This window comes from Dulcicalothrix desertica PCC 7102 (assembly GCF_003991905.1).
Taxonomy (GTDB): Bacteria; Cyanobacteriota; Cyanobacteriia; order Cyanobacteriales; family Nostocaceae; genus Dulcicalothrix; species Dulcicalothrix desertica.
The window spans coordinates 344199-401869 of record NZ_RSCL01000008.1 but is presented as its reverse complement, the minus strand read 5'-3'; the positions used below and the strand labels follow the sequence as shown (position 1 = coordinate 401869).

Annotated in this window: 55 protein-coding genes (1 of these 55 only partly in view); 19 read left to right on the top strand and 36 right to left on the bottom strand. The window is 39.1% G+C overall.

The genetic code is table 11. The annotated features are described in order from the left end of the window. Positions 1-400: the 5' end (the start) of a sll1366 family intein-prone helicase gene (locus DSM106972_RS19245; RefSeq protein ID WP_127082207.1), read on the bottom strand. It extends 4244 nt beyond the left edge of the window; the window shows 400 of its 4644 coding nt (coding positions 1-400); it begins with the start codon at positions 398-400; the stop codon falls past the left edge of the window. Between the two features lie 60 nt (positions 401-460). Then, positions 461-703 carry a hypothetical protein gene (locus DSM106972_RS19240; protein WP_127082206.1) on the bottom strand — a complete coding sequence of 81 codons (243 nt, stop codon included), beginning with the start codon at positions 701-703 and terminating at the stop codon, positions 461-463. Between the two features lie 137 nt (positions 704-840). Between DSM106972_RS19240 and DSM106972_RS19235 the strand changes: the two genes are divergently transcribed. Further along, complete coding sequence (locus DSM106972_RS19235; protein ID WP_127082205.1) at positions 841-2991, top strand: polyribonucleotide nucleotidyltransferase; 2151 nt, start codon at positions 841-843, stop codon at positions 2989-2991. Between the two features lie 148 nt (positions 2992-3139). On the opposite strand, the gene DSM106972_RS19230 is transcribed toward DSM106972_RS19235, so the two are convergent. Then, positions 3140-4675, bottom strand: a complete 1536-nt coding sequence (locus tag DSM106972_RS19230; RefSeq protein WP_127082204.1) for a PrsW family intramembrane metalloprotease — start codon at positions 4673-4675, stop codon at positions 3140-3142. A 295-nt stretch (positions 4676-4970) separates the two neighbouring features. Between DSM106972_RS19230 and DSM106972_RS19225 the strand changes: the two genes are divergently transcribed. Then, entirely contained in the window at positions 4971-5234 is a 264-nt protein-coding gene (locus tag DSM106972_RS19225; RefSeq protein ID WP_019495151.1) for a DUF3146 family protein, read from the top strand. A gap of 102 nt (positions 5235-5336) precedes the next feature. Here the strand turns inward: DSM106972_RS19225 and DSM106972_RS19220 are convergent, their stop codons facing one another. From DSM106972_RS19220 to ntcA, 3 genes are all read right to left on the bottom strand, one after another. Further along, on the bottom strand, positions 5337-5753 hold the full coding sequence (locus DSM106972_RS19220) for a pre-16S rRNA-processing nuclease YqgF (RefSeq protein ID WP_073622653.1): 417 nt from the start codon (positions 5751-5753) through the stop codon (positions 5337-5339). A gap of 21 nt (positions 5754-5774) precedes the next feature. Continuing rightward, the gene (locus tag DSM106972_RS19215; RefSeq protein WP_127082203.1) at positions 5775-7265 is read right to left on the bottom strand and encodes a DUF3084 family protein; all 1491 of its coding nucleotides are present in this window, start codon (positions 7263-7265) and stop codon (positions 5775-5777) included. 392 nt (positions 7266-7657) lie between these two features. Further along, on the bottom strand, positions 7658-8329 hold the full coding sequence (gene ntcA, locus DSM106972_RS19210) for a global nitrogen regulator NtcA (protein ID WP_010998529.1): 672 nt from the start codon (positions 8327-8329) through the stop codon (positions 7658-7660). A gap of 440 nt (positions 8330-8769) precedes the next feature. Here ntcA and fabI point away from each other — a divergent pair, with 440 nt between their 5' ends. Further along, on the top strand, positions 8770-9546 hold the full coding sequence (gene fabI / locus DSM106972_RS19205; RefSeq protein WP_127082202.1) for an enoyl-ACP reductase FabI: 777 nt from the start codon (positions 8770-8772) through the stop codon (positions 9544-9546). A gap of 264 nt (positions 9547-9810) precedes the next feature. Beyond that, positions 9811-10422, top strand: a complete 612-nt coding sequence (hisB, locus tag DSM106972_RS19200; RefSeq protein ID WP_127082201.1) for an imidazoleglycerol-phosphate dehydratase HisB — start codon at positions 9811-9813, stop codon at positions 10420-10422. A gap of 92 nt (positions 10423-10514) precedes the next feature. On the opposite strand, the gene DSM106972_RS19195 is transcribed toward hisB, so the two are convergent. Then, positions 10515-11408 carry an alpha/beta fold hydrolase gene (locus DSM106972_RS19195; RefSeq protein WP_127082200.1) on the bottom strand — a complete coding sequence of 298 codons (894 nt, stop codon included), beginning with the start codon at positions 11406-11408 and terminating at the stop codon, positions 10515-10517. 73 nt (positions 11409-11481) lie between these two features. Continuing rightward, positions 11482-11955, bottom strand: coding sequence for a DUF2243 domain-containing protein (locus DSM106972_RS19190; protein WP_127082199.1), 474 nt, complete (start codon positions 11953-11955; stop codon positions 11482-11484). A gap of 196 nt (positions 11956-12151) precedes the next feature. Here DSM106972_RS19190 and ybiA point away from each other — a divergent pair, with 196 nt between their 5' ends. Continuing rightward, a complete protein-coding gene (gene ybiA / locus DSM106972_RS19185; RefSeq protein ID WP_127082198.1) occupies positions 12152-12649 on the top strand; it encodes a riboflavin biosynthesis intermediates N-glycosidase in 498 nt (165 codons plus the stop codon). A gap of 56 nt (positions 12650-12705) precedes the next feature. On the opposite strand, the gene lepB is transcribed toward ybiA, so the two are convergent. Next, positions 12706-13344, bottom strand: a complete 639-nt coding sequence (gene lepB, locus DSM106972_RS19180; protein ID WP_127082197.1) for a signal peptidase I — start codon at positions 13342-13344, stop codon at positions 12706-12708. A 254-nt stretch (positions 13345-13598) separates the two neighbouring features. Between lepB and DSM106972_RS19175 the strand changes: the two genes are divergently transcribed. Further along, positions 13599-14918: a dihydroorotase gene (locus DSM106972_RS19175; protein WP_127082196.1), complete on the top strand. Its 1320-nt coding sequence runs from the start codon at positions 13599-13601 to the stop codon at positions 14916-14918. A gap of 869 nt (positions 14919-15787) precedes the next feature. Here the strand turns inward: DSM106972_RS19175 and DSM106972_RS19170 are convergent. From DSM106972_RS19170 to DSM106972_RS19135, 8 genes are all read right to left on the bottom strand, one after another. Further along, the gene (locus DSM106972_RS19170) at positions 15788-16423 is read right to left on the bottom strand and encodes a sigma-70 family RNA polymerase sigma factor (protein ID WP_127082239.1); all 636 of its coding nucleotides are present in this window, start codon (positions 16421-16423) and stop codon (positions 15788-15790) included. A 114-nt stretch (positions 16424-16537) separates the two neighbouring features. Beyond that, complete coding sequence (locus tag DSM106972_RS19165) at positions 16538-17812, bottom strand: DUF2330 domain-containing protein (protein ID WP_127082195.1); 1275 nt, start codon at positions 17810-17812, stop codon at positions 16538-16540. Between the two features lie 90 nt (positions 17813-17902). Beyond that, the gene (locus DSM106972_RS19160; RefSeq protein WP_127082238.1) at positions 17903-18706 is read right to left on the bottom strand and encodes an RnfABCDGE type electron transport complex subunit D; all 804 of its coding nucleotides are present in this window, start codon (positions 18704-18706) and stop codon (positions 17903-17905) included. 101 nt (positions 18707-18807) lie between these two features. Continuing rightward, positions 18808-19335 (bottom strand): hypothetical protein, encoded by a 528-nt coding sequence (locus DSM106972_RS19155; RefSeq protein WP_127082194.1) that lies wholly within the window; start codon positions 19333-19335, stop codon positions 18808-18810. Positions 19336-19730: 395 nt separating this feature from the next. After that, positions 19731-21707 carry a cation-translocating P-type ATPase gene (locus DSM106972_RS19150; RefSeq protein WP_127082193.1) on the bottom strand — a complete coding sequence of 659 codons (1977 nt, stop codon included), beginning with the start codon at positions 21705-21707 and terminating at the stop codon, positions 19731-19733. A 198-nt stretch (positions 21708-21905) separates the two neighbouring features. Continuing rightward, positions 21906-22094, bottom strand: coding sequence for a DUF5132 domain-containing protein (locus tag DSM106972_RS19145; protein WP_127082192.1), 189 nt, complete (start codon positions 22092-22094; stop codon positions 21906-21908). Between the two features lie 113 nt (positions 22095-22207). Next, the gene (gene metK, locus DSM106972_RS19140; protein ID WP_127082191.1) at positions 22208-23398 is read right to left on the bottom strand and encodes a methionine adenosyltransferase; all 1191 of its coding nucleotides are present in this window, start codon (positions 23396-23398) and stop codon (positions 22208-22210) included. A 34-nt stretch (positions 23399-23432) separates the two neighbouring features. After that, complete coding sequence (locus DSM106972_RS19135) at positions 23433-23891, bottom strand: DUF2656 domain-containing protein (protein ID WP_233787708.1); 459 nt, start codon at positions 23889-23891, stop codon at positions 23433-23435. Between the two features lie 145 nt (positions 23892-24036). Here DSM106972_RS19135 and DSM106972_RS19130 point away from each other — a divergent pair, with 145 nt between their 5' ends. After that, positions 24037-24774 carry a phosphoadenylyl-sulfate reductase gene (locus DSM106972_RS19130; RefSeq protein ID WP_127082190.1) on the top strand — a complete coding sequence of 246 codons (738 nt, stop codon included), beginning with the start codon at positions 24037-24039 and terminating at the stop codon, positions 24772-24774. 103 nt (positions 24775-24877) lie between these two features. Here the strand turns inward: DSM106972_RS19130 and DSM106972_RS19125 are convergent, their stop codons facing one another. The 3 genes from DSM106972_RS19125 to DSM106972_RS19115 form a co-directional block, all read right to left on the bottom strand. Continuing rightward, positions 24878-25168, bottom strand: coding sequence for a hypothetical protein (locus tag DSM106972_RS19125; protein WP_127082189.1), 291 nt, complete (start codon positions 25166-25168; stop codon positions 24878-24880). Then, a complete protein-coding gene (locus DSM106972_RS19120) occupies positions 25165-26184 on the bottom strand; it encodes a ParM/StbA family protein (protein WP_127082188.1) in 1020 nt (339 codons plus the stop codon). Before DSM106972_RS19120 ends, DSM106972_RS19125 begins: the two co-directional genes overlap by 4 nt. A gap of 246 nt (positions 26185-26430) precedes the next feature. Next, a complete protein-coding gene (locus DSM106972_RS19115) occupies positions 26431-26664 on the bottom strand; it encodes a hypothetical protein (RefSeq protein ID WP_127082187.1) in 234 nt (77 codons plus the stop codon). 49 nt (positions 26665-26713) lie between these two features. On the opposite strand from DSM106972_RS19115, the gene DSM106972_RS19110 reads away from it, so the two are divergent. The 3 genes from DSM106972_RS19110 (at position 26714) to DSM106972_RS19100 (ending at position 29406) form a co-directional block, all read left to right on the top strand. Then, positions 26714-27949: a DNA cytosine methyltransferase gene (locus DSM106972_RS19110; protein ID WP_127082186.1), complete on the top strand. Its 1236-nt coding sequence runs from the start codon at positions 26714-26716 to the stop codon at positions 27947-27949. Then, the gene (locus DSM106972_RS19105) at positions 27922-28899 is read left to right on the top strand and encodes a Bpu10I family restriction endonuclease (protein WP_127082185.1); all 978 of its coding nucleotides are present in this window, start codon (positions 27922-27924) and stop codon (positions 28897-28899) included. The genes DSM106972_RS19110 and DSM106972_RS19105 overlap by 28 nt, the downstream gene beginning before the upstream one ends. A 102-nt stretch (positions 28900-29001) precedes the next feature. Continuing rightward, entirely contained in the window at positions 29002-29406 is a 405-nt protein-coding gene (locus DSM106972_RS19100; RefSeq protein WP_127082184.1) for a DUF7878 domain-containing protein, read from the top strand. Between the two features lie 67 nt (positions 29407-29473). Here the strand turns inward: DSM106972_RS19100 and DSM106972_RS19095 are convergent, their stop codons facing one another. The 5 genes from DSM106972_RS19095 to DSM106972_RS19075 all read right to left on the bottom strand — a co-directional run bounded on the left by DSM106972_RS19095 (position 29474) and on the right by DSM106972_RS19075 (position 35091). Beyond that, positions 29474-30010, bottom strand: coding sequence for a DOMON-like domain-containing protein (locus tag DSM106972_RS19095; protein WP_127082183.1), 537 nt, complete (start codon positions 30008-30010; stop codon positions 29474-29476). Continuing rightward, positions 30007-31101, bottom strand: a complete 1095-nt coding sequence (locus tag DSM106972_RS19090; RefSeq protein WP_233787709.1) for a phosphotransferase enzyme family protein — start codon at positions 31099-31101, stop codon at positions 30007-30009. Before DSM106972_RS19090 ends, DSM106972_RS19095 begins: the two co-directional genes overlap by 4 nt. A gap of 82 nt (positions 31102-31183) precedes the next feature. After that, positions 31184-31519, bottom strand: a complete 336-nt coding sequence (locus tag DSM106972_RS19085; RefSeq protein WP_127082181.1) for a PDDEXK family nuclease — start codon at positions 31517-31519, stop codon at positions 31184-31186. Between the two features lie 166 nt (positions 31520-31685). Further along, positions 31686-33806 carry a hypothetical protein gene (locus tag DSM106972_RS19080; protein WP_127082180.1) on the bottom strand — a complete coding sequence of 707 codons (2121 nt, stop codon included), beginning with the start codon at positions 33804-33806 and terminating at the stop codon, positions 31686-31688. Between the two features lie 115 nt (positions 33807-33921). Then, positions 33922-35091 carry a n-acyl-d-glucosamine 2-epimerase gene (locus tag DSM106972_RS19075; RefSeq protein WP_127082179.1) on the bottom strand — a complete coding sequence of 390 codons (1170 nt, stop codon included), beginning with the start codon at positions 35089-35091 and terminating at the stop codon, positions 33922-33924. 329 nt (positions 35092-35420) lie between these two features. Here DSM106972_RS19075 and DSM106972_RS19070 point away from each other — a divergent pair, with 329 nt between their 5' ends. The 4 genes from DSM106972_RS19070 to DSM106972_RS19060 all read left to right on the top strand — a co-directional run bounded on the left by DSM106972_RS19070 (position 35421) and on the right by DSM106972_RS19060 (position 39405). Further along, a complete protein-coding gene (locus DSM106972_RS19070; protein WP_127082178.1) occupies positions 35421-36893 on the top strand; it encodes an efflux RND transporter periplasmic adaptor subunit in 1473 nt (490 codons plus the stop codon). Between the two features lie 105 nt (positions 36894-36998). Further along, complete coding sequence (locus DSM106972_RS52195; RefSeq protein WP_170213583.1) at positions 36999-37166, top strand: hypothetical protein; 168 nt, start codon at positions 36999-37001, stop codon at positions 37164-37166. After that, on the top strand, positions 37114-38331 hold the full coding sequence (locus DSM106972_RS19065; protein ID WP_127082177.1) for an ABC transporter permease: 1218 nt from the start codon (positions 37114-37116) through the stop codon (positions 38329-38331). The genes DSM106972_RS52195 and DSM106972_RS19065 overlap by 53 nt, the downstream gene beginning before the upstream one ends. 267 nt (positions 38332-38598) lie before the next feature. Further along, positions 38599-39405 carry an ABC transporter ATP-binding protein gene (locus DSM106972_RS19060; RefSeq protein ID WP_272954065.1) on the top strand — a complete coding sequence of 269 codons (807 nt, stop codon included), beginning with the start codon at positions 38599-38601 and terminating at the stop codon, positions 39403-39405. Positions 39406-39521: 116 nt separating this feature from the next. On the opposite strand, the gene DSM106972_RS19055 is transcribed toward DSM106972_RS19060, so the two are convergent. Then, positions 39522-40052 (bottom strand): orange carotenoid protein N-terminal domain-containing protein, encoded by a 531-nt coding sequence (locus tag DSM106972_RS19055; protein ID WP_127082176.1) that lies wholly within the window; start codon positions 40050-40052, stop codon positions 39522-39524. Between the two features lie 273 nt (positions 40053-40325). On the opposite strand from DSM106972_RS19055, the gene DSM106972_RS19050 reads away from it, so the two are divergent. Next, positions 40326-40691: a hypothetical protein gene (locus DSM106972_RS19050; RefSeq protein ID WP_127082175.1), complete on the top strand. Its 366-nt coding sequence runs from the start codon at positions 40326-40328 to the stop codon at positions 40689-40691. Between the two features lie 83 nt (positions 40692-40774). Here the strand turns inward: DSM106972_RS19050 and DSM106972_RS19045 are convergent, their stop codons facing one another. Both DSM106972_RS19045 and queG read right to left on the bottom strand, forming a co-directional pair. Beyond that, on the bottom strand, positions 40775-41416 hold the full coding sequence (locus DSM106972_RS19045) for an HAD-IA family hydrolase (RefSeq protein WP_127082174.1): 642 nt from the start codon (positions 41414-41416) through the stop codon (positions 40775-40777). Further along, positions 41413-42378, bottom strand: coding sequence for a tRNA epoxyqueuosine(34) reductase QueG (gene queG, locus DSM106972_RS19040; RefSeq protein WP_127082173.1), 966 nt, complete (start codon positions 42376-42378; stop codon positions 41413-41415). The genes DSM106972_RS19045 and queG overlap by 4 nt, the downstream gene beginning before the upstream one ends. A gap of 178 nt (positions 42379-42556) precedes the next feature. On the opposite strand from queG, the gene DSM106972_RS19035 reads away from it, so the two are divergent. After that, positions 42557-42973, top strand: a complete 417-nt coding sequence (locus tag DSM106972_RS19035; RefSeq protein WP_127082172.1) for a nuclear transport factor 2 family protein — start codon at positions 42557-42559, stop codon at positions 42971-42973. A 200-nt stretch (positions 42974-43173) separates the two neighbouring features. Here the strand turns inward: DSM106972_RS19035 and DSM106972_RS19030 are convergent, their stop codons facing one another. From DSM106972_RS19030 to DSM106972_RS19020, 3 genes are all read right to left on the bottom strand, one after another. Continuing rightward, complete coding sequence (locus tag DSM106972_RS19030) at positions 43174-43596, bottom strand: ATP-binding protein (RefSeq protein ID WP_073623173.1); 423 nt, start codon at positions 43594-43596, stop codon at positions 43174-43176. Between the two features lie 4 nt (positions 43597-43600). After that, positions 43601-45268 carry a SpoIIE family protein phosphatase gene (locus DSM106972_RS19025; protein WP_127082171.1) on the bottom strand — a complete coding sequence of 556 codons (1668 nt, stop codon included), beginning with the start codon at positions 45266-45268 and terminating at the stop codon, positions 43601-43603. A 366-nt stretch (positions 45269-45634) separates the two neighbouring features. Next, entirely contained in the window at positions 45635-46354 is a 720-nt protein-coding gene (locus DSM106972_RS19020; RefSeq protein ID WP_127082170.1) for a response regulator transcription factor, read from the bottom strand. A 307-nt stretch (positions 46355-46661) separates the two neighbouring features. Between DSM106972_RS19020 and DSM106972_RS19015 the strand changes: the two genes are divergently transcribed. Both DSM106972_RS19015 and ftsE read left to right on the top strand, forming a co-directional pair. Continuing rightward, positions 46662-47429 (top strand): WecB/TagA/CpsF family glycosyltransferase, encoded by a 768-nt coding sequence (locus DSM106972_RS19015; RefSeq protein WP_127082169.1) that lies wholly within the window; start codon positions 46662-46664, stop codon positions 47427-47429. A gap of 178 nt (positions 47430-47607) precedes the next feature. Then, a complete protein-coding gene (gene ftsE / locus DSM106972_RS19010; protein WP_127082168.1) occupies positions 47608-48318 on the top strand; it encodes a cell division ATP-binding protein FtsE in 711 nt (236 codons plus the stop codon). Here the strand turns inward: ftsE and DSM106972_RS19005 are convergent. Together DSM106972_RS19005 and DSM106972_RS19000 are read right to left on the bottom strand one after the other, a co-directional pair. Next, entirely contained in the window at positions 48315-49085 is a 771-nt protein-coding gene (locus tag DSM106972_RS19005) for an armadillo-type fold-containing protein (RefSeq protein WP_073623162.1), read from the bottom strand. The two genes, ftsE and DSM106972_RS19005, sit on opposite strands and share 4 nt — an antisense overlap. A gap of 173 nt (positions 49086-49258) precedes the next feature. After that, positions 49259-49867, bottom strand: coding sequence for a hypothetical protein (locus DSM106972_RS19000; protein ID WP_186538854.1), 609 nt, complete (start codon positions 49865-49867; stop codon positions 49259-49261). Positions 49868-50482: 615 nt separating this feature from the next. Between DSM106972_RS19000 and DSM106972_RS18995 the strand changes: the two genes are divergently transcribed. Then, positions 50483-51382: an alpha/beta fold hydrolase gene (locus DSM106972_RS18995; protein ID WP_127082167.1), complete on the top strand. Its 900-nt coding sequence runs from the start codon at positions 50483-50485 to the stop codon at positions 51380-51382. On the opposite strand, the gene DSM106972_RS52565 is transcribed toward DSM106972_RS18995, so the two are convergent. The 3 genes from DSM106972_RS52565 to DSM106972_RS18980 form a co-directional block, all read right to left on the bottom strand. Further along, positions 51360-52658, bottom strand: coding sequence for a hypothetical protein (locus DSM106972_RS52565; RefSeq protein WP_186538856.1), 1299 nt, complete (start codon positions 52656-52658; stop codon positions 51360-51362). The two genes, DSM106972_RS18995 and DSM106972_RS52565, sit on opposite strands and share 23 nt — an antisense overlap. A gap of 105 nt (positions 52659-52763) precedes the next feature. Continuing rightward, positions 52764-53522 carry a peptidylprolyl isomerase gene (locus tag DSM106972_RS18985; RefSeq protein ID WP_127082166.1) on the bottom strand — a complete coding sequence of 253 codons (759 nt, stop codon included), beginning with the start codon at positions 53520-53522 and terminating at the stop codon, positions 52764-52766. 121 nt (positions 53523-53643) lie between these two features. Then, on the bottom strand, positions 53644-57561 hold the full coding sequence (locus DSM106972_RS18980; RefSeq protein WP_127082165.1) for a glycerophosphodiester phosphodiesterase family protein: 3918 nt from the start codon (positions 57559-57561) through the stop codon (positions 53644-53646). Between the last annotated feature and the right edge of the window lie 110 nt (positions 57562-57671).

The window sequence follows — 57671 nt, the reverse complement described above, 5'->3', positions numbered from 1 at the left end:
GTTGTACTGTTTGGGTGTCAAGGGTATCAGCGATTGTTCCAGAATGTAGTACTGATATTTCAAATGTCTGTTTGTTTGAGCCTTGTGTTATGTAAGTTGGTAAAGCAATGATTTCTTTGCTACTCGGTAAGCTGATTTCTACTGTCGCTGTTGCTTTACTTCGTAGGCGCCCTGAAGTTTTGTTTTGCTCAATATTTACTGGGTATAATGATTTTGGCAGTGTCACTCCAAGAGTTTGCATCCATTTCAATAACTCGGATGGCGCCATCAAGAGCGGATTTAATAATATATCATCTCCAACTTGAGTAGATATTGATTCTTGGACTCGCCAAGTTTCACCCCAAATAAATAAACAACTATTTTGACTTTTATATAACCAAGTTCCGTGTAATATTGCCATCTGCCAGACACTAATAATTACTAAATAATATTTGGTTCACTGCGCGACGTAGATTTTTAATTATAGCTTGTCATCAATTAAGAGTAGCGCTTGTATTAAAACGATGTCTCGTGGCTCTTTGTAGGGTTGGTAGCCAATATTTTCTAACTCGGCTACCTGTTTTAAGTACAAGCGCATCTGTTCTACTACTTTGATTGTACAATGGGCGGGCTGCTTAAACATAGGCGCCCAAAACCTTTGTGAGGTACAAAATAATTCTACATGTAAAGTAGAAGCAAAATTGGCTACAATATGCTTGAACATTGAAAAAACTAACAAACGGCGGAAAAAGTTATAGATATTTACTCAAAAGTCTTAACTATAATAACTACCAGCCATAGTACATAAATGTTAGGATTGCCTTACTAGAGAAAAGAGATCGTAGAAGGAAAAAAAACTGAATGGGAGAATTTGAGAAGTCAATATCCTTTGATGGACGGGATATTCGACTGAAGGTCGGCTTGCTTGCTCCCCAGGCTGGTGGGTCTGTTTTGCTACAATCTGGGGATACGGCGGTTCTAGTAACAGCGACGCGCTCGCAAGCCAGAGAAGGCATCGATTTTCTACCTTTGACCGTAGATTACGAAGAAAGACTGTATGCAGCAGGTAGAATTCCTGGAGGGATGTTACGGCGCGAAGGACGACCACCAGAAAGAGCTATTCTGACAAGTCGTTTAATTGACCGTCCACTACGTCCTCTTTTTCCGTCTTGGTTGCGCGATGACCTGCAAGTGGTAGCATTGACGCTCTCGATGGATGAATTAGTACCACCTGATGTATTGGCAGTTACAGGCGCCTCAATTGCAACGCTGTTAGCAAAAATTCCATTTAATGGCCCAATGGCAGCCGTGCGCGTCGGCTTGGTAGGTGATGATTTTATCATCAACCCTACTTATGCAGAAATTGAAGCTGGTGACCTTGATTTAGTTGTTGCAGGTTCGCCTGACGGTGTAATCATGGTGGAAGCTGGCGCCAATCAACTGCCCGAACGCGATATTATCGAGGCAATCGAATTTGGCTATGAAGCGGTGCAAGATTTAATTCAAGCACAGCGCGATTTATTAGCTGAACTAGGAATTGAAATAATTCAAGAAGAACCTCCATCCGTAGACCAAACGTTAGCGAACTTTATTCGCGAACGTGCTACAGGTGACATCAAAAAAATCTTGGCACAGTTTGAATTTACTAAAACTGAACGCGATGCCGCTTTAGATGAAGTCAAGGATGCCATCAAACATGCTATAGAGGAAATGTCGGAAGAAGACCCGATACGTTTAGCTGCTGTAGCAGATGGTAAAGCGCTTGGTAATACTTTCAAAGAAATTACCAAACACTTTATGCGGCTTCAAATTATTGAAGATAATGTTCGTGTGGATGGTCGTAAACTCGACGAAGTACGTCCTGTTTCCTGTCAAACTAGCATTATTCCCAAGCGCGTTCATGGTACTGGTTTATTCAACCGTGGACTAACCCAAGTTTTGTCTGCATGTACTCTTGGTACTCCTGGTGATGCTCAAAATTTGAACGATGATTTGCAGGTAGACCAAGAAAAACGCTACATGCATCATTATAATTTCCCTCCTTTCTCTGTTGGAGAAACTAAACCCATGCGGGCGCCAGGTCGGCGGGAAATTGGGCATGGTGCTTTAGCAGAAAGAGCCATGTTACCTGTACTACCACCTAAAAACGAATTCCCTTATGTTATTCGTGTGGTTTCTGAGGTTTTATCTTCTAACGGTTCTACCTCAATGGGTTCGGTATGCGGTTCTACCTTAGCCTTAATGGATGCAGGTGTACCAATTATTAAACCTGTTAGCGGCGCCGCAATGGGTTTAATTAAAGAAGGCGATGAGGTGCGTGTACTTACTGATATCCAAGGTATAGAAGATTTCTTGGGTGACATGGACTTTAAAGTAGCTGGTACCGACTCAGGAATTACTGCCCTGCAAATGGACATGAAAATTTCTGGGTTATCGATGGAAGTAATTGCTCAAGCTGTTCATCAAGCCAAAGACGCACGCTTACATATTCTCGGTAAAATGTTGGCTGCTATTGATAAGCCACGCACGGAAATGTCGCCGTTTGCCCCACGTCTACTTACCATTAAGATTGACCCAGACATGATTGGTCTGGTCATTGGACCCGGTGGTAAAACGATTAAAGGCATTACCGAAGAAACTGGCGCCAAAATCGATATCGAAGATGATGGTACCGTTACTATTTCTGCTATCGATGAAAATAAAGCCAAGAAAGCACGCAATATTGTTCAAGGCATGACACGTAAACTCAATGAAGGTGATGTTTACGTAGGTCGTGTGACTCGAATTATACCAATAGGTGCTTTTGTAGAATTTTTGCCTGGTAAAGAAGGCATGATTCACATTTCCCAGCTTGCTGATTATCGTGTTGGCAAAGTTGAGGATGAGGTAGCTGTTGGTGATGAGGTGATTATTAAAGTACGCGAGATTGATAACAAAGGTAGGATCAATCTCACTCGCTTAGGTATTCATCCTGACCAAGCTGCTGCTGCACGCGAAGCTGCTACTAAGTAGGCGCGGATAATGTAAGGGCGGGTTTACTATACTAGTAGTGTAGTTGTAGGATATCTGTTAACCCGCCCTTACAGTCGGGCTATACTAGTAGTGTAGTTGTAGGATATCTGTTAACCCGCCCTTACAGTCGGGCTATAGTAGGGGTGAGCTAAAATCCTTCCAGTTCAGCTTTCTCCATTTCTGACACTATTTGTTGACTGCGATTTAAGTATGTAACAAATAGTAAAATGGAGAAGCCAAGAATAGCAAAACCAATTAGTCCGCTAGAAAAAGTATTGTAACTTCCATGTAACACAGCAGAAATCGTTAGACCGATAAATAATATTGAACCTTTTCGGGACGGGTTAATTGCTGCTAAACCAATAAAATATCCAAATATACCTGCCCAGATGGCATGATACAAAGGTAAAGATACAAATCTAATCGTATTTATTAGTACATAAAAGCCAAAATCGCTTTGCCCAGTTGCAAGACTAATTGCGTATTTATAAGAATATTGAACACCTTCTGCAACGGCAAATCCTAAACCTGACATTGCTCCATAAAATGCGGAAGTAAACGGGTCTTGTAATTTACCTGGACGTAGTAAAAATAAGTAAACTGGTAAAGCTTTACATGCTTCTTCTAAAACACCGACTCCCAAAATAAAACCAATTAGTTGGGGTATGAGTGCTTCTTGGCCGATTGCACTGTAAAGAAATGTAAATGGGGGTACTCTTTGGAAAAATAAAAGTATTGGAATACCGATGAACGCTGTAAATAAGCTACATCTCAGCGTATTTCCCCAGGAGAATGCTGCTGGCTTGAGCAAATCATACAGTACTACTCCCCAAATAGATGAATAATAAATACCTAATATAAAAGCTATTAAACCAAGACCGGATGTTCTAGCGATTAAACTTATCCCTAAAGGAAATAAACCAAAGAATAAAAGTAGTCTAACTGTATTACTATTATATAACTTACCGCTAAGAACATCTTTGAATGGTACTACCGAGTCAAACTTGAACGTTCGCAGCATTGCTAAAAATTCTGGGTTTGCTGGCGCCTGAGAAGTTGGTATTATCGGTGTTAGCTTACCTTCACCAACATTAAACTCTTGAAACCAAGCAGGCATTTCTTGCTGTAGTTCTCTACCGTAAACTTTAATTGTTTTAATTGATTGAATTTTTAATCGCACTAATTCTTTACGAAGAATAGCTGTTGATAGCGATTGATTAGGAGTTTGAGATGATTCTAATAATATTTGTAAACAGTTATCTTTAATAGTAATTTTTGCAATATTAATATTTTGTTTATAAAAAGCGGTATTTAAAATTTTTGCTATTGCTTCAACATTTCCAGAACTCGCAAGCTGTTTAAGTTCTTGTTCTTGTTGAGACGCATTTAAGTTATCTAAACTAAATTCAGCATTCCAACAAGGTAGATTTTCACTTCCTTGCCATGCGTAAATTTTAACTGTTTTGATAACGCTGGCGCCTAATTTCGTCATTCCATGACGGATAAATGCAACCGAACTTGTTTGGTCGGGTGGTTGATTTGATTTCAGCCAAACTTGTAAGCAATTATCTTGAAGAAGCGCTTCGACACTAATACCATGAGCTTGGAAAGAACGATTCAACAGTGACGTTATTGCCTTGGGGTCACCTTTTTTTGCTTGTTCGATTATGTTTGGCGGTGTCATAACATATTACATTGAGGAGAATTAGAAGCGAGCTTACTACTCCCAAAATGGCTTTGCTATGTATTTTTCTACAACCGCAAAAATACGCAACTACTTAAAGGCATTTTTGCTTGATCTGTATCATGAGTATTATGTCTAAATACTAGTTACATTTATATTTGTTTTATAAATTTATGACAAACGACTTAGGTACTGTACAAGTCAAATCACAATATTTGATGTAAGTTAGTTAAATGTACAGCGATGTACGGTCATAATTACGTAACTAAGTAAAAGAATCCAATTAATTAATGCTGTGAGTGCCAAACGTCTACCTGAAACTACTGCCCATGTTAGGGTTATACGCCAGTCTTGGCAGCAAGGCTTACTTGAAGGCGAAGTGCGCGCGGGCGAATTTGAGTGGCAGTTCCAATGGCATTTCCGCCAAGGGGAACTGACTGTTAAACCTTCTCAAGGTCGAGCATTAATTAAGGAACCGCTTGGTCGCTTTTTGGAGCAAAAGGATTATCAACTTGAACCAGGAGGTGATTATGCGTTTACTATTCGTGCCGATTTATGAAAAAGTAATGAGTGCTGAGTAATGAGTGCTGAGTATGACTAGGAGAGTTACAAAATATACTCAGCACGAGCGCATTTTCTACTCAGAACTATTTATTCAGCACTATTTATGAGTTAGTCGGCTTAAATATCGTTCGATGAGCAAAATCGCTACGATATCGTCGATTGGTCGCGGAGGTTGACGCATACCTTGGGGTAAAAGTTTATTTAATCCTTGGGGTGGATACATTTGCCAGTAGCGGTCACGCGCTTCTAAGGTTGTATAACGTTCATCTACCAAAATAATATTTATTGTTTCCGTCAATTCGTCGTTTAACTTTTTTTTCCATTGTTTTGCGGTGGTTTGGTCGCCCATTACTAGTAATGTTATGGGGTATTTTTGCCGCAGTTGGATGATTTCTACAATCGCAGAAGGCGCCGGAACAACTTCATGGTAGTATAACTGGCGGTCTAGTCCCATTACCGCTACACCACATTTATCTTTTCCAGGGTCAAAACCTAGAATCATTGGTTGTGTCATAAAAGTTATGAGTCATCTTATTTAAGTACTAAAAATAACTTGCCCGTTTTGGATTGCGATTAGCTTAACCCTTAAAGGTCCTGCTGTATAAGTATCTTCAGATGCAATAGCTCGAATTTCAACAGGTTGCTGGTACTGTCGTAGCTGTGCTAAGAAGCGCAAGAATGTACTATCAATTTGAATATCGTTTAATATACCAGCATTCCGTGCCCGGAATTGCGAAGCGGAAATTAACAAATCGAGTCTTTGGCGCATTTGATAAGATGTCATCGTATTGGGATCAGCTGTTGTGGTTGCCAAAAGCTCTCCCCCTCGAAATACGATTTGATTTAAAGTGGCATCGGTGAAAAATTCAATTCGTTTTTCTCCTCGTACATAGTTACCTGCTGAAAACACTCGTACTACATATTCGCGTCCGTTTTCAATTTGCTTGCTCAATTGCTGTACTTGTTCTTTTGAGATTTGCAAAATACCGTCTGCTGGTGGATTTGTACCAGGTTCGGTCAGTTCTGAAACCGCATTACGATTAGCTTCTTCTAAAAGCTGTCTTACTGCTTGCTTGGCTGCACTTGGTTGTTGGACGCTAACTACTGCTGATGCGATAACTTGACCGCGAACCAAAGCTAATTTACCCAAACGCAAGTCGCGGAATGATTGATAGTACTTTTCTAGTCTTGCTACTTCTTGCTCTAAATCACTTTGCTGCGATTCAAGTTCTTTAAGACGTGATTCACGTTGGGCAATAATTTGCTCGCGTGCGGTAATTTCGATGTTGCGCTTTTGGATTACGGTATCGAGGTTATTGATTTTGCGGTCACGTAACTCAATGGCATCTTTACGCTTGGCAAGTTCACGGTCACGTCTACTAATGGCATTTTTGGCTTCGTCGATTGCTAATGACGCCTCGTTAAATAGTCTTTGACTTTCTGCCTTTTGTAAGCTAATTTCTTGCTGAAGCTTTTTACGTTCGTCGTAGACGCTTTGTAGTTGTGATATAGCTTGTCGGTACTGCGCGACTACCTTAGTCAGACGGGTTTGTGTTTCTTGGAGTTGATTTTGAGTTTGTGCTTGGACTGTAAGGGTTTTGTTAAGTTGGGTTTGTGTTTCTCTTTGTTTTTTGTTTGCCTGTTGCAGGTTCTGATTCGTCGCTTCTAAACGCTGTTGTGCTTCTGCTTGCTGCTGCTTTGCTTGACTCAGTTCGCTTGTAACTTGACTAATTTGAGTTTCGGCGCCTTTTAGCTGTTCACGTTTACGTCGTAAATCCTTCTGAATATTCTCTAACTCAAATACTCCTTTTCGCAACCCATCATCGGCGAGAAATAATATCCCTAACGTTGAACCAGAAATGCCAATTCCCGTTAGTATTGTTACTACTACCGCCGTATTTTTTGGACGTAGGTTAAATAGCGAGAGTCGTTTTTTACCAACTCGTGTACCAATTCGGTCACCAACGGTAGCAATAACGCCTCCCAAAATTAAAATAGCTGTAATTAGGATGAACGCGGTGGTCATATAATGGCTACTGTAACCTCTTGGTGATAGGGAATACCACGAACAGCCCCGTTAAATATAAAATTCAAGATACTTATATCCAAATATAATGTGTAACAATTATCAGCTCACCAAATAGCACGTGCGATTTGTAAGAGAGCAAGCTAATTTAATTTTAGTAAATTTCAACTTCAGGTTAAAAGCGGCTGACGCCGTCCCTCTAAAAATATTGGTCGCGCGAGTCCTGCCATTCTTATTTTAGTCAGGATCCGCTTGGTAAGTGGAGGCGCGAGCAATAATAGAGTACGGCGTTCCGCACTTGGAGCTATTGGTATAGCAGTAGTACTAATTACACGTGTAAAGCAACCTTACTACATAAATTCTATGCCACCGAAATATTCCTCCACTAAGTTTTAAGTGAACTGACGACTCAGAGTTACAGGTTTATGGACAGTGATTTTTTTCTTGTGGATTGAAATCATCTTTTTCTCGCGTAGATCGCCCAATAACCTAGTAACGGTTACACGAGTCGAGCCAATAGCTTCAGCAATAGCTTGATGCGATAACTTCAAATCAATTGTGATGCCATCTGCACAAGGAACTCCAAAATCTCGACAAAGAATTAGTAGAAAGCTCACTAACCTCGAACCCATGTCACGGTGCGCGAGCGTTTCAATCATCATCTCTGTTTGCAATATCCGCGAGGAGAGTCCACGCAGCATTAACATCGACAATTCGGGATTTTCCTTTAACGCTTGTTCGACTTGCTCGATTGGCGCCGATAGCAATTCCACAGGGGTAAACGCAACCGCATGGTAAAATCTGTCCGACTTGTTTCCAGTCAGTAAGGACAAAACGCCAAAAACGCTATTTTCCCTCAGCAGCGCAACCGTTATTTCTTCTCCTGCTTCGTACACCCTGGAGAGCTTCACAGCACCTTTAAGAAGAAAATAAACTCGTTCAGCAGGGTCACCGGGAAAAAATATGGTTTTATTACGTTCAAACGTTTCCACAACAGGTGGGAACGCTCCGGTTGCCATCTGACGAAAAACATTTGCTAGGGCTTTATCTTGTGTCACGATCATCTCCCTTCCCCTACCCAATGCCAGAAAATAAAAACAGATTACCTAAGAATACACTCGAAAATTCAAGAATACATTGTCAACAATATTGTACTTTCCTATACCCAACCTCGCTTTATCAACGTTTATCACAGTTATTTGTCCTGTATGATACATAATTTTTGATGACTTCGGCTACTACTTTTTGATAACTATTTACAAAAACACTCCCATATGAAATTTAAGAGCTTTCTTACCCACATAAAATTCATAAAATCTTAAGAAATAACTTGGGCATTCGTAATAACACGCTTACAAATAACATTATTCCTTGGTAATAACACTCTCACTTTATACAAAAACTTTTGATGAGAAGTTGAGTCTTGTTACGTTTGAACATGCTCGTACAAAAGACATCAGATTCTAGTATGCTCCTAGTTATGCGTCTGTCTTGAAATATATATATGCTCGATTTAACCGGAAAAAATGCCCTTGTTACAGGTATCGCCAATAACCGTTCCATCGCTTGGGGTATAGCTCAGCAATTACATAAAGCTGGCGCCAATCTAGGTATTACGTACCTTAGCGACGACAAAGGCAAAATGGAACGCAAGGTATTTGAACTCGTTGAACCACTCAATCCAAGCTTATTCCTACCTTGTAACGTCCAAAATGAAACTGAGATTCAATCGACTTTTGCTGAGATTAGCTCAAAATGGAACAAGCTGGATATACTCATTCACTGTCTTGCTTTTGCCAACAAAGATGATTTAAGCGGTGACTTCAGTCAAACTTCGCGTTCCGGTTTCAATACTGCCTTAGAAATTAGCACTTACTCGCTTATTCAGTTAGCAGGCGCCGCAAAACCCCTTATGACCGAAGGTGGGAGCATTGTCACCCTAACTTATTTAGGAGGTGTACGCGCCATTCCAAATTATAATGTTATGGGTGTGGCCAAAGCAGGTTTAGAAGCAAGTGTTCGCTACCTTGCCAGCGAACTTGGACAGCAAAACATTCGTGTCAACGCTATTTCCGCAGGACCTATTCGCACCCTCGCATCGAGCGCTGTTGGTGGCATTTTAGACATGATTCACCACGTCGAGCAAGTGGCGCCGTTACGTCGCACAGTCACACAAACAGAAGTAGGTAACACAGCTGCCTTCTTATGCAGCGACTTATCAAGCGGTATTACCGGACAAGTGCTGTATGTTGATGCAGGTTATGAAATTATGGGAATGTAATAATATTTAAGTTGAAAGTACTGAGTGCTGAGTGCTGAGTTGAGTTGTAAGTTGAAAGTGCTGAGTGAGTCGTGCTGAGTTATGAGTTGTAAGTAAAAAGTTATGAGTTTCCAATTAGTAGCTCCTAACTTCTCATTCTTAACTCCTAACTCGTACATACAGGATTAATTTTCTTTCTACTCAGCACGACTCACTCAGCACGACTCACTCAGCACGACTCACTCAGCACGACTCACTCAGCACGACTCACTAATAACTAAAAGAATGCAAACCCTCACAAATTTAAACCAACGAACAGCTACTGTTTGCCGCACCACTGGCGAAACAGATGTAGAAGTTTCTATAAACCTTGATGGCACAGGTGTTTGTCACGCTGCCACTGGTATCCCGTTTCTTGACCATATGCTGCACCAAATTGCTTCGCATGGACTAATTGATTTAGACGTGCGCGCTACGGGTGATTTACATATCGATGACCACCATACTAACGAAGATGTTGGTATTACCCTTGGACAAGCATTAAATAAAGCTTTGGGTGATAGAAAGGGAATTGTGCGCTTTGGTAATTTTCTTGCACCCCTTGATGAAGCTTTGGTTCAAGTTGCTCTCGACTTTTCTGGGCGCCCTCACCTTAGCTACGGGTTACAAATTCCTACGCAACGAGTAGGTACATACGACACTCAGTTAGTACGTGAATTCTTTGTTGCGTTAGTCAACCATAGCTCTACAACACTACATATTCGTCAATTAGATGGTATTAATTCTCACCATATCATCGAAGCTACATTTAAAGCTTTTGCGCGTGCTACCCGAATGGCAGCTGAAATAGACCCACGTCGTGCTGGTATTATCCCCAGTTCCAAAGGAGTTTTGTGAACCGTGGTTCACATTTTAATTATCATGGTTTCATAACATTATAGTTGTGGCACAGGCATAGAAAGCCTGTGCCTTAGCCATAAAATCTATTTTTATGCCAGTTCCTCTATGAGCCAACTAATTATTTCTGGGTTAACTTTATCTGGAACTTCATCGTGGGGACAATGACCAGCACCTGGAATAGCTACTATTTTTACTTGCTTTCCATCTGCACGCGCTTGTTCGTAAATTTTTGACCCAGTTATTGGTGTCCAAGGGTCATCTGCACCCCAAAGTACAAGTAATGGTACATTCACCTTTGGTAATAGTTCATTTGGGCTTGCACCAGGAGGCGCCGTTATTATTGACGCGAACACTTTTTGGGCGCCTGGGTCACACGATGGTTCATATAATAAATCTACTAATTCATCGGTTACAGCATTGCGGTCACGATACACTTGGTACAAAGTGCGGCGAATTTGATGCTTTTGACGAATGCGATTAAATACAAATGAACCACTAATTGGATGATTGACTAACCGATTAAAAGTTGACATGACGATGCGTAACGGTGGGTTTAACTCGTGTGGACGGTGACTTAACCCACCTGCACTGTTTATTAATACAGCACCTGCGGCAATTTCTGGATGTTCAGCCAGTACAGTCAAACCGATAAGGGCGCCGATGGAATTACCAATAAATACTGCTGGTTGCTGAATATGGGCAGCCCAAAAATCTTTAAGTAAATCTACCCACAGTTCTATGTTGTATTGGAGTGGTGGTTTATCTGAACCACCAAATCCTAATAAATCAACAGCAAACACACTATATCCAGCTTCTGCAAGAACAGGTATGTTTTTTCGCCAGTGACCAATAGAGGCGCCGAACCCGTGAATGAGTACTAGGGGTTTACCCGTACCCATAACTGTGTATTGAATCTTAAACGAACGCCAAGTCCAAAAATGTTTCTCAAGCGCGGTTGTTACTGTTTGCTGTTGCGTAATCACTGTTACTATTAATTTTTCTAAACTGCCTCCTCATATTTTAAGTTTTATTGCATAAAAATTAAATCTGCCCAACTCACGATTTTTTTTCTTTTGTCTGTATAACTCTACCGATGATAATTAAGGTGGCGCCAAAAGCTAAAAATCCTAAATCCCAGGCGAGTTGGTTAGGTCCCGATTTAACGTGGTGGATACCGAGAATTTGGTGGTCGATGATTCCTTCGATAACATCGAACATACCAGCACCTATCAACATTGAACCAAAAAACGTATTCGGCGCCCAAATTACATCATCTCGTTCGCCTGCACGCCACAGTAAAATTACCCCAGTAAAAGTCATGACAAAGTCAAAGGCATGAAATAAACCGTCCCAAACCGTGTTTAAATCAATATTGGCGACTGTAAACAATGGTTTAACATTGCTTAACATATGATGCCACTGCAAAATCTGATGGAGTACAATGCCATCAAAAAACCCGCTAAAACCCACCCCTAGGAAAATTCCAGGTGCAATTAGAGGTTTGGAACTCGAACTTCCTTGTGTCTCCATGAATCTCTCGTCCCATATAATTCGTTTTTTCAACGATAAGACTGATTTATATAGAGAATCTTCTGTCCAAAGATAAATGTCTATGCAATTGCGTACAGGAGGTGATTATTATTGGTATATGGGATATTTTATAAAATATTTCTTAAATATTAAATAAAAATTCTGTTAAAAAGTTTATATAAAGCTTTTTATAAAAATGACGATATATTTTTACAAGGTTTGTGACCCTTACGGTTGTTTTTCTAACTTTTCTCTCCACCCTATCGAAATTGAGGGGACAGTTTGGGCAACAGTAGAGCATTACTACCAAGCGCAGAAGTTTGTTGGTAGTCCAGATGCGGCGATTATTCCAGAGATTTACATAGCACAGACACCTGAGAAAGCAGCTGCACTTGGACGCTGTGATACTAGGTGTGTTCGTTCAGATTGGGATATTGTGAAAACTCAAGTAATGCACAAAGCTGTCCACAAAAAATTTTTGACCCACATTGATATTCGCGAAGTCCTTTTTAGTACGGGTACACAGTTACTTGTAGAAGATTCACCCTGTGATTATTTTTGGGGATGTGGGGCCGATAAAAGTGGTCAGAACCATCTTGGCAAAATTCTGATGCGTGTACGTGGCGAATTGACAAATGTACGAAGAAGCCAAGTTCAAAGTCAACGTTCTGGAGGCGCCTGTAACTCAATGTAAAAAAAAAGAAGAAATCCAAGACTTCTTCCTTTTTTATGCTTTACAACAATTTTTTTTTATGGATACGCAGGGGCTTTATCAATACCACCAACTCTCTCGAGAGGCCAAAACCGAACTACTGCACGACCAATAATATTTTGGCGAGGTACTAAGCCCCAGCAGCGTCCATCATAACTTTGAGCGCGGTTGTCACCAAGTACAAGATATTGACCTGGGAGTATTGTAGTGGGTTTTTGTAAAAATGGCGGATTTGGGCTAGAGACACAAACATCAATTGAAGTTTGCTGGTTGGCACCAAGATAATTTTCTGCAAGTGGCTTGCCATTAATCAAGACTTTACCGTCTTTAAGTTCTATTTTTTCTCCAGGTAAACCAATTACACGCTTAATAAATGCATCTTGATATTTTTCTCTTTGTAGCTCGTCTGTAGGTGAAAATACTACAATATCGCCTCGTTGTGGGTCAGAAAATCTATACTTTAATTTATCAACTATAATTTTGTCAGCTTCCCATTGGTTAGGGGTACCGTGAAGAGTAGGTTCCATTGAACCAGAGGGAATCCAGCGCGCTTCGGCAACGAAAGTCCGAATTCCTAGGGCAAGAACGACGCTTAGTATTACAGTTCTACCTAGTTCACCAATCCAGGAATGGTCAGGTTGTTTGTTAGAGTTATTTTCAGACACTTGATTCTGCATGTAGTTACTTAAATAATAGATTGATACACAGGTGGCATACCTGTAAAACAAATAAGGCGATATTTTTTAATCTTAACCATAGATGATGGACATGCAAGTGATGTTATCATTTTGACCTACCCTTATAGGGTAAAGAAAAAATGAACTTTTTTGTCAGATGGTCAAAAAGTGATTGCGATTGAGACAACCAAGTTTAACCTTAAAAATATAATCGTTATTTGCAAGGGAACTTTTGTGTGAGTGCATTTACCTCTATGTCATCTCCAATTAGTTTACTAATTCGCCGTGCAAGCATCATTTTACCTGATGGTACGTACATGGTTGGGGATGTACTAACGCGCGGCGGAATGATCGTCGAAATAAGACCCGACATTGAAGCCACGAGCGCGACTACGGAAATTGACGCAGAAGGGTTAACTTTGTTGCCTGGAGTTATAGACCCGCAGGTACACTTTCGCGAACCGGGACTCGAACATAAGGAGAACCTGTTTACTGCAAGTTGTGCTTGTGCCAAAGGCGGAGTCACTTCGTTTTTAGAGATGCCGAATACGCGACCTCTAACTACTACTCAGCAAACCTTGGACGACAAGTTACAGCGTGCGTCACAAAAGTGCCTAGTTAATTATGGCTTTTTTATTGGAGCAACGTCCGAAAATTTACCTGATTTGCTTTCATGTAACCCCACATGCGGAATCAAAATTTTTATGGGGTCAATGCACGGTCAGCTTTTGGTTTCGGAGGAAACTTTACTCGATACAATATTTGCTTCGGGTTCGCGCTTGATTGCGGTTCATGCCGAAGACCAAGAGCGTATTAACCAACGGCGCCAAGAATTTGCAGGTATAACTGACCCAGCAGTTCATTCTCAAATTCAAGATAACCAAGCTGCACTTCTAGCAACCAAACTAGCATTAAAACTATCTAAAAAATATCAGCGGCGGTTACATATTCTGCATATGTCTACAGCAGATGAAGCAGAGTTGTTACGTGAGGATAAACCAAGTTGGGTTACGGCAGAAGTGACACCACAGCATTTGCTTTTAGATACAAGCGCTTATGCAAAAATTGGAACCTTAGCGCAAATGAATCCTCCCCTACGTACATCTCATGACTGTGAAGTACTATGGCAAGCGCTACACGATGGTGTTATTGATTTTATTGCTACTGATCACGCACCTCATACTTTGGAAGAAAAAGCTCAACAGTATCCTAATAGTCCTTCTGGAATGCCTGGAGTTGAGACTTCGCTTTTACTAATGCTAACCGCAGCAATGCAGGGTAAATGTAGCGTTCATCAAGTCGTCAACTGGATGTCTACTGCTGTAGCCAAGGCTTATAAAATACCAAATAAAGGGGCAATTGCCGTGGGCTATGATGCTGACTTAATACTTGTTGACTTGAAAACATATCGTCCCGTGCTGCGCGAAGAACTATTTACAAAGTGCGGATGGAGTCCTTTTGAGGGGTGGAACTTGACGGGATGGGTACAAACGACTATTGTCGGTGGTCAAATCGTTTATCACCAAGGTAAACTTTGTACCTACGTGCGCGGTCAAGCTTTGCAGTTTGGCTAATTAGAAACTAGAAACCCGGTTTCTTCAAGAGAAATCGGTTTTTTTTTACGTAAGTGCCAAACTATGCGTAAATTCTCTTAATTCATAATAATAATCAATTTCTAATTTAGTTAAAAACTCGCAGATGAAGCGAGTTTTTTTATATTTACTTAACGTTTTCTTAATATTATCAATATATTGACTTGTGCCATTTGTGGTTTTTACTGACTGATAATTCTACTTACACAAGTAAGAAATACTTAAAAAATGTTTTTTTATTAAGAAGAATAATCAGCATTGAATAGATACTTAAGAAAAGAAATTTAAGTAATTATTTTTTGTTACTTTACGGAGAAATACTCAGGTGAAAGGAAAATCTCTATGTAAAGCTGAGAAAAAGTTAAAACATTATCAAACATTAATCGGAGTCAATGATAATAAATAGTTTCAAACAATCTTTAAATTATTCATTGTTTTGGATGAAGGAGATATTTAATGTTAAATGGATACTTGATTATTTGAAATATGAATATATATATTGGCTGAATTGGGCGCCTTTGATATTAACGGTTATCTGGACTACATTCTACCAGTTCGGAAACTTTTTTAAAAACAGTCAAAAAAAATCCGGATTGCACAAGAGGCAGGGTGTAATTGGACTTGATGTATTTAAACTTGAAACTGAATTCAGTTTACATACTCTCTTAATGCCTGTATCTATTTGATTCTGGGAAAGAAATATTTGCAAAGTAAAACTATTAATTAAAATCGAGGAAAGAAAAATGATGATATTTTTTGACTGCGAAAGAGGTAGCGGTAGAGTTGATGCAGTAATGTTTTTAAGTGATGATAGAGGTAGCGGCAGAATTGACACTATAATGGACACCAACTCATAGATAGCCTTCGCTTTCTGCAAATTGACGTAACCTAGGTATACACTGACGCTGGTAAAAACTGCTCAAAGTCGAAACTGTTAATCCGTATTCGTTCGCTAATTCCTTCCAACTAACTTCTGGTGGTAAACGTTTCAAGATTAATACCTGACAATTTACATCGGGTCGTCCTTGAATATAAGTTTGACGCAAGTCTCCTGATATATCAGCTTCTGCCCACAACTGAACATTTTCTAAAATAGGGGGAGCGTCAGGAGGTGCAGCAATATTGTCAACAGGGTCATATATATCACTCTTATCACCCGAAGCTAACTGCTGTATGCCCAAAGATGCTTTTCTGATATTGTCTTCTTGTGTTTTTAGGTACAAATCTTGTAACCTATGCTTTAAGTACGCATTCAGCCACGTTACAACCGTTCCCCTGTCAGGGTCATAACCGTCGCAAATATTTCGGCAGAAATATAACCAAGTTTGCTGTAAAGCGTCTTGATAATAAGAAGTATTTTCTCTCCACAGTCTGACGGTAACTAAACGAATAATTTGCGTCAAAACTCTAGCTCTTTGTGGACTTCCGGGTGGATGTCCACAAGCTTCTTCAACTAATCGACGTAATTGTTCCTCCAATCCACTCATGCAATAGTTCAAGCCAAACGATGCTATCTGAGTATTGCTTATGGTATGCATAAGTAATATTACCCTTGATGGTGATATTACCTGTTTGATGAGAAAAGGGGAAGACTTTACTTCTTAAGATTGGTTTTTTTGCTTGATTTTTTGACGAATATCTCGAATATTCCAATTAGTGAGTTTCGCTAAAGTTTGCGCTTCAAGTTCAAAACGTTTGTTTAAACGACGCTTATATTCTCGACCCGCAGCACATTTTGCTTCACCCGTAAAGGGATGTTGAAGGATGTAACGTCCTTGGAAATTTTCTTTATTTGAAGTTTCTTGGAATATCAAGTCTTCAGGAAACTTATCGCGTGTGTAGCGAACATGCAACCTGGTAATGAAAACGTTATTAGTTTTATCACCCCAAAATACACCTGCGTCTTTGAGTTCAGAATTACTCAAAGGTTCAGCAGAGCATGGGTCACAGCTTGCCATGTCCCAAGCATATTCAAGAAATGCGACTTTACGGTCTTCTTTGGTGTAAGAGGTTTGAAACATCGATTTGTAAAAGTCTGCAAATTCTTCTTTCACAAATACTGGAATGTTGACATCACTCGGAACCTTGACCGTTCGATAGTTAGTAACTTCAGCTTGTCCTTGTGGAGAAAGTACATACACTATCAAATCTTGTTCACTCAGAGCGTTCACCATCCCCAAACGAATTGGCAGCATGAATTTGGGAGAAGTGTAAGATATTTGCAGGGGACGTAAATATTGATAACCACTTTCTTCAAACTTATCAAGATTTACCTTCGCGACAAAGAACTTCATTTTTTGGCGAATGTAAGGTTTGAGTAATGAAGAAGCTTCTCGTGGAATTTTATAGCCGTTACGGTTGAGCCAAGTTTGTAAACCTCCTGATTCTTTGGCGCCAAGAATGAGAATATCGTACTCACCCACACTATACCGTGCTTCCACCGTCACACCTAAATCCCCACCGCGCTCGCTGCGAGCAGATGGTGGTAAAGGCATTGGTAAGGGTCTTAGTACATCGCTTTCTCTAGAATACGTTTGCTCACATGGGTCAGGGTCAAAATATTCAACTAAACGGGGAGCGCTAAAAGCATCCAAACGTTCTATAATCTTAGGCTTACCAACAATTACCTGTTCTTTTTGCAACACGGTTGGTACAGGAACAACCATTGCAAAATCTTTGACTTCACCCTGAAAGTCATTTGCCATCGTTAACACAGTTTTTTTATCGTCTCGCGCAATGACTACCTGTGATGCTTTGTTATATAGTTTGGTATCAGCTTTAGCTACGTAAAAACCACAAAAAGCCCAGGCAGCAGGTGTAAAGCATAATAGTGCAATACACAAAACAAATAGCGTCATCAAAAATTTTAATTTCATAACTCCTAACTCCTAACTACTGTACGGGCGGGTTCACCTAAATTTTCCATTCTTTCGCAGGATATAGGTGAACCCGCCCCTCCTAACTTTTTACTCAGCACTCAGCACTTTCCACTTAAAAGAATGTCCTTGAAACAAAGTATCAAACCATACTGTGGTGGGAGCAAGAGCAAATAATGCCCAAAAAACAGCGGTAGATAGATAAAAGTAGTTGCGTAAAATAAAAGTAAGTGCGGCAATACATAATGCCCAAGTAACTCTGCCGATGGGGGTATTGGGTATTGAGCGAGGGTCTGTCACCATGAATAAAGCAAACAATAATAAAGACCCACTCATTAAACGATGCCAGAATACATCCCAAGTCCATTCAAGCCAAAAATTGCGAACAGCTTCAAGTAAACTATAGGCGCCTAAAAATGCAGCAGTAGTATCCCAACGACCTACACGCTTAAGAACCATACCTCCACATCCAGCAAAAATTATTGCATACCACCAATCTTCACCCCACTGTCCAGGTGATACCCAAGCATCATTCGTAAACACTAAAGCTGTAATAATGCCAAAGTTTGCCGGGTTGAAAAAGTGTTTCTCACCGACTTTAAATACAAATTTACTTGCAATAGCACAAGTTGCTGCAAGTGCCATTGTTGTCCAATGGTCTACACGCAGCAGCAAACTAAGTCCTAAAGAAGTAATTAAGGCACTTTTTAGCGATTTTCCTACGGGTGATTCCTTACTGAGAAAAAAAGACATTAATAATTGTGTAACTAAGCACGTGCCAATAGCTACACAAATAACTTTAGGTTTTAACGTCCAATCTCTGGCGCCTATTCCCAGTATTAGAAATGAACACAGGAATAAAATTTGATAATCACGAGGGTCTTTAAAGTAAATTGCTAGCCATTTCACAATATACAAGCCATGTAGTTGTTTTAATCTACATGGCTTGCATTCAAAATTACTTATCCGTTACAGATTTTGTTACAACTAGCTGTTTAATTACCTGCTCTTTCCAAGTACTTACGCACACCGTCGCTCATTTGGACTAAGCTTGGTTTTATTTTGGCAGCTAGAAAATCTTCAACGACACGGGCTATTTGACCTGTAAGAAATGCAGGCGCCCCATGAATTTGATTCGGGTCTATTTTCAGCTCGCCTCGACTTTGAATAATAGTTGCATCACCATCTTCAATAAAAGTATTTTTACCTATACAAGAAACAGCTTCAGTAAAAGCCCGCGTTTCTAGGCGCCAGTCTAGTGTAAATTTGGATTCATCCCAGACATCGTGTTCAAGCCAAGACAGCATATCATTGCTAAGTAATGCTCTTGCTGCCAATGGAATTTCGCCACCACCATGCCACTCATTGACTATATATATAATGTTGTCTGCTTCACGTCGGGACTTGACGTTAATAGTGCGAATATCTGGCACATAACGAACTAATTCGGTTATTTTGTCCCGGTAGGTAGTATATACAATTTGGCGTGGAAAGGGAACTCGGTTATCGGTCGAAATTTTCATCGGTAACAAATTAATAGTATAAACAGCCAGATAAATAACAATTAACCATTAACGAGAAACAATTAACAACTAACCGTTGAGAATATTTAGATTTTGCGACGGTAGTATATTTATCCAATTGCGATTATCGCATTCTTTTTATGCGTAAACTGCAAGTACACAGCACAATTGGCTTGAAACGAAATCAAAACACTTGTACATAGTGCCATAATGATGAGACTCATGGGTTTATTTACTTACGCACAAATGCAGAAAAGCAGCGGAGAGCGATTTATCGTCCTAGCACGCCTTTCTGCAATTTCGTTTTATAAGAAAACACCCTGAAAACCCTGACCCTTCAGGGCAGGGATGAAAGGTGTTTGAAGGCATTTACGCCTCACTGATCAATACGTGTATCAAAAGCATTTTTTTAGTTCTGTAGACCAGAAAACAATGCTGCTCAAGCCTAAGCAGACGATTAAATCGGTAGCTGAGAGTGGTGTAGTTGAGAAGATTCGCGCGAATTCGGGAACGTAAATTATTACTAGCTGCATAAACAGCGTGAGTGCAACTGCCATTAATAGGGGTTTGTTTGAAAATAATCCAATTTTGAACAGCGATTCACGTTCGGCACGAGTTGCTAAAGCATTCCCCATTTGAGACAGAGTGAGAACTGTAAGTAACATAGTCTGCCAGTTTGCGGCGCCACTTTTAAAATAAATATAACCAGTGGCTAAAGATACAGTTCCCAACAATAATCCTATCCAAAGAATATCTTTGCCCATACCTCGACTAAAAATATTTTCATCATGTGGGTATGGGGAACGATTCATTATATTACGTTCGGGTGGTTCCAGACTCAAAGCTAAGGCAGGTAATCCATCGGTAGCAAGGTTAATCCAAAGTATTTGCATTGGTAGTAAAGGTAATGGCATTCCCAAAAAGGGAGCAATCAACATTACCAAAAGTTCACCAATATTGCTACTTAACAAGTACTTGATAAACTTACGAATATTATCGTATATTACTCGTCCTTGCTTCACTGCTGCTACAATACTGGCGAAATTATCATCTAATAACACGATATCAGCAGCTTCTTTAACAACATCAGTACCGCGTAATCCCATCGCTATCCCAATATCTGCTGTATGGAATGTCGGAATATCATCAATTCCATTACCTGTTATAGCAACAACATGTCGGCGCCGCTTTAAAGATTCAACAATTGCTAGCTTTTCTGTAGGTGATACACTTGCATAAACTGATACCTTTTTTAGTCTATATGTTGATTTATTTTTTAATAAATCATTGAATTGGCTACCAGTAACAACGCGCGCTTTTGTATTAATGTTTACTTCTTTTGCAATATGAATAGCTCTAAGGGGATGTTCGGGTGTAATCATAATCGGACGAATACCCGCACGCTTGCAATTTACAACAGCACTCCGAACTTCTGGACGTGCGGAGTTGTTCATTCCTGTTTTACCAGAACCAATTATTGTCACAAAACCAAGTGTTTCAACACAAGAGAGATTACGAACTAGGATACGTCTTTTGAGCAGAGAACGGGCGCCGAGAGCAAGAGCAATTGCAATGGCAGCAGGTAAACCTTCAGGTAAAGCAGCGACAACTAAAGTGATTGCAGTCAAAAACATTAATTTTGGGTCTTCACCTCGCAGCAATCCGAAAGCGAGAATAATTCCCACAACCGAAAAAACAACTATAGTTAATATTCGTCCGAGTTTTTCTAAACGAAGTTGAAGCGAAGTAGGGCTAGTTGCAGTCGTATGATTAGTAATGCATCCAAATTTTGTGTTTACTCCGGTTTCGGTGACAATAGCTTTAGCTTGTCCACATATAACTACTGAACTTTTATAAATCGAGCTTGTATAGATAACATCTGCACTTTCTTCGACTCTGAAATTTTGGCTCTCTAATACTTGACAGTCAGCGGGTACAATATCCTCAGTTTCAAGATAAATAATATCTCCTGGAACCAAGTGCAAGGCAGAGATTTTTTGAATATAACCATCGCGAAGTACCTTAACATCGGGAACTGATAGTTTTTTGAGAGTTATAATTGCTTTTTGTGCGCGATACTCTTGAGTAAATCCCAAGCAACAAATCAGCACAATCATCGCGATGATTCCTACCGCTTCTTTATAATCTCCAAAAATCGGGGTAATTACAGCAGATAAAATAAGTACAATTACTAACGTTGCGCTAATCTGCTCCCAAAAAATTTGCTTTATTGAACGCAGTTGTTCAACTTGTTCATTGTTTCCATATTTTTTGAGCCGCAAGTTTGCTTCACTAGTTGTTAATCCATCAAATGCATTACTGTGAAGTTTTTGCAATATTTGTGTTACATCCAATTCGCACAAATTGCTCATAGCACACCCCCTCTTTAAGTGAAATAATTAGCGGTATCAAATATGACTATTTTTGGCATGTCAGTATGAACCCATGATTTATAGCATCATGAATATGTCCACTATTTTAAGAACGGGCAAGGATGCCCATTCCACAATATGGAGAATTAGATTTTTGGAAGTTTTTTAATGAAATGGTGCTATTTATGGGATTTGACTTTATCTACTACTTCGCGCGCTGCTTGACTTCGATTCAGAAAGTTCGGCTCTAGCTTCTGCGACAATATCCTCAAGAGCGTCACTAGCTCCAGTAATCAATCCTTTACTTTTCACGTAGACAATAATTACTGGAACATTAAGACCCTTGTTGATATTTTCAAGGTCAGGCATAATTTTAAGTGTTGCCATGAGTTTTACCCCCTTGAACTGTGAAATTTTAGTTTAACACCAATAAGAGAAAAAACTTATTTTTAATTATGTAATTTTTCTGCAGATGGTGAAAACATAAGCGAGCTATAGCTTTACCTTTTTAGAAGCGGAACCATATCAAGTTCTTCCCAAGGTAAATTTTTTAAATCGTCTCTACCAACGTGACCGTAAGCAGCAAGTTTACGATAAAATCCGCCATCGGTAATAGAAGGTAGTGCGCGTAAATTAAATTTACGAATAATGCCACCCAAGCGGAAGTCAAAGTGTTCTTCTAAAATAGCAGCAATATCAGCATCGGGGATAGCGCCTGTTCCGAAAGTTTCTACTTGAATACTAACAGGACGTGCGAGTCCCATTGAGTAGGTAACTTGCACCTCACACTCCGAAGCAAGTTGAGCAGCAACGATATTTTTTGCAGCGTAACGGGCAGCGTATGCACCCACTCTATCAATACGAGTGGGGTCTTTACCACTTAATGCGGCGCCGCTATGGCGTGAATATTCACCATAAGTGTCAATAGCATTTTTGCGACCAGTTAGACCAGAATGTACTGATGGTCCACCAATAGCGAAAGACTGGTCAAAGTCAATGAAAATACGAGTATTATTATCGGGTTTGATAACTTCGTCTTTAAAAACGTAATCAATGATAGCTTCTTTAATTTCTTGCTGATGTGCGACGATTGAGGCATTTTGCTGATTTTGACTAGCTAAAATTGAGATACTGTGGATGCGGTGAGGTTTGCGATTACTGTATTCAACACTCACTTGAGTTTTACCATCAGGGGCAATATAGGGTAATATCTTTTCTTGACGTACTGCCGTTAATCTACGTGCTAAATTATGCGCTAACCAAATCGGTAAAGGCATAAAAGTTAGAGTTTGATTACAAGCAAATCCAAATACCGTAACCTGATCTTTTACAGGTATTAAATCTAACTCTTCATCAGATAATTGTCGCGCGTCCCAATACCGATAGCCACTATAAGGTAACTCCTTCAAACTCGTAATAATACTACAAGTGTTAGCATTAAAATCAGGGTCATTGTAACCAACTTGTTTAATAACTTGGCGAGCAATTTTAGTAAAATCAACAACAGCATCCGACTCAAATCGAGCAGCAATAAACACAATAGCCGTAGCTACAGCACACTCAGCAACAACTCTTGAATAAGGATCTTTTTGCAAAAACTTATCAACAATTGCATCACTAATTTGGTCACAAAGCTTGTCCGGGTGTCCTTCTGTAACGGACTCGGAGCTAAACATAAAGTTTTGTTTCATTTTGGCAACGGATTATAACGGATGTAGCGGATGGTTAATTTTTAAATTGGACTTTAAATATACTATCGGGTGATTTTGTTGCAATTGTAGCTTCCCAGCCAATACCTTGTAGGAATCTTTCCGCGTCACTTGTTTCCACTACATCCACTCCCCATTGTCCTGGTTGCAATGAATCGGGCGAACTGCTCGTTGGAGGGGTTGTTTTTATACCACCTAAAATTAAAGTGTCGGGCAGTTTAGCATCTTTTGCCTGACTGCGACGTGAATTTACCAAAGCTTGAGCGCAAAGCTCACCCATTTGTGCTGGGGAATAATTATCAGTATCAAATAAAACTTCAACAATCCAATGAGGATTATTTACCGAACGACATTGAGCGTTGGCGCCTAAACCATTAATAAAGACCTGTGCAAATTCATCGCGACTCAATGGGGGAATAACCGAATCAGAGATATCGAAGTTGTGTGAGAGCAGCATTCGTCCTTGAGTAGCCATTAACCTTCCCTTAACCTTGAACAACCAATATCTAAAATACCATTACGCGGCTACATAGCACGTTGTATCACGATTCGGTTTATGCGATTAGCAAGTGTTGCCGCTCTTCTAGTAAAATCAGGGTGAGAGAGAGGAAAATTAAAGCATGGTAGCCGCTCAGACTAAATTTGATGTTGCAGCACTAGAAGCTGAGTACAGTCAAAAATCACCACGGGAAATACTTAAATTAGCCCTTGAAAGTTTCGATAATATCGCGATTTCTTTCAGCGGCGCCGAGGATGTGGTATTAATAGACATTGCGTCAAAAATTACTAAAGATTTCCGTGTATTTACTTTAGATACCGGACGTCTACATTCAGAGACATATCAATTTTTAGACGAAGTAAGGAAGCATTACGGCATTAAGATAGAAGTCATGTTCCCAGATGCAGCCGAAGTGCAAGCAATGGTTGAAGAAAAGGGAATGTTCAGCTTTTACCAAGACGGTCACAAAGAATGCTGTGGGATACGTAAAGTTAGACCACTACGTCGTAAACTCAACACCCTTGATGCATGGATAACAGGTCAGCGTAAAGACCAAAGTCCTGGTACTCGCAATGGTATACCTGTTATTGAAAATGATGGCGCCTTTTCAACCCCAGACCACGAGCTAATTAAATTCAACCCCCTAGCAAACTGGTCATCAGCACAAGTGTGGGAATATATCCGCGCACTAGGAGTACCTTATAATAAACTCCACGAACGCGGGTTTATTAGTATTGGTTGTGAACCCTGCACAAGAGCAGTATTACCAAACCAACACGAACGAGAAGGTCGCTGGTGGTGGGAAGAAGCGACTCAAAAAGAATGCGGACTACACTCTGCCAACGTCAAAAATGCATAAATTTGCAACGGATACAACGGATGTAACGGATGGTTAATTCGTGCAATTAGGCGCCGATAATGTAGAGACGTTACATGTAACGTCTTCTACATAAATTGTCGGGTTAAAGTTGAATAGGCTTTAACCCTTTGCCTGGGTCTTTGGGTAAGCTAATAGTTGGTTCAGGATAATGCTGAGTAGGAGCAGGTAGTAAAGCGGGGGTTGGTTCTCGAATTTCTTCTATAGAGACAGAAGAAAGTAGAGGAACACCCACCCATAACTCTAATTCTTTGCCATATTTTCTCAACAACAGCTCTACTACGTGGCGATGGGTAAGACCTGTAATTACAGAGAGTCGCTCAACTATATCTACGCTCTCACCTCGGATGGTAACTTGCTTTTTTCTCTTGCTCATAACAACATACCCAATACACCGCTAATATCAGGTTGGTCGGCAATTTTGAATCTTCCTTCGGTTTGCTCTTGTAAACTTGTTGCCAAATGAGCAGAACCACCTATTATCAACACCTCTCCCAACTCTGGTAGCCAAGATGCCCAACTAATTTTAAGCTTGTTGCGAATGCCAGACAGCCATTGAGAAACATATGTAGGGAATCTGTCGGCAAAACTAATTCCTGTGGTGCCATAAATAAGAGAACCATCAGCAATACCATCCATAATTAAACTGAGACTGGGAGTCATATCTTGAGCAATTAATGCCGGATGTCTTGCTATCATTTGCGCGAGTCTATAGGTTCCCTCAACTATGACTCTAGATTCTCGAATCAAAGTACCGTTTTTTGTATAGAGTTGTCCAATTCCAGTTTTGCCACCTAAATCTAAAATGCCGTTAACCCTGGCATAATTAAATAATCTATTTGCCAAAGCGTATTTATATGCTCCCAAAGTTTCAGGCTGAACTTCCACCTCCCGAACTTCTATATTCAGCGATTGATTATTACGAATAATATGGTGATTCCCAATTAATCCTTGAATCAAAACCTCAACTTTATCTGCTTGCAAATCGTTAGGCAGAGAACAAACAAGACGGTTTACGGTTAAATGACTAACACCTGGTTGCGGGTCAATCATTGCTAAAACCAACTTCGGCGCCAAAAATGCCTTTTCTGATTCGTAAGTCGGCATTCCTCCTAAATCTTGAGCCACCGTTCCCACTGCCCAACTATTATCTACTAAAGCAGAATTATCTCCTCGTAAGTAAGTGATAATAGCTGAGTTTTCATCTGGTTTGGGTGTATCCCATTGTTCTAAATCTTTGTGCCACGATGAAAAAACTTTTACTATTCCTTCTCCTGTACAATATTTGATTAATCTATTTCCAACATCAACAGCTACCTGCACTCCAGATTTTTGGGTTTGTTGCTCGGTCTGTAGATGAATTAATTGTGAATGTTTATACAAATTAGACATAGGTTTTTTGGTAGCACCTGCGCGCGATAGTTAATTTCCACAACAATTTACCCTGAACTTCGGGGTCAATTTTTTCCAACGACCGATAAATTAAGGGAGCAATTTGTTATAGAGTTGATACCAAACTAAATTATTGGTTCTTTACCAGAGCCGTTTTATAGCATAGCAGAGCGGTTTTACTATTTCTTGTTATCTGACACACACTAAGTAATAGTTATAATTACGGAGCCTTCATAAGAGTATGTTTTATTTAAAACTTACCAGCCCTCGTGATCTATCGTAGGCGCCACCAATTGCTCCATAATAAGCAGAAGGTTCACCACGTACTAAACTTGAGTTAATTGCTTTAGTAGCAAATTTGCTTAATTTTTCTGTTTCTAGTTGTTTGGCAATTCGTTCTTGTAATTGTTGGCGCCAATGATGTATTTTTTTAAGTTGTGTAACGCTGGCTTTAAAGACAAGTTGATTTGACTCTAACATAACTTGTTGTAATATAATTATTTACACACACATTATATTTTAAGTATTAATGGCACAACCTGTAGCAATCGACTTATTTGCTGGAGCGGGTGGCTTCGGTTTAGGCTTTAAGATGGCAGGGTTTTCTGTTCCGGTTTCGCTGGAAGTTGATGCTTGGGCTTGTGATACATTGCGCTATAATCATCCAAATATGATAGTTCTTCAAGAAGATATACGCAATTTTAATACCCTAAGCAGTGTTACAAAAATCTACTCTTCTAAGCCTGATATTATTATTGGCGGTCCACCGTGTCAAGGTTTTAGTATTGCTGGCCCAGCAGTAAAAGACCCAAAAGACCCTAGAAATAGTTTATTCCAAAACTTTGCTGAATGGATTAACTTTCTTGAACCTAAAGCGTTTGTGATGGAAAACGTGAAAGGTTTACTTACACGCAAAAGTGCAGATGGTGAAAAAGTTATAGATATTATTAGACAAACATTTACAAAACTTGGATATTTTGTAGAAGTATGGTTGTTAAATGCAGCAGAGTACGGAGTACCACAAATTCGTGAGCGTGTTTTTATTGTGGGTAATAAAACAGGGAAAGAATTAAAACCTCCTCGTAAAACCCATTCATTAGAATTGGTTAATAAAAAAACTATTCAATTATCTGTATTTGACACCGTAAATTTATTACCAGCGACTACTTTATGGGATGCAATATCTGATTTACCACTGCTTGAAGCACGTGAAGGTGTAGAAGAGCAAACTTTTACAGCAGAATCTCAAAATGAATATCAACACTGGATAAGAAATTATAGCAAAACGCTTTACAATCATGTAGCGATGGAGCATTCAGAACGATTAGTTGAGCGTTTTAAACATATCAAATGGGGCGAGTCTAGTTCAAATGTTCCAGAAGAACATGGAGCTAGGCGCCGTAGTGGTAATGGAGATCTATCAGGGATAAGCTACGACCAAAATAATCGGCGCCTACATCCATATAAACCATCACATACAATTGCCGCTTCATTTTACGCGAATTTTATCCACCCATTTCAGCATCGTAACTTAACAGCCCGTGAAGGAGCGCGCGTACAGTCATTTCCCGATACTTATAGATTTATGGGAAAAAAAACAGTCGTTTCCCATAAGCTACTACAAAGAGAAGAACGGCTAGATGAAAAATTTCTCTGCCAGTATAACCAGGTAGGCAACGCAGTTCCACCTCTCCTTGCTCAATGTATTGCATCTCACCTCAAAGAAAAATTACAGTTATGCCCACAAGCGATAGGAACCCATTAGTTCATGGTTCTAATTTAGAACAAAAAGAAGCTCACCGTACAAAGTATAGAGACAGTGATAGCAAGAAGTATCTTAAGGAAATTAGAGCAGAGTATGATAGATGGCACTCAGATAATATAAAGTTAGTTGGGCCAACTTCAACGCCAACTGATAACGATGATACTATCCTTACCCAAAGAGTAGAACTTCTTTCAACTTACAAAGATTTTCTTGACCAGCAACACTATGCTGAAAAGTTTGACTCTAGGTCAAACCTTCATTCCAGCGTATTGGAAGAGTTTTTGTACTACTTATTTAAGGATTTGGTAAGAGATTTTGGTGAAAATACTCTAATTGGAAAATCGCATACCTTTAAAGATATTTTCTTTGTTCCGCCAAAATACTCCGAGATGTTAAAGCGACCATATGCGCGCATTGAAAAGAAAGACCATGATTTTGTGATTGGAGCAACAATACAAGTATCATTTGAAGCGGCGCCTCCACCAGAACAAGATGAAAACCCAGGTGAAAAGCTTACGCTTGTAAAAGAAGAACCGGAAAATTACTCACAAGTTAAAGTTACAGGCAATACCGAAACTCATATCTTTGATATTCCTGTTGTTGCAATTGAATGCAAGACGTATCTTGATAAAACTATGCTCGAAGGGTCATCACGAGCAGCGGAAGATTTGAAAGCAAGAAACCCAAATAGCTTATATATTGTGGTAATGGAGTGGATAAAACTCTCTAGTGATGTCAACCTCCGAAAATACAAAGTTGACCAAATTTATGTATTACGACAACAAAAAAATACTGACCGTGAATATAGATATGAAGAAGACTACGTAAAAAACCCAGTCAATGTGGCTGTAGTTCAACATCTTTTTTATAAAGTTAGAAAACACTTAACTACTGACTGGAGTGGGGGTATTGAGCAAGGAATAAAACGTGGCTGGCTGATTGATGAATAAATGTATGCTAAAAGGAAATTAGATAATATGGAGTGCATTTCTCCCAAATTAAACTTTTCATTTACTAATGTAATAGTTCTTTTTGAAACTGGAGGTTGTAAAATGCTTGCTGATGTTGAAGGAGACTTGAAAATTACTTTAGGAGAAAAGTTTTTTTTTGATGAAGAGTATATTCTTTTGCTTGAACTAGCAATAACACTTATTAAGTGGATAAATAAAATTGAATCTGGAGAAATAGTTGATTTTTATTATGAATCGATGGACTATGAAGATGAACCAATTCTAGCGTTTAAAGTAAATACAGATTCTACTTGGCATCTTTTCTCAGTATGGCAAAATTTTAATGATAGTAGCCACATATTTTTAGAAGAGTTAATTCAATCTACAAAGGCGTTTATTACTCATCTAGCAGCACATCTTACGACAAATTTAAATATTGATATATCCAATATCAATGTAGAATCGCATCGATTTGTAGGTTGGGTGGAGACGCACAAAAATCTGTAAACTTAATTATCAATCTCCAATGCGTCGTAACCCAACACTTACCAATAATTACTTAATTGCTCGTATTTTATAACTCCACAACAAAACTCTCTCGTAGGTGAAAATCTGGTTTGGCGCCTTTATGACTCAATGCCCAGTAAGTTACATCACCGTTTGTTCTTTTGATGACAGTTGTAATTGCTACTTCAATTTGTTGCTCTACAGAGATAATTTTACCTAAGTTTACATCGAGTGCTAAGGATAAAGAGTCTGAATTATGCTTTACGTTAAATGGAAGTGTTGTAAAAGCAGTTTCTTCTTGCATCCCTTGACGGTAGTTATTAAAGCGGTAAATGTTCCAGTGTCCAGCAGGAGAAAGATTAAATTCCCAGTAACCAGAAGAATTTTTGGCGCCTAGAAAAAACTCAAAACAGGTGTCTTGCCACAGTTCGTGTTTACGCGCGGGTGTTTCTGGTGATACAATATCAACTTGTTGGATATCGCCAAGAAGGTTATAGCTAATGGTGAGTAAATTCTCATGTCTAGCTATGTTACCTGTAATTTTCAGATTTTCTGGCGCCTGTGTGGATGGAAAAAGCTGTAAAGAAAAAGTCTCTGCCATTATTTTACATCCTGAATAATTTTATTAATTGTTGCTTCTTGCGCTTCGATGCTTTCGGTGAGTTTAAACTGTACAAGCGCGCGGGCTAAGTTATGTTCTGGATGTTTGACTTTGAAATAAACATTGCCTGCTAAATAGTCGGCAAAAAATCTTAACCCCAACTCGAATGCTATCAAGCGGATGGCATCGTACATATATATATAGTCATTGGGGGTAAGAAATTCCTTCGCTACAGCTAAATATCCTTGGAGAATTTCTTTACAAATATCGCTATCAAAAGTAATGCTTTGCCAATTTTCGGTTTCTTCACCTACAGGGTTGCAACCAGACCGTAAACAGTCACCAATATCATAATGCACTAATCCTGGTTTTACTGTATCAAGGTCGATGACACTGACTGCTTTTTTAGTACTAGTGTCGAACATGACATTATTTATCTTTGGGTCGCCATGCATTAAACGTAGTGGTAGCTTGCCTTGTGCTTTGGCATTTTCTAGTATAGGCGCCAGGGAATAATGTTTTTCTACAAACTGTAAGCAATAATTGACTTCTGGAGTCGAGGCAGGAGTTACAGTAGCTAAAACTTCGTTGTAATGCTTTAAATAAAGTGGGGTAATATGAAACCCTTCAAGAGTATCGGCAAGTTTTTGTGGTGATAGGTCGCTAATTAAATTATGGAACATGCCTAACGCATAACCAATTTCCCTAGCTTGTTCCGCGTCGTGCATAACATTGAAAGACTCAGAAGCTTCGATAAAACTAATCGCGCGCCAAAACAAACCTTGATCATCTGTATAATGGTCTTGCCCGTCCTTGGTAAGTAATACATTTGGCACTTCCCAACGACGATTTAAAGACGTATTTTGTAGTCGTTGACTGACATGCTCTGTAAAAATACGCATGTTTTGCATAACAAATTGAGGCTGGCGAAACACTTGCGTATTGATGCGCTGTAACACAAAATTCTTTTGCTGCATAGAATTTAGCGTTACTAAAAAAGTATCATTTATATTGCCACTACCAAATGGTCGAACGTCTTTAACTTGTCCGACTTGAGTAAATTGGTCAGCTATGTTAATTAAATTATCTGTCATTGCGCGCGACTCCCCTATCATGAGAGATATAGTAGCGCAACTGCTGCACACTGGTCTGTATCAAAGTGTTGCAAGGTTACTTTTACAACAACACTCTGCTTAGGTCTAAACTAATAGGTTCAAACCCAGGAATTAATATATGTTGATGAGGTAAGTAAACCTGGGCAGATAGATAACTATATTTACCTTGAGCATTTTGATAAGGGTGATGTCCACGGATGACGGCTCTGTCACCTAACAGTCTATCAAGTTGGCGGCACAATATGGAACCACATACAGTATGTGGCGTTCCTTTTGCTATCCGAAGTATCAATTCCCCACGAATCAACTCAATTTTATCGCCTTCTGTAAAAAAGCCAAGTTCAATCAGCCGATGGTATTCGTCAATCGTAAATCGCTTAGGTGTTACAACAGTCATTATCTTATTTATATTTATTTTGTGCTGTTACTGCTTACTATACTATAAGTAATACATATGTTTATGTCATAGGGGTGTTAAGTCCAAAGTTTCATCTCCACAATAATATGACTGTGATGTATTACAAGCTTGAATAAGCTACATATGATTATTGATGGTTTGCTTATTATTTTCGATAGTAGTGATAAGTTGTTGTGACTTCTGAGTTTACATTATCGTCAGAGTTCTTTTCGTAAAGAATAAATGCCCAGAACCCACATATAAATAAACAAATAGCAAACCACTGAATATACGAAGATTTTAGAGCTTTATTTGTACTAGTTTGATTTTGTTGTACAGAACTTTGTTCAATAACTTGCTGCAACAGTTTTTCATTATATTTTGCAAGTTTTTCTGCTTTGATATTTAACTGATAAACTAAATAATTTAAGTTTTTACATCTATCTCGAAGATTTAAATAAGTAGCTTTTGTGTCACCATAAAGAAAAACTAACTCAATTTTTTTACGATTCACAAATTCCAACCCTATACTATCCACGCTTTGGATAATCTCAGAAATATTCTTGTTTGGGTTACTCTCATTTATTGCAATGGTAACTTCTTTGAAAAAACCTTTATAAACTAAATCGAAAACGTATTTTACATGTTTTTCCAATTCTATTAATTCCGAATATATATATTTAGAACTTAAAGCTTTTTCTTCTACTTCTGTAATGTTTGTCTCTGAATCTACTTCACATTTATCAAGTTTGGCTTTATATTTATTGAGGTAAGATTCAATATTTTTGGCGTTTGTCAAGTAAGATTGTTGCAATGCTGCAAAAAATTGTGGGTATTCAAGACACTGTTTACCAATTTTTAGTAAAAAATTTATTTTTGATATATACATTTCAATTTTAGCTTTGAATCTTGACAATTCTTTGATTACATCTTCTAAAGTTCTAAACATAGATTTGTCATAATTAGAGTACAATACATACTCACCAAAGCCATTTAATCCAAATCCTTGTATTGACAACCCAAATATTTGCATTAAGCTTATAATCTTATTCGTATCGAAACTTTTATTCTCCTGGTTATAACTTAAAAATATTTCTATTTTTTCACCTGTTGCTTGCAAGTATTTTAAATTAGCATGTTTCTGTAAATGTTCCATACTCAAGTATAAGTTATTGGGGCTTGTTAAACGTAATTTACAATCCATCTTTTTGAAACTGTCATTAATTTCACTTCGCAATGTAGTAAGAGAGGTTTTCTCCTTTAAATTAAATTTTTCTTTGTAAGTTGCAATAAATTTCTTATCTTTTAAGCAATTTTCAATCACGCAATTAAGATTTTCTGTTTGATTAAGAATATAATTAAGCTGTTTTTCAACCTTATGACATTCGTTGATAATGTCTTTTATAGAATAATTTTTATTATTTATATTTATCACTGTTTCAAACTTATCATTCAAATGAATTTGATAAATTGTATTTAAACCTAAAATGTCTATTAAATGTTTTGCCCTAGCAATAATTTCTTCAGTGTATTCAGAATTTTCATCTAAAGACAGTAGTTTAGTTACTTTTCTTTTGATGTCAGTTAACTCTTGAATTACAGCTTGAACTTGTTCTATGTATGAGTCATTCTCTTGATTAGCTTTCAATACTATTTTATGTCTAATCATTAAACTTTTTGTTGATATATAACTCTTTAACCCGTCAAAATTTTTATAAGGATAATCTATTTTTTTCTTTGGTCTAATATATTTTTTAAGGCGATAATGAATTTGTTTAAGTAAAGTTATTTTCTGAATATAATTGGATATAAAGTTTATCGACTCACCAAATTTTACATCTACTTCTTCTAACTGCTTTTTGGTAATAATAGGAACAACAATTACATCTTCTAATTCCTTTGGAAAATTAACATATTTATGAGAGCCGCTTTTACCTCTTATCACGTCCAATGAAGGAGTGTTTGAAAGATTTTGAGGATTAATGTTAATTTTATTTAGGAGGAATACATTATATTGATTCTTAAAATGATTATGAGTTTCGTGTAGATAAGAAATAGTTTCGTTTAAATAATTAATTTCTTCCTGAACATCGTGATTAACAGTAAGTTTAATACTAATATTTTTAAAAACAGATTTATCATAGACAGAATCTAGCTTAACCATAAATTCTTTATAATCGAATGCACCGTAATAAAATACAATTTTATAATGGCTAATAATTTTGGTATTTAAAACAGTAAAATTTCTGAAAATATTACTGACTTTAACTCTTTGTAACGGCGCCAAAATCGGTAATATTACGCCTCTCTTTTTTTCTTCTCTGTGCCTCTGTGTCTCTATGGTAAAGATAATTACTTTTATTACACAGGCAAGGATGCCTGTGCCACAATTTATTAAAGTGTTATGTTAGTGCTTCAAACTGGCGCCAGCATAAGTACATTGCGCGTGGTACATGGAAGCATCCTTTCCATTTGCCACCTTTGAGTTTGAGTAATACTTCTCCACGTCTGTTTAAATAACCAAACCATTCGCCATTTTGAGGGTCTGCAAAATGTGACCATGAATATTCGTGCAGTTTTTTATACCATTCCCAGCAGAGTTGGCGCCCTGTTAAGCGATAACCCATAGCCAGTGCTACTAAGGTTTCTAGATGTACCCACCAGAGTTTTTGGTCCCATTCGAGTTGTTGAGGTGGGTGTCCTTTGCTATCCATGAAGTAGTAAAGTCCACCATATTCTCTATCCCATGCGAAGTTGAGAATATTTAATACGACATCAACAGCTTGGTTGATTGTTTTTGTGTCATTTTTACGGTGAGCGATATCCATAATAAACCACATCGCTTCGATGCCGTGACCTGGGTTTATTACTCTACCATCGAAACAATCTATATGGGCGCCTTCGGGAGTGACGTTTTCAAACATTAATCCTCGTTCTTGGTCGAGAAAGTCACCCATAACTTCACATGCAGTTGCTTCCAGAACTTGTTCGAGGGTCTCACTCGGTAACAACCACTCCATCTCCAAAGTCAGGTTCGCTAAAATCATAGGTACTGCTAACGATTTCATGACGCGCGTACCAGGATAAGCTTTTGTATATTTACCTTTGGGATTGTCTTTGCGACGCAATACATTATTATAAGCTTGCATTGCTATATCTTTCGCCCACTCTTCACCTGAAGCTAGTGCATATTTACTGAACGCCATCGCCGCGAAGCAATCGGAGAATATATTGTAAGGTTGTACGAGTGGTTGACCTTCGCGATTTAAGGCAAAATACCAGTTTCCTTCCTCGTCACGTCCGTGTTGTGCAAGAAATTTGGCGCCACATTCCGCAATTTTCAGCCACTCCTCACGCTTTTCTATCTCGTTACACAGCATTGAGAACGTCCAGACTTGACGGTTTTGCAGCCAAATAAATTTGTCGGTGTCGTAAACTTGACCGTTTGTGTCTAAACAGGTGAAATAACCACCTTTTTCCCAGTCGATAGAATATTTTTTCCAAAACGGGAGTACATCGTTAAGGAGCGCGTTTTTGTAAAGTTGTGCTAATTCCTGAGTGTTGTACTCCATGAGTTTTAACCTGTCGTGTTTGAGATACTGGGTGACGGAAAATTATAGTTAATTATTACTTTGTTGGGGAATAAGTACAAGTGTTTGGAGAAACAAAGTGTTGAATTTTACCTTATTAGACGCAGAGTTCACAGAGGAGTAAGTAAGTAATTCACCCTCTTAGGTGAAGGCGCCTTAGCGTACAAGCGGTTAATATGAACTCATATTAAGTAAATCTTTACAAAGTAGATTACGGTAATTAATAGGCGATTGGTTGTATACCATACCAGCGGCTAAAAATATATTCTCCATTAACCATACCCATCAATTAAATATATATACGTGTTTCTATGGCAACGCAAATCAAAATTCCTGTTTTTGGTACAAAGATAAAGTCTCCGTCCCGTTGGGTATTGGGTTTGATGGCAGCTGGTGTTTTTGTCGCTGGGACTGTCGCTACTAATACATTTATTACTCAACGTGGTCGAAACGAAGATATTTCCCAACTTACGGTTCCAGTTGAGGCAAAAAATGTCACCTTACGAATTACTGCTAGTGGTAGAGTTACCCCAGTTCAAAGTGTGAATGTCAGCCCTAAAACTGGTGGTATTCTTGGGCAGCTATTTGTCGAACAAGGTGATAAGGTACAGCAAGGGCAAATTATTGCCAAAATGAATAGTGCTGATATTCAAGCTCGTATTCAACAAGCACGGGCAAATGTTGCACAAGCAAAAGCACAACTCGACCAAGCACGTGCAGGTAGTCGTCCCCAAGAAATAGCTCAAGCACGAGCTAGGTTAGCTTCACAAGAAGCACAGTTAGCTTTATCGCGCGCGGGAAACCGTCCCCAAGAAATAGCCCAAGCTCAAGCACAAGTTGATGCAGCACAGGCGCGAGCTAATTATACTGCTGAACAAGTGCGGCGTTATCGTTATCTTGTTGGTCAAGGCGCCGAAAGACAGCAGTTATTAGACCAAGCTATAAGCGATGATAATTCTGCTAAAGCTTCTTTACGCGAAGCTCAAAAACGTTTATCGTTATCGCAAAGTGGTAGCCGTTCAGAAGAAATTGCCCAACGTACTGCTACAGTTGCAGAAGCGCGCGCGGCACTACAATTAGCTCTAAGCGGTTCACGTCCTGAAGAAATTGCTCAACGTACTGCTGCGGTTGCAGAAGCACAAGCAAGACTCCAATCAGAATTAGTAAATTTAGAAGATTCAATTATCCGGGCGCCGTTTTCTGGTATTGTCACACAAAAATATGCCAACGTTGGTGCTTATGTGGCGCCGACAACTTCCGCATCAGCAAGTGCTTCAGCTACATCAAGTTCGGTAGTAGCTTTAGTACGTGGTTTGGAAGTTTTAGCAAGTGTACCCGAAGCCGATATTGGTAGAATCAGAGTTGGGCAGCAAGTAGAAATTACTAGTGATGCTTACCCAGACCAAGTATTTAAAGGACGTGTTCGGTTAATTGCACCCGAAGCTGTCAAAGAAGAAGGCGTGACTTTATTTCAAATACGAGTACAAATCGATACAGGTGAAGATAAGTTACGCTCTGGCTTAAACGTTGACTTGACGTTCTTAGGCGACGATGTACCAAATGCTTTAATGGTGCCGACTGTAGCTATTGTCACAGAGAAAGGAAATACAGGTGTCTTGGTGCCCGATGCTAAAAATCAACCGCAATTTCGCGCCATTACCGTTGGTTCACAAATCAAAGACCAAACCCAAGTTCTTGATGGAGTCAAACAAGGCGAGCAAATTTTCTTAAACCCGCCTAAAGAATATCAAATGCAGAAACAAATGGAAAAACAAAATAATTAATTGAGTGCTGAGTGCTGAGTGCTGAGTAGAAAGTTAGGAGTTAGAAGTTAGGAGTTAGAAGTTAGAAGTTAGGAGTTAGAAGTTAGGAGTTAGAAGCTATTACTTATGAATCAGAACTCAGAACTCAGCACTCAACACTCAGCACTTATAACTCAGCACTCAGAACTCAGCACTTATAACTCAGCACTCAGAACTCAGCACTTTTTACTACTTATTTATTATGAATATTGTCGAAAGTATGAAAATGGCGGGGAAAACCCTGCTCTCAAATAAGTTACGTAGTGCCTTGACAATGCTTGGTATTGTAATTGGCAATGCTTCAGTAATTGCGATGATTGGGATTGGAGAAGGTGGTCAAAAATACGTCGCCAAGCAATTAGAATCACTTGGACCAAATGTATTATTTGTAATTCCAGGAAACGAGGAAACGCAGCGAATATCATTTGATGTCCCTAGAAATTTAGTTTTAGCAGATGCTGATGCGATTGCTTCTCAAGTTCCAACTGTAGTAGGAGTGGCGCCTGAATTAAACCGTAGGCAAAGAGTAACTTTTGGTAATCGTAACAGCGATGTTAATATCATTGGTAGTACGCCTAGTTTCTTGCAGGTGCGTGATTTTACTACATCCAAGGGTCGCTTTTTTACTGATATTGACATGAAACGTAACAACCAAGTTATTGTGCTTGGAGGTAAATTTGCTACCAAGTTATTTGGTTCAACTAACCCTATTGGTCAATCAGTACGTGTCAAAGATTCTCGGTTTGAAGTTATTGGTGTACTTACAGAAAAAGGTTCTAGTGTCGGCGCCGACTATGATAGTGCAGCAATAGTACCATTAACAACTTCTGCAAATCGCTTAATTGGTCGCAACTCTCCATATGGCATTGCTTTAGATTATATCGTTGCTTCGGCTCGTGATGGTCAAAGCGTAGATGCAGCAGTATTCCAAATTACGAACTTACTGCGTTTACGTCACAAAATTACTAACGAAGACGACTTTACTATTCGTACTCAAAAAGACGCACTCCAAACCGTTGGACAAATTTCAGGCGCCTTAACTATTATGCTGGCTGCAATTGCCGCAATTTCCTTATTTGTCGGCGGTATCGGTATTATGAACATTATGCTCGTTTCCGTTACCGAACGTACACACGAAATTGGTTTACGTAAAGCTATTGGCGCCACCGAACAAGATATTTTGTTGCAATTTATGATTGAAGCCGTAATCGTCTCTGCCGCAGGTGGTTTAATAGGTACTGCTGTTGGTGTTTCTGGAATTGTATTAGTAGGTGCCTTAACTCCCCTAGAAGCAGCTATTTCTCCAGTTGCTATTGGTTCTGCTGTAGGTATTTCTGGCGCCATTGGTTTATTCTTCGGTGTATTCCCAGCACGTCGCGCAGCTAAACTTGACCCAATTGTCGCATTAAGAAGCGCCTAAGATAGTTAAAAGTGCTAAGTAAGGAGTTAGGAGTTAGGGGCGGGTTTACTAAATTTTTAATTATTAATTAGGATATAGGTTAACCCGCCTGTACAGGAGTTAGGGGCGGGTTTACTAAATTTTTAATTATTAACTAGGATATAGGTTAACCCGCCTGTACAGGAGTTAGGGGCGGGCTTACTAAATTTTTAATTATTAACTAGGATATAGGTTAACCCGCCTGTACAGGAGTTCAGGTCAAAATTATATTTATAACAGGAGAAAAATATGAAGGAAGAACAACCAATTGATAATATAATAAATCAACAATCGATTATTAACTCTACTCAGCACTCAGAACTCAGCACTTTCAACTATAAAAAAACGATTATTCGTCTAGAAAACATATTTAAAGTATACGGTATTGGTGAAACAGAAGTCCGCGCCCTCAGTGATGTCAATCTCACAATAGAAGAAGGTGAATATTGTTCAATTATGGGACCATCAGGTTCAGGAAAATCTACAGCAATGAACATTATCGGTTGTCTAGACCGTCCTAGCTCTGGACATTACTACTTAGATAGTCTCGATGTTGCTCAAATGCCCGATAGCGAACTTGCACACATTCGTAACAAAAAACTAGGCTTCGTCTTCCAACAGTTTCACTTATTACAGCAACTAAGCGCTTTAGAAAATGTAATGCTGCCAATGGTATATGCGGGTATTCCTAACTCTGAACGTAAAGACAGAGCAACCGAAGCATTAATTAAAGTTGGATTAGAAAAACGTTTACTAAATAAACCCAACCAACTGTCTGGAGGACAACAACAACGGGTAGCTATTGCACGTGCTATTGTTAATCGTCCAGTTTTACTCCTTGCCGATGAACCTACAGGCGCCTTAGACTCGCGTACTACTCAAGAAGTACTTGATATCTTTACAGAACTTAATAATACTGGAATTACAGTTGTAATGGTGACGCACGAGCCAGAAGTTGCACGTCAAACGAGACGTATCGTTTGGTTCCGCGATGGCGAAGTTGTTCATTCAAATTTAACACCAGCTGATTTAAAGCAAGTTGCAGCTATGCAATAAGTTATAAGTTATAAGTATCATGCTGAACGTAGTGAAGCATCTCTTAAATCTCGAAATATAAAGATTCTTCGCTGCGCTCAGAATGACAATTTGTATTCCGCGCCTCCTAACTTTAATTAAAGGCTTGATGTTTTGCCTGTTTGGGCTTGTGTTTCTATTGGTTTAACGTTGCTGTAACCCATTTGGTTTACAATTGTGCGGAATACGGACATTTGTCCTTCAAATTCTAGGTTTTGGATTTTAGATAATAAGCTTTTTACGTTGTCGCTTGGTGTGTAGTCATTAGGCATTCCCACTACGCTTTTACCCATTTCTTCTGCCCAAATATACCAAACTAGTAATTGATTGTTATCTTTTAAGGCGCCGTATGTACGCGAGTATTCTGTATTTTCTTTGTCAACGATATCGCGCATAATTTGCAATTGTTCGTCGTCAGACAATTTTAAATAGTCTTGCACTAGCGTTGGCGCCAGTTCTGGTTCTGCGGCATTGGGTGCTGCACGAGTGATAGATTCACCCATTTCTGTGTAAACAAGATAAAACCAAGCAAGTTTTGCGTCAGTATCTAACTTATCAAAGTCTTTTACCACTTCTTGTGATTCTTCTGTCAAGGCTTGAGGAATTTGATTATTAAAACTGCTAACCATCTTTAAGTTCCCTTATATTTTGATAATTGAATGATTGCTCCTTAAATCAGGAGTAACAAATTAAGGGCATCAAAAACTACTACTGTTAGTAAGATTAGTTAGAAAATATTGTGTTGAATTTATCTGTCTTTGTGTAGAGGTAAAGTTAAAACCTTGATTTATCTATCTTTTTATAGAGGTAAGAATCTATCAAACGGTATCAAGACGTGATTTATCAATGTTGGTAAGATGACATCATAGAATGAAATGCGTAAATTACGAGGGAGCAAAATAATGGCTGACGAAGTAAAAATTAATCCCAGTGAAGTGTCTCACGATGCACAGTTACTTGCAGACAATGTTGCCGATGGTGTAGAAAAGGCGCCTAAAGTTGATTTTGATGCTGACTATGAACTAGCAAAGCAAATGAGCGTCAGCCCAATTGATAATACTGAAGAAGGTCAAAAAGCTGCTGAAGCTGCAGTTGCACCTCAATATGAAATGCCTGAACCTGAAGATATGAGAGTTGAGCCGGGTGTAACTGGTAATCCTAGTGATTATATGAGCATGGCAAGTGAAATTTCGGGTACAGAAGCTGTTGGTAACGTTGATGATGACCTCGTAAAGAAAGCTTTAGAATTAGGTCAACCTGGTCAATAATTTTGTATAAGCTCGTTGTAAGCATTGTTGTAAGCACTTAAGTGCTTTTCTTAAATCAAGCACTGAAGTGCTTACAACAATGCTTACAACGAGTCTCCATTCACAACATGTATTAACTCACTAGGATGATTAATTAAAAAGTTAGGTTTCTGTTTCGCTAACGCTTCTGGCGAATTAAATCCCCATGTTACAGCAACAACTTTAATATTGGCTTTCTTTGACGCTTCAATATCCCGCGTTTCATCCCCTACATAAATTACTTCTTGTGTTTTAATTTGTTTTTGACGCAATACATTATTAATTATTGTAGTTTTACCAAATATTGTCACTCCCGAATAAACAAATTCAAATAGATTATCTAAATTATTTATTCTCAGAAACTCTGCTACATTATCTTGCGAATTAGAGGTAATAATTCCTAGTCTATGTCTTTGATTTCTTAATTCTACTAAAGCTTCCTGCATCCCAGTAATTGGTTTAAGTTCAGGAATTTTATTCTTTAACTCTGATTTTACTTTTTTAACTAAAAACGGAATTTTAAAAATTGATATACCAGAATACTTTATTATTTCCCTAGATGTTAAATTTCTTAATATAGATAATTCTTCTGATGTAATTTGAATATAGCCAAAATCAGCGGCTAAACGATTTGCAACGCTAACAAGCGCATCTACTGTATCGGCGATAGTACCATCGAAATCAAAAATAATTACTTTGGTCGTCATAATTTTGCCTGGAATGCTTCTATATTAGCGCGGGCATTCCGTCGTAACATAGACGGCTTTATTCGTCTTAAAGCCGATGCTGTAAAACGTTTATCCCATTTTTCGTCTGATATTTCTGCTAACTCTGTTAAAGACGGCGCCACATTTTCAGGATATGGTTGAAATTCGACGACATCGGTTACATTTGCAAAGCGTTGGTTCCAAGGACAAACATCTTGACAAATATCACATCCTGCTACCCAACCTTGCATTTTTGATTTAATCGTTTCTGGTAGTTCTTCGCTACGATTTTCAATTGTATGATAAGCAATACAACGATTTGCATCAACTACACCATCCGCAATAATGGCGCCTGTAGGACAAGCATCTATACAGCGAGTACAAGTTCCACAATGCTTAGTATGTGGTGTATCGGGTGTTAGCTCCAAGTTTGTTAGCACTTCTCCCAAAAATATCCATGAACCATGAGAACGTGAAATTACATTACCATTTTTTGCTATCCAACCAATACCCGCTTTTTCTGACCACACTTTATCTTGAATTGGCCCTGTATCGGCATAATATCGCGTTTTGATATCCGGATGTAATGATTCTAACCAACTGCTTAAGGCTTTGAGTTTTTTGTGCATGACTTTGTGATAATCCCTTCCCCATGCGTATCGAGAGATTTTACCACATCTGTCCCCTGTCCCTGTAACTTCTTGATGTTGATGCGGTGTGTAATAATTTAATGCTACGCATACTAAAGATTTTACGTCAGGCATCACTAGCTTTATATCTTGGCGCGCTTTGTTTGACATCCACATCATATCGGCTTGATAGCCCAATTCGAGCCACTTACTCAAATTATTTACTTCAGAGAACGAATTCGCACTTGCCACAGTAATTCCAACCTTATGAACTCCAAGTTCTAAGGCTTTACGCTTGACTTCATCGCTACTGATTTTTTGCAATCCACTCATTTATCTCATCTACCTACTGCGCCAACACTCTAATAAAATGTACTTTCTAATACTTTATCATTTACAACCACCGTTAGAAGTATTTGTAATGGTTTTAATAAATCCTTCTTAAATAACTTTAATTTTCAGTTCAGGTGATGCAAATTAAGTTTAGCACGCATGATATATAGGTAATCTTATGACAGCCGCTGAATTTACTTCTGTTGCAAATTCAACAAAAATTGAAGGAATTGAGGAACCAACAGTTTTAAGTTATTTTGAAACACTTAACGCTGGATATTTTGAAGCAACGGCTGATTTATTTGCACCTGACGGTGTTATGCGTCCACCATTTGAATCAGATATTTCTGGACGCGATGCCATAATCAGTTACCTCAATCAAGAAGCTAAAGGTATAAAAGCTTACCCTAATCAAGGAATTATAGAAGTTTTAGAAGATGGGCAATACCAGGTGCAAGTGTCTGGGAAAGCAGAAACTTCTTGGTGCGGTGTTAACGTGAGTTGGATATTTATTCTCAATGAAAGCAAGGAAATTGTTTACACGAGAGTCAAACTTTTAGCTTCGCCGCAAGAACTGTTGAATTTACGCAGGTAGTATGTATATTATAGAACCAAAATATGCACAGGCAGGGATGCCTGTGCTACTTTGTGGCGCCTTCTAAACAGTCACAATTTAATAGCACGTGTATAGTGTGGTATTAAGATTACTGGAGATAATAGAGCCTTTTAATTGTGAGCTAATAAATGATTCAACTATTTTATTTATGAACCAGAAATAAATATTGGTAAAGCTGTTTAAGCAATTTCAGGCAACTTTGCTTCAAGTTTGAGGCAGTTACCACCATTAACTTGTAATTGATACTCAACTTTGTCCATTAAGCGATTCATAATTAGCCATCCGTAACCACCTTCTTGTTTATCAGTGGGACTAGGGGCAAAGTAGTCTGACATATCAAAACCATCACCACTGTCCCAAACTTCTAGAGCAATATCTCGGTCTTGAAGTTCTAGACGAATCAATATAGGAGCGTTAGGCAGGTCTTTGTGAGCATGACGCACAGCATTTGAGTAAGCTTCAACTAATACTAACCGTAACCGATTAGACTGCTTAGACCAATCAACCGATTGTCCTAACTCGACCTTAAGACATCCTAGTAGCCAATCTTCTACAATCGTCAAAAACTTCAAGTCACTCGGTACATGAAGCTCAGTTTTCATCATTCTATAAAACCTCCAAAGCAAGTATGGTTTGGTCGTCTTCTTGAGAATCAGTATCTTCCTGGATGCGAGCTAGCAAACTATCTAGACATAAGGGTTGCGGTTGATTTTTTAGTAGCTTCCACAAACCTTCCTGTTTTAACATAGAGCGGTTAATACCAGCACCAAGCTTGGATACCTCAGCATCAGGATGATTTGTTACCATTGCTTCGGTAATTCCGTCGCTAGCAAGGAGTAGTATATCTCCAGAGGAGAGAACTAACTGACCATATTGAGCTTGCCACTTGGGCAATATACCTAAAGGAACCCCACGTGTTGTTAAATAAGTTGGTTGTTGAATACTCGTATCTTTGCTCGACCAAAGTAAAGGATAGATGTGTCCAGCATTAGCATAAACTAACTCCCCAGTCGCACTTATATAGCGCGCCAAAACCATAGTTATGAAGCAATTATTGCCGATTAAATCATCGCACAAGGCATGATTTAGGTTTTGCATGACTACGTTTGGCAATTCAGGTGTTTCTTGGGATAGTTCACGACGTAGCACTGATATTGCGCTTGCCATAAACAAAGCTGCTGGAACACCTTTTCCAGATACATCGCCAACAGCTAACCATAAGTCACCTTTTGGGTGAACAAACACCTCAAAAAAATCGCCTCCAACCTCACGTGCAGGTAAACAAGAAGCCTGTATTCGAGCGCTATCGATTTCTGGTAGTCTTTGACGCAACAAATTATTTTGAATTTGACGTGCGACTCCTAGTTCTAGACGGATTTGCTCTTGTTTCTCTTGTAGACGCTGATAAAGCTTGGCTTGCGAAAGCGCAAGTGCTGCTTGTTCAACAACTCCTGTTATCAACTGTATGTCCTGTTCAAGCCAAGAATAATCGCGTTTATACTGGCATAAAGTCAAGATAGCTAAGAATTGTTGCTGATAAATCAACGGTACAACCAGTTGGTAACAAGGGTAAGTATCGTCACCTGACTGCGAAACTTGATAATTACGAGTTTCCAGAACTTTTTCGATTAAAGCTTCTGAATCAACCGGATAGCTAAATTTAGAAGCTTTCGGGTCTTGGTAGTAAAACTCGTCTTGTGTTAAATGGTCGTTTTCAACTGGTCGTACAAAGCAATAAGTCGCGTCAAAACTCTGCCCAAGTGTCGCGACAATTTTTTGCAGCATACTACGGTAGTCAAGTGACTCCCTAACTGCCGTTGTCACTGCATTAAATAGTGACTCACGTCTTAAAGCGCGACTCAATTCTTGGGTTCGCTTTTTAACAACACGATACGTATCGGCTGCCTGTTCGACTACTGCTTTGAGACGGTCAGGCTTCCAAGGTTTGGTAATATACTTAAACACCTGACCGGAGTTGATAGCATCCACTAAGTCTTCGACATCTGTAAACCCAGTTAGCAAAATGCGAATTGTGTCGGGGAAACGCTCAACCGTGAGGCTAAGAAATTCCGTACCGTTCATCTCAGGCATTCGTTGGTCTGAGATAATTACAGCCATTTCGCCTTCTTTATCTAAGATGTCAATAGCACTGATAGCGTTGCTCGCTTTGAAAACTTGAAAATCGCGCCGAAAAGTACGGTAGAGTAGTTCTAGATTATCCGGTTCATCGTCTACCACCATCAGCTTCAGTTTATCTAGCCCTGTTTCAGTCATATTTGACTTTGGTTTCGCGCCTGTTTAAAAGTGTTTCAGTACGAGTACTTCCACCCAATGAACGAAAATAAATTACATGCTTATATAGAGGATACCCAGTTTGAATCTGATATTTTACTAGTATTTAAAAATATCCATCACACTCCATATGTATTACTGCACACCAACCAATAGTTTAACAGTCTTGGTTTATTATCCGCACACTAATGTATTTTTATTATCTAACAAGTTACGTAAATAATTATACTTAACTAGAGTATAATATATAATACCAGTATAAGCAAAATACTTGATACCATGACAGTCTTTACAAATGTAGAGGCGCCTTACGTGAGCGCCTCTGCATCAATTGATAATTTTCCTCTACTAACCAACTAAACCAGAACGCAACGCGCGCACAGCAGCTTGAGTACGGTCATCAGCACATAGCTTATTTAAAATGTTACGTACATGGGTTTTGACGGTACCGACGGTGATATATAACCTTTCGGCAATAACAGCGTTACTACAACCTTCAACAATTAACTGCAATACCTCTAACTCTCGTTCCGTAAGAGTATAAGGGTCAATCATTTGTTCATCGGTTTGCCCACCCGACGGCTCCGATGCCGCGTTCGCCTCGCTGGTTGTGGCATCTATTTTGGTAGGATTAGTTTTTGCCTGTTGTAGGACAATTCGGGCAATCGCTGGGTCAATCCAAGCGTTACCGTTATAAGTGACGCGAACCGCTTCAAGCAAATTATCGTACTTAACATCCTTCATGCAGTATGAATCTGCCCCTGCTGCAAACGCCGCTAAAACTGCCTCCTTACTATCGCGCAGCGTTAAAATTAATACTCGAGTTCTTGTTTCATCGTTACCTGCTTCTGATTTAATCTCGCGCGTTAACTCGATACCATCTTTGTCAGGTAATCCAATATCCACAATTGCTACATCCGGATGCACCAAAGAAAGCAGTTTTAGCCCTTCTGCTGCATTCGGCGCCTCTCCAACAACTTCAATTTCTCCTTTTTGTTGCAATGCAGTGCGGATACTCACACGGGTGAGGTCATGGTCTTCAATCAGAGCAACACGAATTTTACTCATGGTCGATTTTTGCCCGTTTCGCAGTTGGCTGTAAAGTTGAGTTTACTAAAAAGTTTTACAAAATGTAGTAGTCATACATCTTTACAAAACTAAGAGAAACCTAGAAACCCGGTTTCTCCCTGATTTACAAGAAGTATAAAGGTACTAACTGGAATTTAGTTTAACGAGACACTCCAAAGTATATTCAACATCAAAAAATTATATTCTACCCTTTGTTTGTAACTATTCAGACCAATCACCTTTGGAACAAATTTGATAAACTAGCGTTCGTAATTAGTATGGTGTGAGGAACCAGAATTTGCAGGCTATGTCTAATTTGCCTAAATCGTTTTCAGTTTTGGGACTACCCGTCCACGTAATCGCTAACTACCCTAACTGGTTACAAGAACGCTTAGAACAAAGTCAGGGAGCGCATGTTGTCACCCTAAATGCGGAAATGACGATGCAAGCGGAACGTAACCAAGCTTTGTCTAAAATTATTCAAAATGCAGAGCTTGTAATTCCCGATGGCGCCGGGGTAGTTCTATATCTCCAACTGCTGAAGAAGCAAAATGTAAACCGTGTTCCAGGCATTGAGCTTGCAGAAGCATTACTACAAAATTTGGGACAATCAAGCTCAAAATTAAATCCACCCAAAGTATTTTTCTACGGTGGAAGTCCTGGAGTCGCTCAAAAAGCTGCCGACTATTGGCAGTCACTGTCACCAGGATTATCAATTGCAGGTAGCCATTCTGGATATCACTCAGAACTTGAAGAAGAACAATTAAAGCAAACTTTGGCTCAAATTCAGCCACAGCTAATTTTAGTTGGTTTGGGAGTCCCTCGCCAAGAAATGTGGATTGCTCAAAATCGCCATTTATGTCCACAGGCCATTTGGATCGGTGTTGGTGGTAGTTTTGATATTTGGTCGGGCATCAAAACACGCGCTCCCAATTGGTTAGGAAAAAATAACTTAGAATGGCTATATCGTTTATATAAAGAACCTTGGCGCTGGAAGAGAATGTTATCTTTACCTGAATTTGCACTGAAATCTATTGTATATTATATTACCGATAGATGTGCAATCAGTCAGTAATTAAAATAAAAAATTATCTTGTGGAGCGGGCATCCCTGCCCGCCCCTATACTAAGAACGGGCAAGGATGCCCATTCCACAAGAGAAAAATATTCAAATTTTGATATTGTTGGTCATAATTTGGGAATCCTTAATTTTGTAACCATACATTTTTAAGTAAATACCCTTTTAATGACTATATGGCTGTACTAGACCGAGAACAAGATATTCCAACGTTAAATGCAGTAAACATGGTACAACTGCATAACGTTACAAAAGCATACGTTAACCAGCTTGCCCTATCTGACATCAACTTAGAGGTCAAAAAAGGAGAATTTCTATTTGTTACAGGAGCAAGCGGTTCGGGTAAGTCCACGCTTCTAAAAATGCTGTACGGTGAAGAACTACCTACACAGGGTGAAGTGACGGTCGATGAATGTAATGTCGCACAAATGCGAGGTGACGCTTTATCTTTATTACGGCGCCGTATTGGCATTGTTTTTCAAGACTACAAATTAATTCAACAGCGAACAGTCGCAGAAAATGTAACAGTCGTCTTAGAAGCTCAGGGTTATACACGTAAAGAAATTCTTAGGCGCCTAGAACCAACTTTAAAACTAGTAGGTTTGCGAGACAAAGCCAATTGTTTTCCGGGTCAACTTTCTGGAGGAGAGCAGCAAAGAGTTGGGATAGCTCGTGCAATAGTCAGTACACCACCGTTAATACTCGCAGATGAACCTACCGGAAATCTTGACCCCGATAACTCTTGGCAAATTATACAAATTTTTCGGAAATTAAACGCTTTTGGCGCCACCGTCATTATCACCACCCACGACGAGCAGTTGGTACGACGCTGTAATCACAGAGTTGTACAGGTTTGTAATGGAAAACTATTAACCAAAAACATTTAAGCAGTGGGGGCCTTCTGTTTGACCTTAACGAACAGTGGCTTTAATGGAATAGCACCACCATTTGATGTTTGTAACTTTTCTACCGCTTGTAAACTATCAAACGCTGTGTCTCGTATTAATGTTTCTTCTTCAGTAGTTAACAAAAGCTGTAAGCAATCAATTACAGCTTTGCGCTCTGAAACGTCAATATCAAAACGAGTCACTAATTTTGTTAGTTGGCGTAAAGCAATTAAACGTTTCAGCGGGTCTGATTCAGTTAACTTTTGTAACAATTGGTCAATTTGGTTCTGCTCTTTGTTGTCATTAATAGTGGTGATTAGCCATACTAGTAAGATTAAAGTCAACAGCGTTCCTGCACCTTGCATTAAGGCGCCAGTTGCAATCCAAGGATTTTTCGAGCCAAGAAATACAGCTATAGCCGTGTAGCTAGTAAAAGTAGCAATACCACCACTAAATACAGCTATTAGTAACCGCCGATTGTGTTTGTCAAAAAATTGACTCAATTGCAACCAATAGTTTGACAAGTCTCGCTTTTGCAACGAATAAGCTGATACCATTGTACCAACGCCAATACTAGTTGCAAGCAGTAACTTCCAGTTCCATAGCAGCATCGCTAAAACGATTGTTAAAAAGCTAAGAACTCCACCAGGTCCTGGCTGGAATCGCTCTTTACTTCGCAGATGCGTGGCTTTTATCTTGGGCATTCCAAGTGCCAAGTTGGAAATCTGGTTTATTAACTGCTGCCACGAAGACGAAGCCTGTGCCACTGTTTTTTACCTTTTTATAACCTTGTATTGAATTGATATAAGTAAGGTTGACCCTAAAATAATGGGACAGATACCTTGCTCCCGTATATTCTATACAAGAATATCCAGCAAACGGAAAAAACAATTGATTTTTTAGGTATTTTAAAAAGTTTTGGCGCCATCGTAAATAATGGTTAAGAGCAAAAGCTAAAATTATCGACGGTAAATTGCCCATCAAAAGCGCAGAAGGTGATGCTGTATATTTGGGATGCTTTGACTGACATCAAGGCGTTAGGAAGAAGCGTTGAGTCAGAATTTGCCAAATTCCCAACTGGCAGTACTGCTTGTGCCACAATTTTACGTTCGCGGTTGTATGCTGACAGTAGTAGTCGCTGCGAACTTGTAACTAAAGCTTTTACTATATTTACCGGACGTGTGAAAGCAACTTCTAAGAAACCACCTTTAGGCGCCCCCATCAATACAACTGCATTATCGGTTGGAAATGCTGGATTTGAGGGTTGTATCGCAATACAATTGTTGAAAATGACTCCGAATTCTTCATACTGACGTTCGACAACTTCAAAGCATTTCAAAGTCTCTAAATTTAGGCAAACGCAATCTCCATTATCATTTGTAGTATCAACCTCATTACGGGTTACTGGCTGTGGCGCCTCTAGATACTCTAACGAAGATGGTTCGATAGTACGCGACATTCGAGAATCGGTAAGTTGACGTGTGTGTTGGGATAACCTCAGTAAAGTATCTGTATCTGTATCTGGTTGAAAAAAACTCTGTTTTATCATAAAAACCTCGCCTCTAGCATAAACGAGAAATTAAAACCACTGTTAATTAGATACAAGGCAATCGCTCTAATTTCGGTGATAGTGCGTATTTTGTTAAATTTTAAAGTTTGTGTATAGGTTTGTTTCATCACAGTCATTAACTGTAAAAGACTGATTTACAAGGATTGCCGCTTGCAGGGAATGAACACTAAGTACTATCAGTAATGTTTCTGATAGATTATCACAAAACATGGTAGTTAAAATGCACCATAAGTAATACCTGCTACACGTATTAGCATTAAAATCATAGTGTGTATAGCTATGATTCGACTCTATGTATGGCATAAAAATCACTAAATCTTCACAAATGTTACGGTGACATTTACATCGGCTTAATTTGCAAGTCAGGGAAATATAGGCTTTTCCTGACAGTACTTACAAGATTATCTATCTCAGTAAATAGAAATTGATAGTAGTTTTAAACTAGTGCTTATATTTACATAAAGCCGCCAATAATCGCAAACCATACGACAAATGAGAGGTAAGGCACAGGTCAATTAAATATAAAGTGTGTTAGTTAAGTACTTGAGAATGCAATTTTTTGTTTCCCGTTCCCAAAAAAACTTTAATTTATTTATGTTTCAGCCATTAGGATTTGAGCAACGCTCGATAATGACCTCACTTGGTAGAATGGTATATTACACCAATGGCGCCAGCCCTTGGCAAAAAAGTGAGCAAAAAAATATAGTAAAGGAAAACTTAGTATTTCTACACGGCTTCGGTGGTGGTTCTTCTGCTTACGAGTGGTCAAAAGTTTACCCAGCGTTTGCTGACTTCTACCAAGTTTTGGCGCCTGATTTAATCGGATGGGGAAGTTCAGAGCATCCTGCACGCAATTACCAAGTAGATGATTACTTGACAACGATTCGAGAATTCTTAGTATCAACCTGCCCAGAACCAGTAACCGTAGTTGCTTCTTCGTTAACTGCTGCTTTTATAATCAGAGTAGCTTGTGTACATCCAGAACTTTTCAAATCGCTAATTTTAACCACACCTGCAGGACTTGCCGACTTTGGTGAGGATTATTCACGCAGTATTTTTGCTCAAATCGTCAGCATACCAATAATTGACCGTTTGCTTTATAGTACGGGTATCGCCACAAGAGAGAGTATTCGCTCATTTTTAGAGCAACGTCAATTTGCCGAAAAAGACCGAATTTTTCCAGAAATTATCGAAGCATATTTAGAATCGGCACAGCAGCCAAATGCCGAATATGCGGCATTATCGTTTGTGCGTGGCGATTTAAGCTTCGATTTATCATTATATATACACAACCTTAAAACCCCTACAGGAATTATCTGGGGAAAAAAATCTCAGTTCACAGGACCCGAAATTGGGCGCCGTTTTGCCCAAATAAACAGTAACGCAATCCGCATTTTTGAACAAATAGAAAACGTTGGGTTAACACCACAGCTAGAATTGCCTGCTGTGACGATTGGATTAATCCGCCAATTTATGCCTTTGCTGGCAACTTAAATAAAGTAATAAAAGTCTCTAAATCTTCAGGAAGATGGTGAACAGCAAACTCAGCGTGTTCAAGAAAAATGTCTTTAGCGGTTTTACCCTGAAAATGGTGTGATACTACTTGGTTAACACCAATATGGTACTTATTGTGAAATATCTTGGACATTTTGGACAACTTCATCCATTGATTCCCAGTTCGAGACTCTTCTTCGCGAATAATATCTTTGATTTGACTGACAAATTGCTCCATAGTTGGTAAAACCGTATGAACATGTGTTTTACCGCTCTGAATATCAAGTACCGTCAAATTACTACCTTGTTTTACTACCCTAAATACATTTAAGCCGTTTTGCATCATGTGATTGCACAAGTTTGTCATCACATTATCTGATGAGCAAACGAAAACCTCTTTGGCATTTGGAAAGCGCTGATTAATCGACGAGCCAAAAGTTATCATCTTTCCATCTGCGTTATCTCTACCCGAAGGTACATGAATCAAATCATAGTTACGTGCATGTAGTTCAGCGTCGAGCTTACCTTTACGACACCAATTTGCAAAAGCAACTTTAACTTGAATTGGATAATTGCAAACTGAACTCAAGAATTTTTCAGTTTCGCTATTAAATTGTAAGTTTTCTGCATCCAATAATAATACTGCGACTCCACCCTGTGTATAAGCGGCGTTGTTTGTATTATCATCTATGGCACCTGGAGTATTATTTGTAGTTTCTGAAGTGTTTGATTCTGAAGTGTTTGATTCTGAGGTGTCTTTTGTAGTATCTACATTCTCTTGAGTTTCTTGATCGACTATCGCAGCTTGAGGAGCATTATTTGTAGGGTTTTCTGTCTCAGGAGTAGATTTTATAGGTTCATCATTTACTGTAGAACCACTAGAACCACTAGGTACATTTAGATTAGTTTCACTTTCACTTTCACTAATTTTACTGGTACTGGCGCCGTTGCCATCTGGTTTTGAACTACCAAGTTGAGAAACTTCCTTAAATAAGTTAATTAATATAGGTGAAGAAAAAGACTCAGGGGAAAGCAACGCTCTCAAAAATTTCTGTAAAAGTTGCTGTGTAAGCTTTTCGTCTTGAGTTTGTCCAAGTATTTCGGTTAACTTGTTAACCAAACCAGATTGATGACGACTACTTTGCCAAGGTATATCTCTATACTTATCGAGTAGTAATTCTGGCTGCTGTACTTGAATAGCAATAATAGCTTGGCAAACCTTGGAACCTATTTGCGAATGTAAAGTAGAATTGTCAGCAGTCAGAACAGTACTCATAACGCTCATATAGCACAGTAGGGCATCCTCGAACAGGAATGATTTTCATAGACGGTAATATACTTATGTTATATTCTCAGCGAAAACTCACTGGCATCAGTATATTTACTGGGCATCGACTGGCTTCAAAACTTCTTTCACTTGATTTTGCAACCAATTCTCAAATAATTCGTTGAGTAAACGTTGTTGTGTTGGTTCGTCTAACTTAGCAGGAATCAACTTTTCGAGTCGAACTATCATAAACCATTCTGCTAGACGAGTTGGTGGTAGCAGTTGTCCGGGTTGACTGGTTGCAAGCAAATTGGCTAATGCTGGGTGTGGTGTTGCTAGTTCCATCGGTCCAAGTAAACCACCTGTTGAAGCTTCGGTACCTTGGGAATACTCGCTTGCGAGTTCTTGGAACGTTTGTTCGCCTTCAGCGATGCGAAAATATAATTCTTGGGCAATACCAATATCATTGACGCGAATTAATGAGTATACTACTCGGTCTAGTTTGGCTTTGCGCTGGATAAAATATGATTCTAGTTGACTCAGCCAGTTTGCTCGTTTGAATTTTTCAAGTTTGGCGCCACGGGTAACTGTATAGTCTAATAAAGAGCGGGTTATTTGACGCGCATCTAGCCAAACTTGTAAATCTCCATCTGAATTTAGCTGTTGCTCTTGATAAAACTGTTTATATATTGTAAAAACTTCGTCTTGACTGAGTTCGATAGATGAAATAGCACAATCTATAATAATTTCACGCACGAGTTGTGGTAAAATGCCATACTGCTTGAGCAAAGGTGTAATTTTATCTTCAGAAATATTATTTAAACGTTTTGCTGCTTCTTTCCAAATTTCATCTATTTCTACAACTAATGTCATGACCTGATTATATTCTGCGCTGGCAATGATAAGGTTAGCATTTTAACTTAGTGATTAGTGTTGTTTATATTACTAAGTAGGTAGGACGGGCAGGGATGCCCATCCCACAATATTTTAATGCTTAAGTGGTGATAGTTAGTGAGTTAAGCTGTACATTTTTTAGTGTTGCAATTAAGTTATTGCCTTTGCTGATTAGGGTGTCATTGCCGTTAATTTTGGTGTTGAGTACATCTGTGGCAAGTAAAGTGCTACCGCGACTGATTTGGTCATTGGCGCCAAATCCAATTATGGTAGTTGTACCGGAACCTGCGTTGATGACGAATTTATCGGCGCCACTTCCACTGTAGATAGTATTGTTACCACCAACAGATGTGATGGTATTTGCTCCTTCACCTGCGTAAATTGTGTTATTTCCTTTACCAACAGTGATGTTATCATCTCCGGTGCCTGCGTAAATTAAATTATTACCGTTGCCTGTAGAGATACGGTTTTGACCTTCACCTGCGTAAATGGTGTTATCTCCGTTGCCTAAAAAGAAAGTATCGTTGTTGGCGCCACCAAAAGCTTTGTTGTTTCCCGAACCAGCAATAATATAGTTATTACCTTCACCACCGTAAATAACATTATTGCCATCACCAGCAGTAAGTAGTTCCGAAGCTACTGTGCCATATAATGTATCATCTCCGGCGCCACCTGTAATTTCAATGGTTGGCAGGTTGAGTCCAGCAACTCCAACACGTGGGTCGAGGTTGAGGGGTGTATCAAGTCCGAGCAGTATTATTTCGTTATTGTCGATGGCAGGAGGACGACCAACGGAAAATGGATAGTTGTTATCGTTGGCAACTAAAATTGTGTTTTCGTCAATTACTAAAACATCTTCGATGGTTTGGAAGGGGAATTTAAAGTTGGTGCTTCCGTCTTGGTTAAGGTCGTTAGGGTCTTTGACGTTGAGTAAATCTACAATTTCTTGCTTGCTCACAAAACCATTAGCGTCTTTTTGCGATAAATCAACTTTGTAAATTTTCTTAAATTGTGCCGCATCTCCCTGTCCATTATCGCGCTCAATAACCAAGTACTCGTTAGCATTCACAACGGCAAAGTCACCAATTGCATTATTAGGACTTTCCATTTGGTAATAACCTGCCAAACCCTCGTACTTGTTCGATGCAATATCAAATTCATAAATTCGCAGTGAACCAGCAGGGTCTCCAACTACTGTACCTTCGAGTAAAGGATACAATTTGGTTTTATCAGGATTAATTGCCATCCCTTCAAAACCTCTCGAACCAGCTAAATTAGATACTGCTGGTGTATCTACATAAAGGTCACGAATTGTATCTCCTAATCCTGGAAAGTCAGTAAAGTAACCGTCAACTCCTAACTCGATAAACTGCTTGTATTCGTTTGCTGGATTACCGTTATAGTCTGGCGCCAAAAATACGTTTTCATTACGCAGTGTATAAAGATGTACTAGTAAACCTGCTGCATGAGCATCTTGAACCAAAGTTGTAGGCGCCAAAAGTGTACCATTTCTACCTGCGGGTATAATTAATCTTTTATTCGGGCCAATACCAGCAGCATATTTAGATATTTCACCAAGTTCAGCTGGTTTTGTTAAATCACCGTAAGTCCGGTTGTCACCATTAACAACAAAGTCATACGGACGGTCGTTTGCACCACCAAATAATTGCACTAAAGGAATATCAACACCAACGTTGGGCATAATGACATCGTTGAGTTCCCTCAGATTAACAGTTTCAAACGACTGGATAAATACACGTTTGGGGTCGGTAAAGTTTTGGGCAACGAGAGTATCGATTAATTTTTGTCCCAAGTTCGTATTAATGGAAGTACCATCGATGCGCTTACCTTCGCTGGCAAAATAAGTAGGGTGCTTGGTTTCTGGATAAATACCAATTTTGCGTCCGGTTTCTAGCTCGACTTTTTGTACTAAGTCGATAATTTCATCCAAAGTTGGAACTTGAAGTTTATCGTTATTGAAACGAGTACCGCGTAAAGCTGGTAAACGTTCGATTGCGTTGAGAGTTTTGAGTTCCGCCAATGTAAAATCTTCGGTAAACCAACCACGTACCGAGCGTCCATCGATAACTTTCGTTGTTAAACGGTCAGCAAATTCAGGACGTTCATAAACATCAGTACTAGTATCGGTATTATTGAGACTACCATCAGCATTAAGAACAGCTAAAGCGTTTTCGTGACGCGCAACGAGAATACCATCTTTGGTTGCCACTAAATCAGGTTCAATAAAATCGGCGCCTTGAGCAATTGCTAATTTATATGCCGCCAAAGTATGCTCAGGACGTTCACCACTGGCGCCTCGATGTCCAATAACTATAGGTGGGTTTTTGTCAAGGGTATTAAATTCAGGTGTTGCTAGAACATCGGGGTTTTGCGGTGAACGAACAAATGGCGCCACAATTTGGTCGCGGACTAAATCACCTGTACCAGGAAAATCAGTAAAGTAACCATCAACTCCCAATTGAATAAACTGTCTATATTCAAGTTCAGGATTATTGTTATAGTCTGCTGCTAAAAATCTTCCTTCGTTACGAAATGTATATGGATGTACTAATAATCCTGCGGTATGGGCATCTTGAACTAAGCTGGTTGGAGCTAAAGTGCTTTTGTCAGCATCGTTAATAGCACCATCTTTATTTACATCATCAGCAATACCATCGTTGTTGGCATCTACTCCTTTAACAGAAACAATCATTCGTTTCCAAGGGCCAATACCATCAGCATAAGTGGCAATTTCTTTCAACCCATCAGGTGTTCGCAGGTCAGCATAAGTACGTTCATCACCATTAACTACAAAATCATAAGGTTTTGTCTCAATTAAGGAACCATCTAATCGAACATCGGTAGCATCGAGTAACTGCACTAAAGGTATATCAATACCAGCATTCGGCATTAATACACTATTAAGTTCTTTTAAATTACTAGTTTCAAACGACTGAATAAATACTCGTTTGGGGTCGGTAAATTCTGTTTTGACTAATGTGTCAACAAGCTTTTCTTCGAGCGATAGACCTAAATTATCATGGAATATCGGGTGCTTAGTTTCTGGATAGATACCAACTTTGCGTCCGGTGAGTGCTTCTTCTTGTTTGACTAAATTAATAATTTCTTCAAGCGTAGGAATTTCTAAAACTCCGTTAAACACTTGAGTTCGGTAATCTTGCGGCATTATTGCGCGCAGGGTTTTAATTTCAGCCAAAGTAAAATCAGAGGCAAAGAAACCTTCTTCTGCGACACCATCAACAATTTTAGTTGTTTTACGGTCAGCAAATTCTGGACGGTTGGCAACGTCGGTGGTGTTAATTAAATTTGGTTCATGACGCGCGATTAATACCCCATCCTTAGTAGAAACTAGGTCAGGCTCGATAAAATCAGCACCTCGGTCAATTGCTAATTTATATGCAGCTAACGTATGTTCGGGCAATTCACCACTGGCGCCTCGGTGTCCAATTACTAATGGAGCTTGTCCATTTAGGGTATTTAATGTAAATTCATTCGGTGTAGCAATTGGAGCATCGAGTAATTTACCACTGTTATCGAAGTGTAGTAAATAGGGTCCAAATTCATCACCAATCCAGATAGTATTATCTTTGGCAATGACAAACGATTCAATATCAAAATCGGCGCCTGTAAGTAACCGCTCTTGTGATGCTTCGTTGGTAATTTTGAATGGTACTTTTTTATCTGGGTCTGCTAACTGAATAAAATTATTGTCTACTTTTACAGTTCCATCACCTGAAGAAATAGTACGAAAATTTGGTTCAACTTTGTATATGCGTAATAAAAAATCTGAACTATTTGTTTTGGCGCCGTAACCGTTATCAGCCATAAACCAAAATTGATTTTGTCCTGCAAATTGCACCGCGCTAAATCCTTGAACAGGTTGTCCAGGAAACGGGCCAGTGCGACCATTTGCAGAAATGTCTTTACCTGATGCTGGGCCTGAAGCGAAGGTATCAGCAGGAAGGAACGCGAATCCTTTGAGTGTTGCGTTTGTCATTGTTTTTATATGTGTAAATACAAAAGAGTAGGGAAATACAACTTTCCCGTATGATTCTTAATTTTTATGCTTATGGTAAGAAAAACACACTATAGCCGTATATTCCACAA

Bases quoted from the DNA above. Each gene is read 5' to 3' on its own strand.
- DSM106972_RS19240 (WP_127082206.1), bottom strand. From the start codon at position 703: ATGTTCAAGCATATTGTAGCCAATTTTGCTTCTACTTTACATGTAGAA.
- DSM106972_RS19235 (WP_127082205.1), top strand. From the start codon at position 841: ATGGGAGAATTTGAGAAGTCAATATCCTTTGATGGACGGGATATTCGA.
- DSM106972_RS19230 (WP_127082204.1), bottom strand. From the start codon at position 4,675: ATGACACCGCCAAACATAATCGAACAAGCAAAAAAAGGTGACCCCAAG.
- DSM106972_RS19220 (WP_073622653.1), bottom strand. From the start codon at position 5,753: ATGACACAACCAATGATTCTAGGTTTTGACCCTGGAAAAGATAAATGT.
- DSM106972_RS19215 (WP_127082203.1), bottom strand. From the start codon at position 7,265: ATGACCACCGCGTTCATCCTAATTACAGCTATTTTAATTTTGGGAGGC.
- ntcA (WP_010998529.1), bottom strand. From the start codon at position 8,329: ATGATCGTGACACAAGATAAAGCCCTAGCAAATGTTTTTCGTCAGATG.
- fabI (WP_127082202.1), top strand. From the start codon at position 8,770: ATGCTCGATTTAACCGGAAAAAATGCCCTTGTTACAGGTATCGCCAAT.
- hisB (WP_127082201.1), top strand. From the start codon at position 9,811: ATGCAAACCCTCACAAATTTAAACCAACGAACAGCTACTGTTTGCCGC.
- DSM106972_RS19190 (WP_127082199.1), bottom strand. From the start codon at position 11,955: ATGGAGACACAAGGAAGTTCGAGTTCCAAACCTCTAATTGCACCTGGA.
- ybiA (WP_127082198.1), top strand. From the start codon at position 12,152: ATGACGATATATTTTTACAAGGTTTGTGACCCTTACGGTTGTTTTTCT.
- lepB (WP_127082197.1), bottom strand. From the start codon at position 13,344: ATGCAGAATCAAGTGTCTGAAAATAACTCTAACAAACAACCTGACCAT.
- DSM106972_RS19175 (WP_127082196.1), top strand. From the start codon at position 13,599: ATGTCATCTCCAATTAGTTTACTAATTCGCCGTGCAAGCATCATTTTA.
- DSM106972_RS19170 (WP_127082239.1), bottom strand. From the start codon at position 16,423: ATGAGTGGATTGGAGGAACAATTACGTCGATTAGTTGAAGAAGCTTGT.
- DSM106972_RS19165 (WP_127082195.1), bottom strand. From the start codon at position 17,812: ATGAAATTAAAATTTTTGATGACGCTATTTGTTTTGTGTATTGCACTA.
- DSM106972_RS19155 (WP_127082194.1), bottom strand. From the start codon at position 19,335: ATGAAAATTTCGACCGATAACCGAGTTCCCTTTCCACGCCAAATTGTA.
- DSM106972_RS19150 (WP_127082193.1), bottom strand. From the start codon at position 21,707: ATGAGCAATTTGTGCGAATTGGATGTAACACAAATATTGCAAAAACTT.
- DSM106972_RS19145 (WP_127082192.1), bottom strand. From the start codon at position 22,094: ATGGCAACACTTAAAATTATGCCTGACCTTGAAAATATCAACAAGGGT.
- metK (WP_127082191.1), bottom strand. From the start codon at position 23,398: ATGAAACAAAACTTTATGTTTAGCTCCGAGTCCGTTACAGAAGGACAC.
- DSM106972_RS19135 (WP_233787708.1), bottom strand. From the start codon at position 23,891: ATGGCTACTCAAGGACGAATGCTGCTCTCACACAACTTCGATATCTCT.
- DSM106972_RS19130 (WP_127082190.1), top strand. From the start codon at position 24,037: ATGGTAGCCGCTCAGACTAAATTTGATGTTGCAGCACTAGAAGCTGAG.
- DSM106972_RS19125 (WP_127082189.1), bottom strand. From the start codon at position 25,168: ATGAGCAAGAGAAAAAAGCAAGTTACCATCCGAGGTGAGAGCGTAGAT.
- DSM106972_RS19120 (WP_127082188.1), bottom strand. From the start codon at position 26,184: ATGTCTAATTTGTATAAACATTCACAATTAATTCATCTACAGACCGAG.
- DSM106972_RS19115 (WP_127082187.1), bottom strand. From the start codon at position 26,664: ATGTTAGAGTCAAATCAACTTGTCTTTAAAGCCAGCGTTACACAACTT.
- DSM106972_RS19110 (WP_127082186.1), top strand. From the start codon at position 26,714: ATGGCACAACCTGTAGCAATCGACTTATTTGCTGGAGCGGGTGGCTTC.
- DSM106972_RS19105 (WP_127082185.1), top strand. From the start codon at position 27,922: ATGCCCACAAGCGATAGGAACCCATTAGTTCATGGTTCTAATTTAGAA.
- DSM106972_RS19100 (WP_127082184.1), top strand. From the start codon at position 29,002: ATGCTTGCTGATGTTGAAGGAGACTTGAAAATTACTTTAGGAGAAAAG.
- DSM106972_RS19090 (WP_233787709.1), bottom strand. From the start codon at position 31,101: ATGACAGATAATTTAATTAACATAGCTGACCAATTTACTCAAGTCGGA.
- DSM106972_RS19085 (WP_127082181.1), bottom strand. From the start codon at position 31,519: ATGACTGTTGTAACACCTAAGCGATTTACGATTGACGAATACCATCGG.
- DSM106972_RS19075 (WP_127082179.1), bottom strand. From the start codon at position 35,091: ATGGAGTACAACACTCAGGAATTAGCACAACTTTACAAAAACGCGCTC.
- DSM106972_RS19070 (WP_127082178.1), top strand. From the start codon at position 35,421: ATGGCAACGCAAATCAAAATTCCTGTTTTTGGTACAAAGATAAAGTCT.
- DSM106972_RS52195 (WP_170213583.1), top strand. From the start codon at position 36,999: ATGAATCAGAACTCAGAACTCAGCACTCAACACTCAGCACTTATAACT.
- DSM106972_RS19065 (WP_127082177.1), top strand. From the start codon at position 37,114: ATGAATATTGTCGAAAGTATGAAAATGGCGGGGAAAACCCTGCTCTCA.
- DSM106972_RS19060 (WP_272954065.1), top strand. From the start codon at position 38,599: ATGAAGGAAGAACAACCAATTGATAATATAATAAATCAACAATCGATT.
- DSM106972_RS19055 (WP_127082176.1), bottom strand. From the start codon at position 40,052: ATGGTTAGCAGTTTTAATAATCAAATTCCTCAAGCCTTGACAGAAGAA.
- DSM106972_RS19050 (WP_127082175.1), top strand. From the start codon at position 40,326: ATGGCTGACGAAGTAAAAATTAATCCCAGTGAAGTGTCTCACGATGCA.
- DSM106972_RS19045 (WP_127082174.1), bottom strand. From the start codon at position 41,416: ATGACGACCAAAGTAATTATTTTTGATTTCGATGGTACTATCGCCGAT.
- queG (WP_127082173.1), bottom strand. From the start codon at position 42,378: ATGAGTGGATTGCAAAAAATCAGTAGCGATGAAGTCAAGCGTAAAGCC.
- DSM106972_RS19035 (WP_127082172.1), top strand. From the start codon at position 42,557: ATGACAGCCGCTGAATTTACTTCTGTTGCAAATTCAACAAAAATTGAA.
- DSM106972_RS19030 (WP_073623173.1), bottom strand. From the start codon at position 43,596: ATGAAAACTGAGCTTCATGTACCGAGTGACTTGAAGTTTTTGACGATT.
- DSM106972_RS19025 (WP_127082171.1), bottom strand. From the start codon at position 45,268: ATGACTGAAACAGGGCTAGATAAACTGAAGCTGATGGTGGTAGACGAT.
- DSM106972_RS19020 (WP_127082170.1), bottom strand. From the start codon at position 46,354: ATGAGTAAAATTCGTGTTGCTCTGATTGAAGACCATGACCTCACCCGT.
- DSM106972_RS19015 (WP_127082169.1), top strand. From the start codon at position 46,662: ATGTCTAATTTGCCTAAATCGTTTTCAGTTTTGGGACTACCCGTCCAC.
- ftsE (WP_127082168.1), top strand. From the start codon at position 47,608: ATGGCTGTACTAGACCGAGAACAAGATATTCCAACGTTAAATGCAGTA.
- DSM106972_RS19000 (WP_186538854.1), bottom strand. From the start codon at position 49,867: ATGATAAAACAGAGTTTTTTTCAACCAGATACAGATACAGATACTTTA.
- DSM106972_RS18995 (WP_127082167.1), top strand. From the start codon at position 50,483: ATGTTTCAGCCATTAGGATTTGAGCAACGCTCGATAATGACCTCACTT.
- DSM106972_RS52565 (WP_186538856.1), bottom strand. From the start codon at position 52,658: ATGAGTACTGTTCTGACTGCTGACAATTCTACTTTACATTCGCAAATA.
- DSM106972_RS18985 (WP_127082166.1), bottom strand. From the start codon at position 53,522: ATGACATTAGTTGTAGAAATAGATGAAATTTGGAAAGAAGCAGCAAAA.
- DSM106972_RS18980 (WP_127082165.1), bottom strand. From the start codon at position 57,561: ATGACAAACGCAACACTCAAAGGATTCGCGTTCCTTCCTGCTGATACC.